Origin of the sequence: Nonomuraea sp. NPDC050783 (genome assembly GCF_040802095.1) — a bacterium.
Classification (GTDB): domain Bacteria; phylum Actinomycetota; class Actinomycetes; order Streptosporangiales; family Streptosporangiaceae; genus Nonomuraea.
In genome coordinates, this window is the sequence record NZ_JBFAHK010000005.1 from 499,366 (window position 1) to 554,922 (window position 55,557).

Annotated in this window: 51 protein-coding genes; 33 read left to right on the forward strand and 18 right to left on the reverse strand. The window is 73.9% G+C overall.

Annotated elements, in window-relative coordinates:
- Window positions 1-39: 39 nt before the first annotated feature.
- Window positions 40-1,032: an Lrp/AsnC family transcriptional regulator gene (locus tag AB0H75_RS16925; RefSeq protein ID WP_367796922.1), complete on the reverse strand. Its 993-nt coding sequence runs from the start codon at window positions 1,030-1,032 to the stop codon at window positions 40-42.
- Between the two features lie 84 nt (window positions 1,033-1,116).
- On the opposite strand from AB0H75_RS16925, the gene AB0H75_RS16930 reads away from it, so the two are divergent.
- Window positions 1,117-2,586, forward strand: a complete 1,470-nt coding sequence (locus AB0H75_RS16930; protein ID WP_367796923.1) for an MFS transporter — start codon at window positions 1,117-1,119, stop codon at window positions 2,584-2,586.
- Here AB0H75_RS16930 and AB0H75_RS16935 read toward each other — a convergent pair.
- The 3 genes from AB0H75_RS16935 to AB0H75_RS16945 form a co-directional block, all read right to left on the reverse strand.
- On the reverse strand, window positions 2,583-4,007 hold the full coding sequence (locus AB0H75_RS16935; RefSeq protein WP_367796925.1) for a WGR domain-containing protein: 1,425 nt from the start codon (window positions 4,005-4,007) through the stop codon (window positions 2,583-2,585). The genes AB0H75_RS16930 and AB0H75_RS16935 overlap by 4 nt on opposite strands.
- 66 nt (window positions 4,008-4,073) lie before the next feature.
- On the reverse strand, window positions 4,074-4,547 hold the full coding sequence (locus AB0H75_RS16940) for an ATP-binding protein (protein WP_367796927.1): 474 nt from the start codon (window positions 4,545-4,547) through the stop codon (window positions 4,074-4,076).
- A gap of 241 nt (window positions 4,548-4,788) precedes the next feature.
- Entirely contained in the window at window positions 4,789-7,074 is a 2,286-nt protein-coding gene (locus AB0H75_RS16945) for a xanthine dehydrogenase family protein molybdopterin-binding subunit (protein ID WP_367796928.1), read from the reverse strand.
- 74 nt (window positions 7,075-7,148) lie between these two features.
- Between AB0H75_RS16945 and AB0H75_RS16950 the strand changes: the two genes are divergently transcribed.
- A complete protein-coding gene (locus AB0H75_RS16950; RefSeq protein ID WP_367796929.1) occupies window positions 7,149-7,622 on the forward strand; it encodes an MSMEG_6728 family protein in 474 nt (157 codons plus the stop codon).
- Here AB0H75_RS16950 and AB0H75_RS16955 read toward each other — a convergent pair.
- Window positions 7,562-8,671, reverse strand: coding sequence for a carboxymuconolactone decarboxylase family protein (locus AB0H75_RS16955; RefSeq protein WP_367796931.1), 1,110 nt, complete (start codon window positions 8,669-8,671; stop codon window positions 7,562-7,564). The genes AB0H75_RS16950 and AB0H75_RS16955 overlap by 61 nt on opposite strands.
- A gap of 163 nt (window positions 8,672-8,834) precedes the next feature.
- On the opposite strand from AB0H75_RS16955, the gene AB0H75_RS16960 reads away from it, so the two are divergent.
- The 8 genes from AB0H75_RS16960 to AB0H75_RS16995 all read left to right on the forward strand — a co-directional run bounded on the left by AB0H75_RS16960 (window position 8,835) and on the right by AB0H75_RS16995 (window position 17,632).
- Window positions 8,835-10,043, forward strand: a complete 1,209-nt coding sequence (locus AB0H75_RS16960; protein ID WP_367796933.1) for a sensor histidine kinase — start codon at window positions 8,835-8,837, stop codon at window positions 10,041-10,043.
- A complete protein-coding gene (locus tag AB0H75_RS16965) occupies window positions 10,040-10,711 on the forward strand; it encodes a response regulator (protein ID WP_367796935.1) in 672 nt (223 codons plus the stop codon). Before AB0H75_RS16960 ends, AB0H75_RS16965 begins: the two co-directional genes overlap by 4 nt.
- Before the next feature lie 20 nt (window positions 10,712-10,731).
- A complete protein-coding gene (locus tag AB0H75_RS16970; protein ID WP_367796937.1) occupies window positions 10,732-11,331 on the forward strand; it encodes a sulfite oxidase-like oxidoreductase in 600 nt (199 codons plus the stop codon).
- A gap of 1 nt (window position 11,332) precedes the next feature.
- Complete coding sequence (locus AB0H75_RS16975) at window positions 11,333-12,061, forward strand: ferredoxin reductase (RefSeq protein ID WP_367796939.1); 729 nt, start codon at window positions 11,333-11,335, stop codon at window positions 12,059-12,061.
- A gap of 1 nt (window position 12,062) precedes the next feature.
- Window positions 12,063-12,329, forward strand: coding sequence for a DUF6510 family protein (locus AB0H75_RS16980; RefSeq protein WP_367796941.1), 267 nt, complete (start codon window positions 12,063-12,065; stop codon window positions 12,327-12,329).
- 172 nt (window positions 12,330-12,501) lie between these two features.
- The gene (locus tag AB0H75_RS16985; protein WP_367796943.1) at window positions 12,502-13,914 is read left to right on the forward strand and encodes an LCP family protein; all 1,413 of its coding nucleotides are present in this window, start codon (window positions 12,502-12,504) and stop codon (window positions 13,912-13,914) included.
- 62 nt (window positions 13,915-13,976) lie between these two features.
- A complete protein-coding gene (locus AB0H75_RS16990) occupies window positions 13,977-16,679 on the forward strand; it encodes a LuxR C-terminal-related transcriptional regulator (RefSeq protein ID WP_367796945.1) in 2,703 nt (900 codons plus the stop codon).
- 53 nt (window positions 16,680-16,732) lie between these two features.
- Window positions 16,733-17,632 (forward strand): alpha/beta fold hydrolase, encoded by a 900-nt coding sequence (locus AB0H75_RS16995; protein WP_367796947.1) that lies wholly within the window; start codon window positions 16,733-16,735, stop codon window positions 17,630-17,632.
- Window positions 17,633-17,689: 57 nt separating this feature from the next.
- Here the strand turns inward: AB0H75_RS16995 and AB0H75_RS17000 are convergent, their stop codons facing one another.
- Window positions 17,690-17,857 (reverse strand): DUF3073 family protein, encoded by a 168-nt coding sequence (locus AB0H75_RS17000; RefSeq protein ID WP_367796949.1) that lies wholly within the window; start codon window positions 17,855-17,857, stop codon window positions 17,690-17,692.
- An 86-nt stretch (window positions 17,858-17,943) separates the two neighbouring features.
- Between AB0H75_RS17000 and AB0H75_RS17005 the strand changes: the two genes are divergently transcribed.
- On the forward strand, window positions 17,944-18,276 hold the full coding sequence (locus tag AB0H75_RS17005) for a helix-turn-helix transcriptional regulator (protein WP_020542962.1): 333 nt from the start codon (window positions 17,944-17,946) through the stop codon (window positions 18,274-18,276).
- 51 nt (window positions 18,277-18,327) lie between these two features.
- Here the strand turns inward: AB0H75_RS17005 and AB0H75_RS17010 are convergent, their stop codons facing one another.
- Window positions 18,328-18,885, reverse strand: a complete 558-nt coding sequence (locus AB0H75_RS17010) for a hypothetical protein (RefSeq protein ID WP_367796951.1) — start codon at window positions 18,883-18,885, stop codon at window positions 18,328-18,330.
- Between the two features lie 75 nt (window positions 18,886-18,960).
- Here AB0H75_RS17010 and AB0H75_RS17015 point away from each other — a divergent pair, with 75 nt between their 5' ends.
- The 3 genes from AB0H75_RS17015 (at window position 18,961) to AB0H75_RS17025 (ending at window position 21,036) form a co-directional block, all read left to right on the forward strand.
- Window positions 18,961-19,473 (forward strand): PadR family transcriptional regulator, encoded by a 513-nt coding sequence (locus AB0H75_RS17015; RefSeq protein ID WP_367796953.1) that lies wholly within the window; start codon window positions 18,961-18,963, stop codon window positions 19,471-19,473.
- A 9-nt stretch (window positions 19,474-19,482) separates the two neighbouring features.
- The gene (locus AB0H75_RS17020) at window positions 19,483-20,361 is read left to right on the forward strand and encodes a 1,4-dihydroxy-2-naphthoyl-CoA synthase (protein WP_367796955.1); all 879 of its coding nucleotides are present in this window, start codon (window positions 19,483-19,485) and stop codon (window positions 20,359-20,361) included.
- Window positions 20,362-20,475: 114 nt separating this feature from the next.
- Entirely contained in the window at window positions 20,476-21,036 is a 561-nt protein-coding gene (locus tag AB0H75_RS17025; protein ID WP_367796957.1) for a hypothetical protein, read from the forward strand.
- Window positions 21,037-21,065: 29 nt separating this feature from the next.
- Here the strand turns inward: AB0H75_RS17025 and AB0H75_RS17030 are convergent, their stop codons facing one another.
- Window positions 21,066-21,905: a hypothetical protein gene (locus tag AB0H75_RS17030; RefSeq protein ID WP_367796958.1), complete on the reverse strand. Its 840-nt coding sequence runs from the start codon at window positions 21,903-21,905 to the stop codon at window positions 21,066-21,068.
- A gap of 131 nt (window positions 21,906-22,036) precedes the next feature.
- On the opposite strand from AB0H75_RS17030, the gene AB0H75_RS17035 reads away from it, so the two are divergent.
- Window positions 22,037-22,951, forward strand: a complete 915-nt coding sequence (locus AB0H75_RS17035; protein ID WP_367796960.1) for an aminoglycoside phosphotransferase family protein — start codon at window positions 22,037-22,039, stop codon at window positions 22,949-22,951.
- On the opposite strand, the gene AB0H75_RS17040 is transcribed toward AB0H75_RS17035, so the two are convergent.
- Window positions 22,948-23,859, reverse strand: coding sequence for an NADP-dependent oxidoreductase (locus AB0H75_RS17040; protein ID WP_367797147.1), 912 nt, complete (start codon window positions 23,857-23,859; stop codon window positions 22,948-22,950). The genes AB0H75_RS17035 and AB0H75_RS17040 overlap by 4 nt on opposite strands.
- Window positions 23,860-24,015: 156 nt before the next feature.
- On the opposite strand from AB0H75_RS17040, the gene AB0H75_RS17045 reads away from it, so the two are divergent.
- From AB0H75_RS17045 to AB0H75_RS17055, 3 genes are read left to right on the forward strand one after another with little or no spacing between them, the layout of a single operon-like run.
- Complete coding sequence (locus AB0H75_RS17045; protein WP_367796962.1) at window positions 24,016-24,567, forward strand: hypothetical protein; 552 nt, start codon at window positions 24,016-24,018, stop codon at window positions 24,565-24,567.
- The gene (locus tag AB0H75_RS17050; RefSeq protein ID WP_367796964.1) at window positions 24,567-26,606 is read left to right on the forward strand and encodes a flotillin family protein; all 2,040 of its coding nucleotides are present in this window, start codon (window positions 24,567-24,569) and stop codon (window positions 26,604-26,606) included. Before AB0H75_RS17045 ends, AB0H75_RS17050 begins: the two co-directional genes overlap by 1 nt.
- Before the next feature lie 2 nt (window positions 26,607-26,608).
- Window positions 26,609-31,459, forward strand: coding sequence for a DNA repair ATPase (locus AB0H75_RS17055; RefSeq protein ID WP_367796966.1), 4,851 nt, complete (start codon window positions 26,609-26,611; stop codon window positions 31,457-31,459).
- On the opposite strand, the gene AB0H75_RS17060 is transcribed toward AB0H75_RS17055, so the two are convergent.
- Window positions 31,446-32,315, reverse strand: coding sequence for a 4-hydroxy-tetrahydrodipicolinate synthase (locus tag AB0H75_RS17060; RefSeq protein WP_367796968.1), 870 nt, complete (start codon window positions 32,313-32,315; stop codon window positions 31,446-31,448). The genes AB0H75_RS17055 and AB0H75_RS17060 overlap by 14 nt on opposite strands.
- A 70-nt stretch (window positions 32,316-32,385) precedes the next feature.
- Between AB0H75_RS17060 and AB0H75_RS17065 the strand changes: the two genes are divergently transcribed.
- Window positions 32,386-33,261, forward strand: coding sequence for a LysR family transcriptional regulator (locus AB0H75_RS17065; protein WP_367796970.1), 876 nt, complete (start codon window positions 32,386-32,388; stop codon window positions 33,259-33,261).
- 130 nt (window positions 33,262-33,391) lie between these two features.
- Here AB0H75_RS17065 and AB0H75_RS17070 read toward each other — a convergent pair whose 3' ends face one another.
- Window positions 33,392-34,009, reverse strand: a complete 618-nt coding sequence (locus tag AB0H75_RS17070) for a TetR/AcrR family transcriptional regulator (RefSeq protein ID WP_367796972.1) — start codon at window positions 34,007-34,009, stop codon at window positions 33,392-33,394.
- 78 nt (window positions 34,010-34,087) lie between these two features.
- On the opposite strand from AB0H75_RS17070, the gene AB0H75_RS17075 reads away from it, so the two are divergent.
- Complete coding sequence (locus AB0H75_RS17075; RefSeq protein ID WP_367796974.1) at window positions 34,088-35,044, forward strand: zinc-binding alcohol dehydrogenase family protein; 957 nt, start codon at window positions 34,088-34,090, stop codon at window positions 35,042-35,044.
- Here the strand turns inward: AB0H75_RS17075 and AB0H75_RS17080 are convergent.
- Both AB0H75_RS17080 and AB0H75_RS17085 read right to left on the reverse strand, forming a co-directional pair.
- Window positions 35,041-36,009: a serine hydrolase domain-containing protein gene (locus AB0H75_RS17080; protein ID WP_367796976.1), complete on the reverse strand. Its 969-nt coding sequence runs from the start codon at window positions 36,007-36,009 to the stop codon at window positions 35,041-35,043. The two genes, AB0H75_RS17075 and AB0H75_RS17080, sit on opposite strands and share 4 nt — an antisense overlap.
- Before the next feature lie 10 nt (window positions 36,010-36,019).
- Entirely contained in the window at window positions 36,020-36,553 is a 534-nt protein-coding gene (locus AB0H75_RS17085) for a flavoprotein (protein ID WP_367796978.1), read from the reverse strand.
- Window positions 36,554-36,647: 94 nt separating this feature from the next.
- Here AB0H75_RS17085 and AB0H75_RS17090 point away from each other — a divergent pair, with 94 nt between their 5' ends.
- The 3 genes from AB0H75_RS17090 to AB0H75_RS17100 all read left to right on the forward strand — a co-directional run bounded on the left by AB0H75_RS17090 (window position 36,648) and on the right by AB0H75_RS17100 (window position 39,075).
- Complete coding sequence (locus tag AB0H75_RS17090) at window positions 36,648-37,619, forward strand: polyprenyl synthetase family protein (RefSeq protein WP_367796980.1); 972 nt, start codon at window positions 36,648-36,650, stop codon at window positions 37,617-37,619.
- 139 nt (window positions 37,620-37,758) lie between these two features.
- A complete protein-coding gene (locus tag AB0H75_RS17095; RefSeq protein ID WP_367796982.1) occupies window positions 37,759-38,418 on the forward strand; it encodes a hypothetical protein in 660 nt (219 codons plus the stop codon).
- Window positions 38,419-38,469: 51 nt separating this feature from the next.
- Entirely contained in the window at window positions 38,470-39,075 is a 606-nt protein-coding gene (locus AB0H75_RS17100) for a hypothetical protein (RefSeq protein WP_367796984.1), read from the forward strand.
- On the opposite strand, the gene AB0H75_RS17105 is transcribed toward AB0H75_RS17100, so the two are convergent.
- Window positions 39,005-40,441: an MFS transporter gene (locus AB0H75_RS17105; protein WP_367796985.1), complete on the reverse strand. Its 1,437-nt coding sequence runs from the start codon at window positions 40,439-40,441 to the stop codon at window positions 39,005-39,007. The two genes, AB0H75_RS17100 and AB0H75_RS17105, sit on opposite strands and share 71 nt — an antisense overlap.
- A 31-nt stretch (window positions 40,442-40,472) precedes the next feature.
- Window positions 40,473-41,198, reverse strand: coding sequence for a class I SAM-dependent methyltransferase (locus AB0H75_RS17110; protein ID WP_367796986.1), 726 nt, complete (start codon window positions 41,196-41,198; stop codon window positions 40,473-40,475).
- A 101-nt stretch (window positions 41,199-41,299) separates the two neighbouring features.
- Here AB0H75_RS17110 and AB0H75_RS17115 point away from each other — a divergent pair, with 101 nt between their 5' ends.
- The 7 genes from AB0H75_RS17115 to AB0H75_RS17145 all read left to right on the forward strand — a co-directional run bounded on the left by AB0H75_RS17115 (window position 41,300) and on the right by AB0H75_RS17145 (window position 47,340).
- Window positions 41,300-42,664: an LCP family protein gene (locus AB0H75_RS17115; RefSeq protein ID WP_367796987.1), complete on the forward strand. Its 1,365-nt coding sequence runs from the start codon at window positions 41,300-41,302 to the stop codon at window positions 42,662-42,664.
- Between the two features lie 84 nt (window positions 42,665-42,748).
- Complete coding sequence (locus AB0H75_RS17120; RefSeq protein WP_367796988.1) at window positions 42,749-43,801, forward strand: ABC transporter substrate-binding protein; 1,053 nt, start codon at window positions 42,749-42,751, stop codon at window positions 43,799-43,801.
- Window positions 43,802-43,811: 10 nt separating this feature from the next.
- Window positions 43,812-44,597, forward strand: a complete 786-nt coding sequence (locus tag AB0H75_RS17125) for an ABC transporter ATP-binding protein (RefSeq protein ID WP_367796989.1) — start codon at window positions 43,812-43,814, stop codon at window positions 44,595-44,597.
- A complete protein-coding gene (locus tag AB0H75_RS17130) occupies window positions 44,587-45,444 on the forward strand; it encodes an ABC transporter permease (RefSeq protein ID WP_367796991.1) in 858 nt (285 codons plus the stop codon). Before AB0H75_RS17125 ends, AB0H75_RS17130 begins: the two co-directional genes overlap by 11 nt.
- A complete protein-coding gene (locus AB0H75_RS17135) occupies window positions 45,444-45,839 on the forward strand; it encodes an Rrf2 family transcriptional regulator (protein ID WP_367796993.1) in 396 nt (131 codons plus the stop codon). Before AB0H75_RS17130 ends, AB0H75_RS17135 begins: the two co-directional genes overlap by 1 nt.
- Window positions 45,840-45,936: 97 nt before the next feature.
- Window positions 45,937-46,875: an ATP-binding protein gene (locus AB0H75_RS17140; protein ID WP_367796995.1), complete on the forward strand. Its 939-nt coding sequence runs from the start codon at window positions 45,937-45,939 to the stop codon at window positions 46,873-46,875.
- 78 nt (window positions 46,876-46,953) lie between these two features.
- Window positions 46,954-47,340, forward strand: coding sequence for an SCO5389 family protein (locus tag AB0H75_RS17145; protein ID WP_367796997.1), 387 nt, complete (start codon window positions 46,954-46,956; stop codon window positions 47,338-47,340).
- On the opposite strand, the gene AB0H75_RS17150 is transcribed toward AB0H75_RS17145, so the two are convergent.
- The 3 genes from AB0H75_RS17150 to AB0H75_RS17160 all read right to left on the reverse strand — a co-directional run bounded on the left by AB0H75_RS17150 (window position 47,309) and on the right by AB0H75_RS17160 (window position 50,220).
- Window positions 47,309-48,439 (reverse strand): LLM class flavin-dependent oxidoreductase, encoded by a 1,131-nt coding sequence (locus AB0H75_RS17150; protein WP_367796999.1) that lies wholly within the window; start codon window positions 48,437-48,439, stop codon window positions 47,309-47,311. The genes AB0H75_RS17145 and AB0H75_RS17150 overlap by 32 nt on opposite strands.
- A gap of 62 nt (window positions 48,440-48,501) precedes the next feature.
- Complete coding sequence (locus tag AB0H75_RS17155; protein WP_367797001.1) at window positions 48,502-49,173, reverse strand: ribonuclease HII; 672 nt, start codon at window positions 49,171-49,173, stop codon at window positions 48,502-48,504.
- Window positions 49,174-49,191: 18 nt separating this feature from the next.
- Entirely contained in the window at window positions 49,192-50,220 is a 1,029-nt protein-coding gene (locus AB0H75_RS17160; protein ID WP_367797003.1) for a LysR family transcriptional regulator, read from the reverse strand.
- Window positions 50,221-50,299: 79 nt separating this feature from the next.
- Here AB0H75_RS17160 and AB0H75_RS17165 point away from each other — a divergent pair, with 79 nt between their 5' ends.
- The 3 genes from AB0H75_RS17165 (at window position 50,300) to AB0H75_RS17175 (ending at window position 55,535) form a co-directional block, all read left to right on the forward strand.
- Window positions 50,300-51,535, forward strand: a complete 1,236-nt coding sequence (locus AB0H75_RS17165; protein ID WP_367797005.1) for a pyridoxal phosphate-dependent aminotransferase — start codon at window positions 50,300-50,302, stop codon at window positions 51,533-51,535.
- Window positions 51,536-51,716: 181 nt separating this feature from the next.
- Window positions 51,717-52,361 carry a GNAT family N-acetyltransferase gene (locus AB0H75_RS17170; protein ID WP_367797007.1) on the forward strand — a complete coding sequence of 215 codons (645 nt, stop codon included), beginning with the start codon at window positions 51,717-51,719 and terminating at the stop codon, window positions 52,359-52,361.
- Between the two features lie 159 nt (window positions 52,362-52,520).
- On the forward strand, window positions 52,521-55,535 hold the full coding sequence (locus AB0H75_RS17175; RefSeq protein WP_367797009.1) for a BTAD domain-containing putative transcriptional regulator: 3,015 nt from the start codon (window positions 52,521-52,523) through the stop codon (window positions 55,533-55,535).
- Window positions 55,536-55,557 lie beyond the last annotated feature (22 nt).

A 55,557-nucleotide genomic window follows, 5' to 3' on the forward strand; every position in this document is an offset into this window, starting at 1 on the left:
GCACCCCCCTGACCCCCAGATCGGAGACGGCGGGGGTGGTCACCTGGGGAGCAGGGCGCCGGCGCGTTTGATCGTGCGGATGATGGGGGCGGTCTCAAGCTGGCGGATCGCGGGCAGCGCGCCCAGGTCCTCGGTCAGGTAGCGGTAGAAGGCGGCGTCGTCGCGGCACACCACGCTGGCCGTCAGGTTGTGGGGGCCGGTCGTCACCCCCGCGTACGCCACCTCGGGATGCCGCGCCAGGGCCTGCCCCGTCGCGTGCAGCTCGGCGGGCGGCACCGACATCCAGAGCTGCGCCTCCACCCGGTAGCCGAGCAGGCCGGGCATGACGTCCATGTCGAAGAAGAGCGCCCCGGCCGCGCACAGGTGCTCCATGCGCCGCCTGACCGTCGACTCCGACCAGCCGGTGGCCGCCGCCAGGTCGGCGTAGCCCGCCCGGCCGTCCCGCGACAGCGCCTGGAACAGCGCCTCGTCGCCGGGCCCGAGCGCGACCGGCTCCCCCTCCCGGCCGGCCGGCGCGTGCGCGGCGTACACCCGGCCGGCCTCCAGGTACGCCACCTGGTCGGCGGACAGCACCGACAGCGCGGCCCAGCCGACGCGCCCGCCGACGAACATGTGCAGCGTCCGGTGGGCCACCACCGACAACACCCGGTTGGTCCTGGCCAGCTTGTTCAGCAGCAGTGCCTGCCGCTCGGCGGCCGAGCGCTGGAGGGTGCCGCACGAGATCTCGGTGCCGCCGGACAGCAGGTGCACCCAGGACGTGTCGGAGCGCCGGCCCAGCGCCTCGGCGATCGAGCCGGCGGCGTCGGGCGTGCACCGCAGCCGCAGCGCCCACGACTCGTAGCCGAGCCGCCGCCCGTCGGCCACCCCGACCACCCGCATCATGCCGGTGGAGCGCAGCCGCCGGTAGCGGCGCGCGACCCGCTGGTCGGAGACGCCGAGCACGTCCGCGACGCGGCTGAACGACGCCCGCCCGTCCACGCGCAGCGCGTGCAGCAACCCACGGTCCACCTCGTCCAGAACGACGTTTTCCACCAGCAGAGCGTAACTCGCGCGGAAATCCACCGAAACCGCCCAGGATCCCGGCGACAACCCGCAACGATCCCCGACATTCTGCTCATGACACAAGTGCGAACCCCTGAGACCGCCACGGCCCCGGGCTGGCGCCCCCTGGTGGCCGCCTGCCTCGGCGCCTTCATGCTGCTCGTGGACGTGACCATCGTCATGGTCGCCCTCCCCCAGATCTCCGCCGACCTCGGCATGTCGTTCAGCGACACGCAGTGGCTGCTGGACGGCTACGCGCTGGCCCTGGCCGCCCTGCTGCTGGCCGCCGGGTCCGTCGCCGACCACGCCGGGCGGCGGCGGGTCTACCTGGTGGCGCTGGCCGTGTTCGCGCTGGCCTCGCTGGCCTGCGGGATCGCGCCGGGCGGCGGCCTGCTGCTGGCGGCGCGGGTGGTGCAGGGCGCGGGCGGCGCGGCCATGATGGCCACCACGCTCGCCCTCATCAGCGCCACCTACCAGGGACGGCGGCGCGGCATCGCGTTCGGCGTGTGGGGCGGCGTGAACGGGGCCGCCGCGGCCCTCGCCCCCGTGCTCGGCGGCCTGCTCACCGAGCACCTGCACTGGCGGGCCATCTTCCTGGTGAACCTGCCCATCAGCCTGGTCGCCGCCTGGCTCACCCTGCGCTCGGTCCAGGAGTCGCGGCGGCCCGGCGAGGGACGGCCGGACTGGGCGGGCATGGTCACGTTCACGGTCGCGGCGGGGGCGCTCACGTACGGGCTGATCGAGGCCGGGCAGCACGGCTGGGCGGCGGCGCGCACGCTGGTGCCGCTGGCGGCCGCCGCCGTGGCGCTGGCCGCGTTCCTCGCCGTCGAGCTGCGGAGCCGGCGGCCCATGCTGGACCTGCGGCTGCTCCGCAACCGGTCGTTCAGCGGGATCCTGGCCGGGGCGGGGCTGCTCATGCCGGCCGCGTTCGCCTGCCTGGCCTTCACCTCGCTCTGGTTGCAGCAGGTGCTGGGGCTCGGGCCGGTGATGGCGGGGGTGGCGCTGTCGCCGATGGCGGTCACGTCCCTGGTGGTGTCGGTGGCCGCGGCCCGGCTGCTCCCCCGGCTGTCGGCGCGGGCCGCGCTCGGCGGCGGGCTGCTGCTCATCGCGGCGGGCGCGTTCCTCCAGGGCCGGCTGGGCCCGGACGCGGCCTGGACGGCGCTCGCGCCCGGCCTGGTGGTGACGGGCGCCGGCGTGGGCCTGGCCGTCCCCTCGCTCAGCTCGGCCGCCATGGCCGCCGTGCCGCCGCACCGGGCGGGGATGGCGGCCGGGGCGGTCAACACGGTCCGGCAGCTCGGCTACGCGCTCGGCATCGCCGTGCTCGGCCTGCTGTACCACGGGGCGGGGACGGGCACGGACACAGGCACGGGGACGGGCACGGGGACGGGCAAGGCGGCGTACGCGGCGCTGAACGACGTCTACCTGGCCAGCGCGCTGACCGGGCTGGCCGCGGGGCTGCTGGTCCTGGCCACGGTGCGCGGGACGGCGCTGAAGGAGACCGGGCGCGGGACGGCGCTGAAGGAGACCGGGCGCGAGCCGCGCTAGAGGAGGCGGCGGATCTCGCCGTAGGCGCGGTAGAAGCCGCCGCGCCCGGCCGAGCGCACCCCCTCCACGACGTAGCGGGCGCCCGGCTCGCGGATGTCCTTGGGGAACTGGACGTGCCACGGCTCGTAGCCCTCGCTCGCCACGCGGACCCGCAGCCGCCCGCCCTCGCTGACGCACTCCACGACCACGCCGCCGCCCGCCTCGGCGGCCGTCCCGGTCACCGTCTCGACCGCAGCGGTGGGCTCGACGGCCGGCAGCGAGGCGGCGGCCTTCACGTCCACCGGCCGCGGGACGCTGCCCGAGCGGGCCGCCGCGATGGCCGCCTCACTGGCGTCCACGCAGGCCAGCGTGCCGTCGGTGGTGACGAGGTAGAGCCGCTCGTCCAGGTACTGCATCGAGAACGCCGACCCGCAGCCGGTGCCGAGCTTCCACAGCCGCTCGCCGGAGGCGTCGAAGCAGTAGATCGAGGACTGGTTGTCACCGGCGAAGACGTGCCGCCCGCCAGGCGAGGTGGCGCAGGAGTAGACGGCCCCGTCGCACCGGTAGACGGCCTCCACGCGGCCGTCGCCCTTGGCCAGCCGGTGCACGGTGCGGCGGGCGGTGCCCGCGTAGACCGAGTGCTCCTCCTGCCAGCCGAACAGCACGTGGTCCACCTCGCGGTTCTCCCAGACGCGGGCGCCGTCGCCGAGGTCGTAGCGGGCGACGCCGCGCGAGTGGCCGTAGTAGGCGGACTCGGCGTCGCAGCGGACCATCCACGCCGAGTCGCCGCCGTCGCTGCGCGCCCACTGGAACTCGTCCTCGTAGTCGATCGCGGTGAGCCGGCCGGCCCGGTCGGAGACGCCGAGCACGCCGTCGTGGATGTCGAGCCAGTAGATGTCCACGTCGGCGGCGATGTCGTACGCGGCCCGCGGCGCCTTCCCGCTCAGGTCGTACACGCGGCCGTCGTCGCAGCCGGCGTAGATCCAGAAGTCGTCGGCCACGATGCACTTGACGCCGTCGGGGAGCCGGAAGCGGCCGGTCACGGTGCCGGAGTGGGTGACGGTGTAGACGTCGCCGTTCTGGTTGCCGACCCAGCAGCGCTCGGCGTCCACGAAGATGCCGAACGCGGACGCGCCGCTGTCGAAGCGCCACAACACCGGCGCCTGCTGGGCGGTCGAGCGGGTGCTGGCGATGACCCGGCGGGTGACCGCCCGGCGCTGGCGCGCGCCGCGCACGGCCGGCGCGTACCCCTTGCGGGTCTTCTCGGCGATCTTCCTGGCCGCGGCGGTCTGGGCCTTGACCTCGCTGGGGAAGGACGTGACCTTGCTCTGGCCGCTCTCGCCGATGCGGCCGTAGGTGATCGTGACGTCGGTGCCCGCCACGATCACCTCGTAGAACTTGTGTGCTCCGCCGCCGTCCTCCGACAGCTCCAGGTAGGTCATGTCCGGCTCTCCCTCGTGATCAATTGTTGGGGAGAGTAGAGGACGGCAACGACAGAACCCGCGCGGTCAGGTCCCGGGGCGGAGCGGGATCACTGAGCACGCCGGGCCCTGGCGGGGCAGGGCGAACCAGGTGCCCTTGCCCACCAGGTCGGGACGGGTGGCGTAACGCTGGGGGTGACAGCCGTAGAAGCCGTCGGAGAGCCGGGCCACGATGCGCAGGCCGCGCCCGTGCTCGGCCGCCGGATCGGGGGGCGCCGGGGCGGGCGGGGCGGGGCTGCCGTCCACCACCACGCACATGATGTCCTTGGCGTCCACGTGCAGCAGCAGCTCGTAGGGGGCCGCGCCGTACATGAAGGCGTTGGTCACCAGCTCGCTCACCATGAGCACGGCGTCGTCCACGAGGTCCGGGCGCAGGTCCAGGGCCGCCAGCCGCCGGCGGATGATCTCGCGCGCGCGGCCGACCGTCCGGGCATCCTCCCGCAGCGGCCACGCGTACTGCGTCCCGCCGCGGCGGCGGGGCGATCGCAGGGTGGTCGTCATGCCTTCTCTTTCCGGAGTCGTTCTCGGGGGGTTCGCGGGTGAACTGAAGCGGCTGTCGAAACGTGTACGTACGAGAAGGCCGTCCGGGTCGAATCTTCGGCGAGAAATCGTCAACTCCGGACTCCGGGAGGCTCCGGGGGTAGGGGGCCGGCATGAGAGCGCACGACACCCGCCCCGCGGCGGAGGCACGGAACGGCCTCCCCCTTGAGCCGGTCGAGTTTGAGCCGGTCGAGGAGTGACCTCAACGGCCGCGCAGCAGCGACCACACCGCCGAGGGCGTCAGCGGCACGTCCGTCACCCGGTCGGCGACCTCGGGGAGGGCGTCGGCGACCGCGTTGGCGACGGCGGCTGGCGGGCCGATCGTGCCGGCCTCGCCCACGCCCTTCATGCCGCCGGGCGTGATCGGCGAGGGGGTCTCCAGCAGGACGACCTCGATGTCCGGCACCTCCCTGGTGGTCGGCAGCAGGTAGTCGGCGATCGGCTGGCCCTCCTCGGTGTAGCAGATGGCCTCGGTCAGCGCCTGGCCGAGGCCCTGGGCCACGCCGCCGTGGATCTGGCCCTCCACCACGGCCGGGTTCACCAGCACGCCGGCGTCGTTGACCACCCAGTAGCGCTCGACCTCGACCGCGCCCGTCTCCGGGTCCACCGCGACGGCCGCCGCGTGCGCGCCGTAGGCGAAGGTGTAGCCGGGCGGGTCGTAGCTGACCCGCTCCTCCAGGCCGGGCTGCATGCCCTCCGGCAGGTCCCAGCCACGCCAGGCGGACGTGGCCAGCTCGCGCAGCGCCACCGACGCCCGCGGGTCGCCCTTGACCCGCACCACGTCGCCGGCGAGCTCCAGGTCCTGCGGGGCGGCTTCCAGCCGGTGCGCGGCGATCGCCAGCAGCTTGTCGCGCAGCCGCGCGGCGGCCCGTACCAGCGCGCCGCCGCCGAGGGTCAGCGCCCGGCTGGCGATCGACCCCACCGACGAGTACGGCGTCACCGCCGTGTCCCCCAGCACCACCCGCACCCGCTCCAGCGGCACCCCCACCCGGTCGGCCGCGAGCTGCGCCAGCGCGGTCTCGATGCCCTGGCCCATCCCGACCACGCCGGAGGAGACGACCACCGAGGCGTCCTGCTCCATGCGCAGCACCGCCGTCTCGTAGCCGCCGGCCAGCGCCCCCATCGCCTTGAGGTCGTTCGACGGGCCCATGCCGGTCGTCTCGACGTGGCAGGAGTAGCCGATGCCGCGCCGGCGGCCGTCGTCGCCGCGCACCGGCTCGACCAGGTCGCGCAGGGTCCGCAGGGCGCGCGGGTAGTCGCCGGAGTCGTAGTGCTGGAAGACGCGCGTCGTGTACGGCAGCTCCTCGGGCTCCAGCAGGTTGCGCAGCCGCAGCTCGACGCGGTCCACGCCGAGCCTGCGGGCGGCCTCGTCGATCAGCCGTTCCCTGGTCAGGGTGCCCTCGGGCTGGCCGAAGCCGCGGTAGGAGCCGGTCGGCGTCGTGGTGGTCACCACGCCGCGCACCCGGACGGCGACCCGGTCGAACCGGTACGGGCCGGGCAGCAGCGTGGCGGTGACCGCCGCCGTCGAGATCCCGATGTTGGACGGGTGGGCGCCGAGGTCGGCGAGCACGTCCGCCTGGAGCGCCAGGAACCTTCCGTCGTGGTCGAGGGCCAGCCGCGCCCGGTGCACCGCGGCCCGCGCCGGCAGCGTGGCCGTCAGGCGGTCGCCGGGCGCCTCGCTCCAGGCCACCGGGCGGCCCAGGCGCAGCGCGGCCAGGCAGACCAGCGCCTCGTCGGGGTAGAGGTGCTCCTTGCCGCCGAAGCCGCCGCCCGTGTCGCCGGCGATCACGCGTACCCGGTCGTGGGTGAGGCCGAACGCCTCGGCCAGGTGCTCGCGCACGTGGTGCGGCGACTGCGTGGACAGGTGGACGGTCAGCTCGTCGCCGCCGTAGTGGGCCACCAGGCCGCGCGGCTCCAGGGGGTGCGGCGAGACCCGGCCCATCCGGAACGTCATCTCCACCACGTGCGGGGCCGCCTCGACCACGGCCGCGCAGTCGTCGTCGCCGAGCGGGAAGTCGGTGAGCACGTTCGTGCCCCAGTCCGGGTACAGCAGCGGCGCGTCGGCCGCCAGCGCCCGCTCCACGCCGACGACCGCGGGCAACTCGTCGAGCTCCAGGTCGATCAGGTCGGCGGCGTCCCTGGCGGCCTCGGGGGTGCGGGCGGCCACGAGGGCGAGCGGCTGGCCCGCGTACCTGATGGCCTCGTCCAGCACCCGGTAGTGGGTCAGGCGCTGGCCGGGGGCGAGGTTCACGCAGGGCAGGCGCAGGCTCGGGGCGTCCGCCGGGGTGATCACGTCGAGCACCCCCTCGACGGCCCAGGCGCCCTTGGTGTCGCAGCCGAGCAGCCGGCCGTGCGCGACGGGGCTGCGGAGGACGTACGCGTGGACCTGGCCCGGCAGCCTGACGGTGCCGGCGTACCTGGCCCGCCCGGTCAGCAGGCGGGCGTCTTCCCGTCGCGGCGTCCTGGCGCCGACATGACCGTCTCCCATGCGCCGATTGTGAGCGCCGGCCGCCGGCCGGTCCATACGTTCCCCGGGAAGAAGCACGTCAATGGGGGTGACCGATGCAGACGTTCCTGCCTTATCCGGATTTCGCCGCAACGGCGGCGGTGCTCGACCCGCGGCGCCTCGGCAAGCAGCGGGTCGAGACCCTGCAGATCCTGCGCGCCCTCACCGTCCCCGGCTACGGCTGGCGCCACCACCCCGTGGTCAAGATGTGGGCCGGGTACGAGGAGGCGCTGATCCGCTACGGCCTGGTGGTGTGCGACACCTGGTGCGCCATGGGCCGCCTCGACACCTGCGCCACCACCATGACCACCGAGCTGGCCCGGCTGCGCGGCACCCCCGTGGTGCGCTCCCAGCCCGAGCTGGCCGACGCCGGCGAGCTGCCGCCCTGGCTCGGCGACGAGGCCCTGCACCGCAGCCACCGCTCGTCGCTGCTGCGCAAGGACCCCGAGTTCTACCGGCCGAAGTTCGGCTACGAGGAGCCGGACGACCTGGAGTACGTCTGGCCGCGCTCCGACCGCCTGCCCGCGTAGGGGCGGGCCGGGGCCGTCCCCTGGTGACGCGCGGGCAGGGCCGCGGTGATGAGGCCCTCGACCCGCTCGGTGGCCAGGACCGCGCCGAAGGCGACCAGCCGGACCAGCTCCCCGTCGCTGGTCCCGGGGGCACGCCAGGCCGCCACGTCGGCGTCGGTCACCCGGTACGGGGCCAGCGCCGCGAGCAGCGCCAGCCGGGCGGCCGGCCGCGCGGGCCCGGGAAGCCCGGCGAGCGGGCCGTCCAGCCAGGCGTCGCCCATCGGCGGGTGCTCCCCGTCCCAGGCGGCCACCGTCCCGGCGACCACCGCCCGCGCGGCGTCGCCGAGCAGGTCGCCGCCGTCCCGCGCCGCCGTCCTGAGCGCCGCGTAGGCGACGCCGACCGGGGTGCGCGCCCCCCAGCCGGGCTCCGAGTGCCCCCGCAGCTCCGAGACCAGCGGCAGGCTCGCGCCCCCCGGCGGCCGCCTGCGGACCGCGCGGGACATCGCCCGGCCGCCCACGCTGCGGACCAGCCGCGACTTCTGCAGGTTGCCCGGCAGCAGGTTCTCGGTGAGCAGCGCCGAGGCGACGCGGTTGACGAAGTGGAAGGTGAGCGCGGTCCCGACGTACTCGGGGGCGTGCTCGGGCGGGAACGGCGCCCCGCCCGCCGCCGCTCCCCGCTCCTTGGCCCAGGCCAGCAGGCGCGCGTGCCCGGGGTCGTCCGGCACTCCCCCGGCGGCCACGGTCTCCGCGAGCCGGTGGTCGCCGGTCGCGTGCAGCAGCGTGGTGTGCGCCGCCACGCAGAACGGGCACCGGTTGGCCAGCGACACCCCCAGCGCCACGACCTCCTTGCCGGTGCGCGGGGCCTCCCCGGCCAGCAGCGACTCGCGCAGCAGGGCCCAGGTCGCCGCCAGCACCTCGGGCGCCGGCGACAGCGTCAGGAAGACCGCCATCCTGGCCATGCCGAAGTCCTCGGCAAGCTGCGCGTAGACCTCGGCGACCCGGCCGGTCGCCGCCTCCGGGGGCACCGGGGTCACGTAGCGGAACCGGCCCCTGCCTCTGATCGTGTCCATGCCGGAATCGTGGCCCCCGGCGCGGCCCGCCGTCGTCGTGCGCCCGGAGGCATTCCCGGTACGCCGCCGGGGCGCCGGGCCTGGGACGTACTACGCCGGAAGTAGCCGGAAGTTACGCCTCCCTGCCGAGGAGCTATGTCGGGAAAGCCCCTAATCTGCAGATGTGAGGTATCTGGAGCGATGGCGGCCGGTCGCTCAGGACAGGCTGCTCGCCGGGGTCCTGACCGTCATGCTGGCGGCCAACGTGCTGATCACGCCGGGCTGGGGGCTGATCGACCTGGCGGCCGTCGTCGTCGGCTCGCTCGCGCTCGTCGGCTGGCGGCGGGCACCCCTGGTGCCGCTGGCCGTCAGCACCGCCGCCATGCTCGTGTACGCCGTGCACGCCCAGCCCGGCCCGCCGGCCGCCTTCCCCGTGCTGGTCGCGGTGTTCGCCGCCGTCAGGTACGGGCACCCGCTGCCCGCCGCGCTGGCCGGCGCGGTGTTCCTGGGCACGACCCTCGCCGCGAACCTGGTCACCGTCACCGACCGCCCCACCATCGAGATCGTCCAGAACACCACCCTGCTGCTCGGCTGGTTCCTCGCCTCCGGCGTGGCGGCGACGGTGACCCGGCACCGGCAGGCGTACCTGGAGCAGGCCGAGCAGCGTGCCGCCGAGGCCGAGCGCACCCGCGAGGAGGTCGCCCGGCGGCGGGCGGGCGAGGAGCGCCTGCGCATCGCCCGGGAGCTGCACGACTCGCTCACCCACAGCATCTCGGTCATCAAGGTGCAGGCGGGGGTGGCCGTCCACCTGGCCCGCAAGCGCGGCGAGGAGGTGCCGGCGGCCCTGCTGGCCATCCAGGAGGCCAGCGGCGACGCCATGCGCGAGCTGCGCGCTACCCTGGAGGTCCTGCGCGAGGAGGGCTCGCCGCCTGACCCCGGCGAGGAGCCCCCGCAGCCGCCCGGCCCGAGCGGCCTCGACCGGCTCGACGACCTGGTGCGGCGGGCCCGCTCGCTCGGGCTGCCGGCCACGGTGACCGTCTCCGGGGTCCGGGGCGAGCTGCCGCCCGAGGTGGACCGGGCGGCGTACCGGATCGTGCAGGAAGCGCTCACCAACGTCTCCCGGCACGCCGGCGGGTCGGCGGCGCGGGTGCTCGTGGACCACGCGGACGGCGAGCTGGTGATCCAGGTGGACGACGACGGCCCGGCCCACCCGGACGCGCCGCCCGTCCCCGGCAACGGGCTGCTCGGCATGCGCGAGCGCGTGACGGCGCTCGGCGGCCGGCTGCGTGCCGCGCCCCGCCCCGGGGGCGGCTTCACCGTCCGCGCCGAGCTGCCCCTGCGCGAAGCCTCGCGCCAGGACCCGCCCCTTCCCTCGCTTCAGGAGTCGTCGTGATCCGCGTGCTGCTCGCCGACGACCAGGCGCTCATCCGGGGCGGCTTCCGCGCCCTGCTGGAGGCCGAGGACGACCTGGAGGTGGTGGCCGAGGCGGCCGACGGCCGGCAGGCCGTCGCGCTGGCGCTGGAGCACCGCCCCGACGTGGCCCTGATCGACATCCAGATGCCGGTCATGGACGGCATCGAGGCCACCCGCCGCATCGCCGCCGACGAGCGCCTGGCCGGCGTCCACGTCGTCATCCTCACCAATTACGGCCTCGACGAGTACGTCTTCAACGCCCTGCACGCCGGCGCCGGCGGCTTCCTGGTGAAGGACACCGAGCCCGCCGACCTGCTCCAGGGCGTCCGGGTGGCGGCCCGCGGCGACGCGCTGCTCTCCCCCGCGATCACCCGCCGCCTCATCGGCGAGTACGTCGCCCGCCGCCCCACCCCCGCCGCCACGGGCCTGGAGGTGCTGACCAACCGCGAGCGCGAGGTCGCCGCCCTGGTGGCTCGCGGCCTGTCCAACGACGAGATCGCCGCCCACATGGTGATCAGCCCCACGACCGCGAAGACGCACGTCAGCCGGGCGATGACCAAGCTGCGGGCCCGCGACCGCGCCCAGCTCGTCGTGTTCGCCTACGAATCCGGGCTGGTCACCCCCCGGCGTGATGGAATGGGTCCCTGATCACCAGGGAGGGGCCGGTCATGGGCATCGTTTCGCGCGGCTTCCACGGAAGGCGCACCGGGGGTGGCGACCGGCTGCCGCCTGGGCAGTATCTGGTCGAGGACTTCCCCGTGCTGTCGGCCGGGCCGACGCCGCGGGTGCCGACGGAGCGGTGGGAGTTCACCATCGACACCGAGGAGGGGCGGACGCACCGCTGGTCGTGGGACGAGCTGATGGCGCTGCCCCAGGAGACCCCGACCGTCGACATCCACTGCGTGACCAAGTGGTCCAAGCTGGACACCTCGTGGGAGGGCGTCTCCCTGGACGTGCTCTTCGAGGACGTCGAGAGCGTCGCCGACCACGCCCTGGTCCACTCCTACGGCGGCTACACCACGAACCTGCCGGTGGAGGACCTGCTCGACGGCAAGGCGTGGATCGCGCACCGCTTCGACGGCGAGGAGCTGGCTCCCCAGCACGGCGGCCCGGCCCGGCTGGTCGTGCCGCACCTGTACTTCTGGAAGTCGGCCAAGTGGGTCCGCGGCATCCGCCTGCTCACCGAGGACCACCCGGGCTTCTGGGAGACCGCCGGCTACCACAACTACGGCGACCCGTGGCGCGAGCAGCGCTACGAGGGCGACTGAGGTGCGCCGCCGGCTGGTCTGGCGGGCCGCCCGACTGCGCGAGGTCCGCGTCGAGACCTCCACCGCCCGCACGCTGGTGCTGGAGGTGCCCGGCTGGCCCGGCCACCTGGCGGGCCAGCACGTGGACGTGCGGCTGACGGCCGACGACGGCTACACCGCGCAACGCAGCTACTCCCTGGCCGCGCCCGCCGACGGCGAGGTGATCGAGCTGACGGTCGAGACCGTGCCCGGCGGCGAGGTGTCGCCGTACCTGACCGAGGTGATGGAGCCCGGCGACCAGGTGGAGGTCCGCGGCCCGGTGGGCGGCTGGTTCGTCTGGCGGCCGGCGAGCCAGGCCCCGGTGCTGCTGGTGGGCGGCGGGTCGGGCATCGTACCGCTGATGGCGATGATCAGGGAGCGCCGCCGGGTGGCCGCCCGCGTGCCGTTCCGCCTGGTCTACTCGCTGCGCGACCCCGAGCGCCGCTACTACGCCGAGGAGTTGCGCCGGCCCGACCCCGGGCTGGACATCACCTACCTCTACACCCGGGCCGCCCCCGACGGCGCGTCCCGCCCGGCCGGCCGCGTCACGCCGGCCGACCTGGCGGAGGGCGGCTGGCCGGCCGACTTCGAGCCCGACTGCTACGTGTGCGGGCCGACGGGGTTCGTGGAGGCCGCCGCCGACCTGCTGCTGACGCTCGGGCACGCCCCCGAGCGCGTCAGAACCGAACGATTCGGCCCGACCGGAGGTTGACATGACCGCTGAACACCTGGACGGCAACGCCCTGGCGGGCCCGCTCGGCGAGATCTTCGCCGTGGACGTCACCGCCGCCACCGGCCGCTGCGCGAGCTGCGGCCAGGCGGGCCCCGTCGCCGGCCTGCACGTCTACGGCCCCGAGCCGGGCCTGGTGGCCCGCTGCCCGGGCTGCGAGGAGGTGATGATGCGGCTGGTGCGCGGGCCCGGCGCGGCCTGGCTCGACCTGCGCGGCACCGTGTCCCTGCGGGTGAACCTCCCGGAGTGACTTTCGCGACGGGCGGGTGAACATACCGGTACCGAACGGGGCGGACGATCTCGTCGGGGCGCGGACACGCTCTCCGACTGAGTACACTCGGGCTCGATCCACGGCCGAGATCTGTACGGCGAGGCTCTTGGCCAGGGGCGGCCGCCCTTCGGCCCGTCCTTGGGGGAGTCACGTGAGCAGCGGGGTTGTCGACGCGCCGCCATCCGAGCCGGGCGCGAAGCCGCCCCGGCGCAGCCGCCACCGCTGGCTGCGCTGGGTGCTGGCGGTCGCGGTGGCCGTCGTCCTGCTGGTCGCCGGCCTCGCGGCCGGCGTCTTCGCCAAGCTCAACGGCAACATCAAGCACGAGGACGTCACCGCCGAGGACCTCGGCGCGACCCGCCCCCCGAAGGTGGCAGGCACCGCGATGAACGTCCTGGTCGTCGGCTCCGACCAGCGCGACGGCAAGAACGCCAGGTACGGCCACCGCATCGCGGGCGAGCGCACCGACACGATCATGCTGGTGCACGTGTCGTCCAAGCGCGACAACGCGATGGTCGTCAGTTTCCCGCGCGACTCGCTCGTCCAGCTCCCCGCCTGCCGGGCCACCGGCGCCTTCCCCGGGCAGCGGCCCCACCTGGGCATGATCAACGAGTCGTTCAACTCCGGCGGCATCGGCTGCACCTGGAAGACGATCGAGTCGCTCACCGGCATCCACATCGACCACTTCGTGAAGGTCGACTTCACCGGCTTCAAGGGCATCGTCAACGCCCTCGGCGGCGTCGAGGTCTGCCTGCCGCAGCGCGTCGACGACACCAAGGCGCTGCTGCACCTGCCCGCCGGCCGCCAGACGCTCGACGGCGAGCAGGCGCTCGGTTACGTCCGCGCCCGCTACAGCCTGGGCGACGGCTCCGACATCGGGCGCATCCAGCGGCAGCAGATGTTCATCGCCTCGATGGTCAAGAAGGTGATGAGCGGCGAGACGCTCACCGATCCCGCCAAGATGTTCGGCCTGCTCGACGCCGCCACCAAGGCGGTCACTACCGACCGCAACCTCACCACGGGCGTCATGAAGGACCTCGCCACCAGCCTGCAGGGCCTGAACGCCGGGAAGATCCGCTTCATCACCACCCCGTGGCACTACTCGCTCACCCAGCCGGGCCGGGTGGAGTGGGTGCAGCCGCAGGCCGGGCGGCTGTTCCAGATCGTGGCCAAGGACCAGAGCGTGGAGGGCGTCAAGGGCGGCCAGGCCAAGGTGGGCCGCTCCAAGGTCCAGATCGAGCTGCGCAACGGCACCTGGCGCGGCGGGCTCGGCACCCAGGTCGCCGCCGCCCTGGAGCAGCGCGGCTACCACATCACCAAGATCGGCGACACGCCCCGCAAGCCCCAGGCCAGGACCACCGTCCTCTACGGCCCCAACGGCGAGACCCGCGTCCCCACGCTCACCGCCGACCTGCTCGGCGCGCGGCTCCGCGAGCTGCCCGCCGCCCGGACCAGCCACCTGGTGCTGGTCATCGGCGACGACTGGAAGGGGCTGAAGCAGTTGCGCTCCGACGACGCGGAGGCCATCAAGGGCTTCGACGCCACCCACGACTCCTGCGCCACCTGACGGCTCCCGCGCCCTCGGCGTCCTGTCCGGATCGTGGGTTGGTTTCCTATAAAGTCCCCTTCGTGTTGCACGGCAGAGCCACGGAGACCGCCGCCATCGAGACCCTGCTCGCCTCGGCGCGAGCCGGTGAGGGCGGTGCGCTGGCCCTGCGCGGCGAGGCCGGCGTCGGCAAGTCCGCCCTCCTGGACGCGGCCGCCTCCCTGGCGGCGGGCGCGGAGCCGGCGATGCCGGTGCTGCGGGCCGACGGCGTCGAGCCGGAGGCGGATCTCGCCTTCGCGGCCCTGCACCAGCTCCTCCACCCGGTGACCGGCCTGCTGGACGCGCTCCCCGGCGCGCAGCGCGACGCGCTGTCGGCGGCCCTCGGCCTGGCCGGCGCGCCCGCGCCGGCGTCGGGGCCGGACCGGTTCCTGGTGGCGGCGGGCGTGCTGTCGCTGCTGGCCGAGGCGGCGGCGCCGGGCGGCCTGCTGTGCCTGGTGGACGACGTGCAGTGGATGGACCGGGCCTCCGCCGACGCCCTGCTGTTCGCGGCGCGGCGGCTGCGTACCGAGCGCGTCGCGATGCTCTTCTCCGTGCGCGGGGACACCCTGCTCAAGGGCGTGCCGGAGCTGCGGGTCGGCGGCCTGGACGAGGCGAGCTGCGCCGCGCTCCTCGCGCCCGCCACCGGCGCCGCGGTCCCGGTGGCGCCGGGCGTGGTCGCGCGGCTGGCGGCCCTGACCGGCGGCAACCCGCTCGTGTTGCGCGAGAGCGTCGCCGCGCTGTCACCGGCGCAGCTCGCCGGGCACGCGCCCCTCCCGGACCCGCTGCCGGGCGGCGAGCAACTGTTCGGCGATCAGGTGGCCCGGCTGTCGCCGGACGCCCGCCGGCTCGCCCTGCTCGCGTCCCTGGAGAGCGACCTCGCCCTCGCCCTCCGCGCGGGCGGCGAGGGCGGCGCGGCGGGCGGCGGGGAGCCGTTCGACGGGGGTGCGGCGTTGCACGAGTTGGAGGCCGCCGGGCTCGTGACGGTGGCCGGTGGGGTGGTCAGGTTCCGGCATCCGCTCGTCCGGTCGGCTGTGCACGCCGCCGCGACCTCCGCCCAGATCCGGGCCGCGCACGCCGTGCTCGCCCGGCTGACCGACGGCGACCGGCGGGCCCTGCACCAGGCCGCCGCCGCCGTGGGCACGGACGAGGCGGTCGCCGCCGACCTGGCCGCCGCGGCCGGGCGCGCCCGCGCGCGCGGCGGCCACGGCGACGCCGCCACGGCCCTCGCCAGGGCCGCCGAGCTCACCCCCGACCCGCTCCGCAGGGCCGCACGCCTGAAGGACGCGGCCACCGCCGCCTGGCTCGCCGGCCGCCCCGGCCAGGCGCAGAGCCACCTCGCCGAGGCCCGCGAGCTGGCCACCCCGCACAGGGCGACGCACGGGGCTGGCGGGCTGCTGGAGGAGATCGCGCAGCTTCGCGGCCGGTTCGAGCTGAACAGCGGCGACGCCTCGGAGGCCGTCCGGATCCTGGCCGCGGGCGAGAGCATCGGGATGCTGGCCGACGCCTCCGAGGCCGCCAGTTACGTGGGTGACGTCCCGGCCATGGTGGAGCTGGGCCGCAGGGCCAGGAAGCACCCGCCCGGTTTCCTGCGCGACGTGGTGGCCGGGATCGGCGCGATGCTGGAGGACGGCAGCGGCGGCGAGCTGCTGCGCGGGGCGCTGGCCGGGGCGGACGAGCTGACCGGGGCGGCGGAGCTGCTGTGGGCGTCGGCGGCGGCCAGCTACCTCGGGGAGGCCGACGTTTCCGCCGAGCTGGTCGAGCGGGCCGGGCGCGCGGCGCGGGTGTCGGGGATGGTCGGGCAGCTCCCGGTCGTGCTGGAGTTCGTGGCGACCGGCGAGCGTCTCAAGGGCCGGCCGGCCGAGAGCGCCGCGGTCGCGGAGGAGGGCCTGCACCTGGCCCGCGAGGCGGGCTACACCAACTCGGTCGCCGCCCACCTGGCCAACCTGGCGGTCGTGGCGGCGCTGCGGGGCGAGGAGGAGCGCTGCCGCCACCTGGCCGGGGAGGCGCTGGCCATCGCGATCCCGCACCGCGTCGGGCTGCGCGCGGGCGTGGCCTCGTACGCGCTGGCGCTGCTGGACCTGGGCCTCGGCCGGTACGCGGCGGCGCACGCCCGCTTCGCCGCCCTGGCCGCGGCCGGCCCCGGCGCCGGCCACCCGACGGTCACCTGGCGCAGCACCCCGGACCGGGTGGAGGCGGCGACGGCCGCGGGCGAGCACGAGGCGGCCCGCGAGGCGCTGGCCGCCTACGAGCGGTGGGCCGCGCACGCGGCCACCGACGAGGCACGGGCGCTGCTGGCCCGCTGCCGGGCCCTGCTGGCGGACCCCGGCGCGGACGCCGAGCTGTTCGAGGAGGCGCTGCGCCGGCACGGGGAGCCGTTCGAGCGGGCGCGCACCGCGCTGCTGTACGGCGAGCGGCTGCGCCGCGCGCAGCGGCCCGGCCGGGCCAGGAGCCGGCTACGCGCGGCGCTGGAGACCTTCGAGCGGCTGGGGGCCGCCCCCTGGGCGGAGCGGGCCCGCGGCGAGCTGCGCGCGGCGGGCGAGGCCACGGCCCGCCCCGCCGCGGGTGACGCCCGGGCCGCGCTGACGCCCCAGGAGCTGCGCATCGCGCGGATGGTGGCGGAGGGGGCCTCCAGCAAGGAGGTGGCGGCCCGGCTGTTCCTCAGCCCGCGCACGGTCGAGTATCACCTGTACAAGATCTATCCCAAGCTGGGCGTCACCTCCCGTACCGAACTGGCGCGGCTGTTGTGAAGCCCAGTAGTCCTACTGAAGGCACCCGCGCCCGCGCCGGGCAAGCTTGAGGCATGTCAACGAACATGATCGAGAACGCCGGTACGGAGCTGTGGACCGAGGAGTTCGGCGACGTCACGCACCCGCCGATCCTGCTGGTGATGGGGTCGATGACGCAGGGCGTGCTGTGGCCGGACGAGTTCGTCGGGCGGCTGGTCGCCGCGGGCCGGCGGGTCATCAGGTACGACCACCGCGACACGGGCCGGTCGGCCACCGTCGACTTCGAGCAGAACCCCTACACCTGGCACGACATCAAGGACGACGTGCTGCGCGTGCTGGACGCCTACGGGCTGGAGTCGGCGCACCTCGTCTGCCACTCGGCGGGCGGGCTGCTCGGCCAGCTCATCGCCGTCGAGCGGCCGGAACGGGTGCGCACGCTCACCGTGATCGGCTCCTCGCCGCTGGGCGGGCACGAGGGCGAGGTCGTCCTGCGGGCGCTGACCGGGCAGCCGCAGCCGGAGGGGAGCCTGCCGCCGCCCCGCCCGGAGTTCGTGGCGCACTACACGGCGCTGATGACCGCGCCGCCGCCCGCCGACCGGCGCGAGCAGGTGCGGCGCATGATCGAGGAGGGGCGGGTGCTGCACGGCGGCGGGCTGCCGTTCGACGAGGACGCCGAGCGGCGGCTGCAGGAGCGGGTGCTGGAGCGGGCGCGGGACCTGTCGGCCGTGGTCAACCACCGCCTGGCGTACGCCGCCTGCCCGGACTTCGAGCCGGAGGGCGTGCTGGGCCGGATCACGGCGCCGACGCTGGTGATCGAGGGCACGCACGAGCCCGCCAAGCCCGGGCACGGGGCGATCATCGCCGAGCGCGTCCCCGGCGCGGAGCTGCTGACGATCGAGGGGATGGGCCACATGCTGCATCCCCTGTGCCACGCGGAGCTGGCCGCGGCGATCGTCCGCCACACCGCGCGCTGACGGCCGCCGCGACGGGTGTCGCGACGGGCGCCGCGGGCGAGCTCCTGCGGGTGCGCGTCATTGGGCGCGCTCGGGCTCCTGCTCCGCCGTGGACGGGTACAACTCCTCGCGCCGCGTGTCGGCACCGAGCTCCTCGCGGAGCCGGTCGTAGTCGATGTGGTGGTTGGCGTACTTCAGCTGGCGAGCGACCTTCGTCTGCTTCGCCTTGGCTCTTCCTCGGCCCATGGCTACTCCCTAGTCCCCGCTGTCATGCTATCCAACAACCTAGCGACTTGAAGAATTATGCAACTGCGCTCGATTAGTCTTGCACTATGCACGTGGAGGTCTATCAGGCCAAGGCCGACTTCTTCCGGACGCTCGGCCACCCCGCTCGCATCAGAGTGTTGGAGCTGCTCCAGGAAGGGCCGCTACCCGTCAGGGACCTACTGGCCCAGATCGACATCGAGCCGTCGAGCCTTTCCCAGCAGCTGGCGGTCCTGCGCCGGGCCGGGATCGTGAGCGCCATCCGCGAGGGCAGCACCGTGGTCTACACGCTGGCCACTCCCGAGCTGGCCGATCTGCTCGGAGCCGCCCGCCGCATCCTCACCGACATGCTGGCCGACCAGGGCGAGCTGCTCGCCGAGCTGAGGGCCGAGGTCACCTGACCGCACCCGGGCGGGGCGCGCGAGCTCCGCCCGGCCCAGGTCGCCGGCGCGTCAGCCGGCGGCCAGGCGTCGCCGCGCGTGCCTGGGATACCAGGCGGTGAAGGCGGCGGGCAGGACGAACGAGAGCACCTTGATGGTGACGACCGCCGCGGTGGCGTGCGGCGAGGCCGCGAGGACGATCGCCAGCGAGATCGCCGCGGCCGTGAAGGCCACCGCCCAGGCCGCGGTGATGACCACGTTGACGTGGTGGAACGGCCGCGTGTCCCAGACCTCGCGGGGCGTCGTCGCCCGCGCGATGCCCAGGGTGAACGGCCGCCGGATGATCAGTGACCCCCAGGCCGTGCCGGCCAGCCAGACGTTGACCAGCGCGGGGCCGTACGGCGTGAGCGGCGAGTGCGGGGCCGCCAGGGAGAGCACCGTCAGGCAGGCGAAGAACAGCGCCGCGCTGGTCTCGATGACCATCTCGTCCCAGGCCCGGCCGGCCCGGCGGTCCACCAGGACGAGCGCCACCGCGATGACGAGGCCGGTGATGGCGCCCCAGCGCCACTCGTCGCCGGTCGCGATCACGGCGTAGACGATCCAGGGCAGAAACCCGAGCAGGCCGCGCATTCCCCACACTCCCCACATTCCTAAAGTGACATGTCGAAACTAGAACCTCCTCTCTCGATATGTCAACATAGGAATATGAGTCTTCGACACGCCGTCCTGGGGCTGCTCGCCGAGGGACCCGCGAGCGGCTACGACCTGATGAAGCTGTTCGACGTCTCCCTGTCCAACACCTGGCCGGCCACGCAGAGCCAGCTCTACGCCGAGCTGGGCAAGCTCGCCGACGCGGGCCTGATCACCGTGGCCGCCGAGGGCCCCCGCGGGCGCAAGGAGTACACGATCACCGAGGAGGGCCTGGCCGAGCTGCGCCGCTGGATCACCGACGTCGAGCCGACCAGGGTCACCCGCAGCGACATGCTGCTGCGGGTGTTCTTCCTGGCCCAGGTCCGGCCCGAGCAGGCCCGCGCCTACCTGCGCGAGCAGGCCGCCGTCACGGCCGAGCGGCTGAAGCACCTGGAGAGCATCCGCCCGTTCGTGGAGGACGGGACCGACGACCTGTCGCGCTACGGCCGCATCGCCCTGGAGTACGGCCTGCGCCTGGGCAGGGCCCAGCAGGAGTGGGCCGAATGGGCCGAGAACCAGATCCAGTAGGCTCCTGACATGGTCTCCGAGCTGTTCGATCCCCAGGCGTGGCAGGCGGTCGAGGGATTCGACTTCACCGACATCACCTACCACCGGGCGCTCGACCAGGGCACCGTGCGCATCGCCTTCGACCGTCCCGAGGTGCGCAACGCCTTCCGCCCGCAGACCGTCGACGAGCTCTACCGCGCGCTCGACCACGCCCGGCAGACCACCGACGTCGGCTGCGTGCTGCTCACCGGCAACGGCCCCTCGCCCAAGGACGGCGGCTGGGCCTTCTGCTCCGGCGGCGACCAGCGCATCCGCGGCAAGGACGGCTACCAGTACGCCGACGGCTCGGCCTCGACCGGCCGCCTGCACATCCTGGAGGTGCAGCGGCTCATCCGCTTCATGCCGAAGGTCGTGATCTGCGTGGTGCCCGGCTGGGCCGCGGGCGGCGGCCACAGCCTGCACGTGGTGGCCGACCTCACGCTGGCCAGCGCCGAGCACGCCCGCTTCAAGCAGACCGACGCCGACGTGGCCAGCTTCGACGGCGGCTTCGGCTCGGCCTACCTGGCGCGGCAGGTCGGGCAGAAGTTCGCCCGGGAGATCTTCTTCCTCGGCGACACCTACACCGCCGCCGACGCCCACCGCATGGGCATGGTCAACGCCGTCGTGCCGCACGCCGAGCTGGAGGCCACGGCCCTGGAGTGGGCCCGCAAGGTCAACGGCAAGTCGCCGACCGCGACGCGCATGCTCAAGTTCGCCTTCAACGCCGTCGACGACGGGCTGGTGGGGCAGCAGGTGTTCGCGGGGGAGGCCACGCGGCTGGCGTACATGACGGAGGAGGCCGCCGAGGGGCGCGACTCGTTCCTGGAGAAGCGCGAGCCCGACTGGTCGCCCTTCCCCTGGCACTTCTGAGGAGCCCCGACCTGCGGATCATGTCCGTCACAGGTCACTTACAAGTGTGACTGCACCGGCGTGGGCCACCGTGTCGATCGTGCCGGACAGGCCGGCACGACCGACCCGAAGGACGTGACCTTGTACACGAAGGTGCTCGCCACCGCGGCCTCCGCCGTCCTGGCCCTGACCCTGGCCCCCGCCGCCCCGGCCGCGGCGGCCAAGCCGGTCATCGAGATCGTCAAGGGCTACTCCGCGACCGTGAACGAGAAGGACAGCGAGTTCATCTGCCCCGCCGGCGAGGTGCTCATCGGGCGCAAGCACGAGGGCGACGAGAACGGCTCGACCACCTACTGGTGCGGCCGGATCTGGATCGGCAGGGAGCAGGTCACCGTGTCCACGAACCACTACCAGCAGGTCGACCACGAGACCTACTCGTGGTTCGAGGCCCCGGAGAGCAACGCCATGGTCGGCCGCAGGCACGACGGCGACGAGAACGGCCTCTCCGTGGCCTACTTCGCGCTGCTCACCTGGCAGGGCAGGCCGGTGACCCTGGTCAACAAGCGCTGGTCGCAGACCTACCGGGAGAGCGGGCACGAGTCGCGGGCGAACCCGGGCGAGATCATGACGGGACGCAAGCACTTCGGCGACGAGAACGGCGACACCTCCTACCAGTACGCCCTGGTCTCGTACTGAGCGGCCGGCCGGGGGCGGTGGTCCGGGGGTCAGGCGCAGGTGCGGCCGATGGGTCCTGCGACCGTGCGGTGGCCGAGGTAGCGGTCGATGGAGTGCGGCTGGTCGCCGTTCTCCACCTCGATCTGGCTCAGCGGCGTGCCCCACGACCGCTCCAGCGGGTGCCCCAGCGCGACGATGTCGTTCACGTCGTACGCCGTGAGCCAGCTCACCCCCGGGTGCACCGTCCCCCGCGCCAGCAGGTTGCGCTGGATGGTGGGCAGCCCCAGCGGCGAGCCCGCCGTCACCCAGAAGGACACCCGCCGCCGCACCGCCTCCTCCACCAGCAGGTCCCTGGCCACGACCGTGCCGAGGCTGTGGGTGACCAGCACGATCGGGCCGTCGGCGGGCAGCTGGCGGCGGACCGCGTCCAGCACCGGCCGCCGCCCGTGGCTCAGGTAGACGGCCACGTCCTGCAGGAAGATCTTGATGATCTCCCGGTCCACGCCGGTGTGCCGGCACGTCCACTCCAGCAGGCGCCGGGCCAGCGTCCACGTCAGCACGTCCTCGATGCCGGCCTCCACCGGCGGGCCGGCGGCGTTGGCCAGGTCCGCCAGCAGCTCGCGTTCGAGCTGCCCGGTCTCCCGCGGCAGGTAGGGGTGGAAGGGGACCTCCTGCGTGGGCTCCTCGGAGACGGACTCGGCGAGCTCCGGCAGGCCGGCGATCTCGGCGGTGACGCGGTGGAGCACGTTGCCGTAGTAGGCCATCACGGCCCGCACGGGCAGCCGGGCGGTGCCGAGCCCGGCGCACAGCGCCCGGTCCCACTCCGCCAGCAGCGCGCCCGGGTCCACGCCCTCCTGCCCCCGGCCGTGGATGAACACGAGAGTCGTCATGACCGTTCCCTGCCGCCGCACCACGCCGCCTTCGCGGCCTCCGTGCGCAGCGTAGGACCGGCCGCCCCGGGGCGCATCAGGGAGTGGATAAGGGGAAGCCCTAGCCGCCCTCCCCAGGGCAGACTGGGGAGGTGCGGATCAAGGTTCCCGAGGCGCTGACCGCCTCGCATGTCAGATGGGACGGCGAGGCCGGGCGGGCCTGGTCGGCGGGGCTGCCCGCGCTGGCCGAGCGCTACCTGGAGGAGTGGGGGCTGCGGCCGGACGGCGAGCCGGGCCACGGCGTGGTGTCCCTGGTGCTGCCGGTGCTGCGCGCCGACGGGACGCCGGCCGCGCTCAAGCTGCAACCGGTCAACGACGAGAACGTCACCGAGGCCGTCGGCCTGCGCGCCTGGAACGGCGACGGCTCGGTCCACCTGCTGGCCGCCGACCCGGCCACCGGCACCCTGCTGCTGGAGCGCCTGGACGCCGGCCGCCCCCTGTCGGCGCTGCCGGACGACCTGGAGGCGCTGCGGATCCTCACCGGCCTGCTGGCCCGCCTGGTCGCCCATCCCGCCCCGCCGGGCCTGCGCCGCCTGGCGGACATCGCCGGGGAGATGCTGGCCGACGTGGACCGCGCGCTGGCGGCCCTGCCCCGCGAGGACGACCGCCGCCGGCTGCGCTGGTGCGCCGACGCGCTCGCCGAGGTGGTGGCGGAGCCCGGCGACCGGCTGCTGCACTGGGACCTGCACTACGACAACGTGCTGGCGGCCGGCCGCGAGCCGTGGCTGGCCATCGACCCCAAGCCGCTGGCCGGCGACCCCGGCTTCGACCTGTGGCCGGCGCTGCACAACCGATGGGACGACCTGGTGGCGACCGGCGACGTGGCGCGGGCGGCGCTGCGCCGCTTCGACCTGATGGCCGACGGCCTCGGCCTCGACCCGCGCCGCGCGGCCCGCTGGACGCTGGGCCGGGTGCTGCAGAACGCCCTGTGGGACGTCGAGGCCGGCGCCGGCCACCTCGACGAGGCGCAGCTCACCATCGCCGAGGCGGTCGGCCGCCGGCTCTAGAGGGTCAGGACGACCTTGCCCCGGCCGTGCCCGGTCTCGACCTCCCGGTGCGCCTCGGCCGCCTCCGCCAGCGGGTACGCCCGCCGCACGGTCCAGGCGAAGCGGCCCTCGGCGTACAGCGCGGCGTAGCGCCCGAGCCGCTCGGCGGTGCGCTCGCCCTGGACGACCCGCACGCCCAGCTCGCCGGCCCGCCCGTGCTCCACCAGCGTGACGATCCGCGCGGGGTCGGCGACCAGCTCCAGCGAGACCTCCAGCGCGTGCCCGCCGGCGCCGTCGAGGGCCGCGTCGATCCCGCCGGGGGCGAGCGCCCGTACCCGGCCGGCCAGCCCTTCCCCGTACTCGACCGGCTCGGCGCCGAGCGCGCGCAGGTAGTCGTGGTTGGCCGCGCGGGCGGTGCCGATCACCCGCGCGCCGCGCGCCCGGGCGATCTGCACGGCCGCGGTTCCGACGGATCCGGCGGCGCCGTGGACCAGCAGCGTCTCGCCCGCCTTGACGCCGAGCCCGTCGAGGGCCAGCTCGGCGGTCTGCACGCCCGCGGTCAGCCCGCCGGCCACCTCCCACGGCACGCCGGGCGGCTTGGGGGCCACGTCCGTCGCGGGCACCACGACGTACTCGGCGTAGGCGAACAGCCGGGAGAAGCCCAGCACCTCGTCGCCGGCGCTCACCCCTGTCACGTCCGGGCCGACCTGGTCCACCACGCCGGCGAACTCGTTGCCCGGGATGCGCGGGAAGCCCACCTCGCCCATGTACGGCGGCAGCCAGCCGGCCCGTACCGCCGTGTCGAAGGGCTGCACCCCGGCCGCCCGCACCCGTACCCTCACCTGCCCCGGCCCCGCCTGCGGGGCCGGCAGCTCCATCACCTTCAGCACTTCGGGGCCGCCCGGTTCGGCGAACGCGGCCGCTCTCATCACGTCGCTCATGGGACCAGCCTGCAACCTCAACCTAGGTTGACATCAAGTCCCCCTTCTTTCTCTCCCATTACGGGAACTTTCCTCTTTAGTCGGGCTTTATCTCTATAAAGTCCGACAGGACATCGACACGGGGGATGGGCACAACGGGGCGTGATGACCGACTTCTTCAGCATGGCGTTGAGTTTTCCGACGGTCGTTTTCAGTTTCCTGCTCGTGGTGGTGGCCGCTTATTGGCTGGTCGTCATCACCGGCGTGGCGGAGCTGGACGACGACGCCGCCTGGCTGGGCTTCGCGGGGGTCCCGGCCGGCGTCACGCTCTCCCTGCTGGTCGCGCTCGCCTGGCTGCTGTGCCTGATCGGCGGCCAGGTCGTGAGCGGCGGCCCGCTGATCGCCGTCCCCTTCGCCGCCGCGGGCGGCGCCTGGCTCGTCACGCGCGGCCTCGTCGGGCCGCTGCGCAGGCTGTTCCCCGAGGGGGACCGGCACTCGCGCGGCGACCTCGTCGGCCGGCCGTGCGTCATCCGCACCGGCTCGGCGACCCCCGACTTCGGCCAGGCCGAGGTCACCGCCACCGACGGCTCCACCGCGCTCGTGCAGGTGCGGACGACCGGCCGGGACCGCCTGTCCCGCGGCGACAAAGCACGCATCTTCGAATACGACAAAGACGGCGAATTCTTCTGGGTCATGCCTCACGAAAGCGAGCTTTGATGGATGTCATCTCGACAGGTTTCGGGGTTTTTCTAGCGGTCGTCCTGATCGTCGCCATCGGCCTGGCCATTGTCATCGGCCGGTTGTTCAGGAAGGTCGAGCAGGGCAAGGCGCTCATCGTCTCGAAAGTCAACAAAGTTGACGTGACGTTCACCGGCGCCGTCGTCCTGCCCGTCGTCCACAAGGCCGAGATCATGGACATCTCGGTCAAGACCATCGAGATCGAACGGTCCGGCCGCGAGGGCCTGATCTGCCGGGACAACATCAGGGCGGACATCAAGATCACCTTTTTCGTCCGGGTGAACAAGACCGCCGAGGACGTCATCAAGGTCGCCCAGGCCATCGGCACCGCCCGCGCCAGCGACGAGACCACGCTCCAGTCGCTGTTCAACGCCAAGTTCTCCGAGGCGCTGAAGACCGCGGGCAAGCACCTCGACTTCGTCGACCTCTACACCAAGCGCGACGAGTTCCGCGACGAGATCGTCCGGCTCATCGGCACCGACCTCAACGGCTACAGCCTGGAGGACGCCGCCATCGACTACCTGGAGCAGACCAGCCTGCTCCAGCTCGACAAGAACAACATCCTCGACGCCCAGGGCATCCGCAAGATCACCGAGCTGACGGCCATCGAGCACGTCCGCACGAACGAGTTCCAGCGCAGCGAGGAGAAGGAGATCACCCGCCAGAACGTGGACGCCCGCGAGGCCATCCTCGAACTCCAGCGCCGCCAGGCCGACGCCGAGCTGAAGCAGCGCCGCGAGATCGAGACCGTCAAGGCCCGCGAGGAGGCGGAGATCGCCCGCGTCCAGGCCGAGGAGCGGCTGCGCGCCCAGAGCGCCGGCATCAAGGCCGACGAGTCCCTCGGCGTGCAGCGCGAGAACCTGGCCCGCGAGGTCGCGGTCGCCGAGAAGAACCGCGAGCGGGTGATCGCCATCGAGAGCGAGCGCATCGAGAAGGACCGCGTCCTGGAGGTCATCGCCCGCGAGCGGGAGACCGAGCTGTCGCGCATCGCCAAGGACAAGGAGGTCGAGACCGAGAAGCGGGCCATCGCCGAGGTCATCCGCGAGCGCATCGCCGTGGACAGGACCGTGGCCGAGCAGGAGGAGTCGATCAAGCGGCTGCGCGTGGTCGAGGAGGCCGAGCGCACCCGCCAGCAGGTCATCATCGCCGCCGAGGCCGAGGCCCAGGAGAACCTGGTCAAGGACATCAAGGCGGCCGAGGCCGCCGAGGCCGCCTCGAAGTTCAGGGCCCGCGAGGAGCTGGTGCTGGCCGAGGCCCGGCAGCAGGCCGCGGAGCTGGAGGCGCGGGCCAAGGTCCGGCTGGCCGAGGGCGTCCAGGCCGAGTCCGCGGCGAGCGGGCTGGCGCAGGTGCAGGTCAGGGAGCGCGACGCCGACGCCATCGAGAAGGTCGGCCGCGCCGAGGCCGCCGCGCTGCGCGACAAGCTGGCCGCCGAGGCCGAGGGCGCCAGGGCGATGGCGCTGGCCGAGGCCGCCGCGGTGGGCGAGAAGCTGAAGGCCGAGGCCGAGGGACTCACCGAGAAGGCCGCCGCGCTGGCCGCGCTGGACGAGGCGAGCCGGGCGCACGAGGAGTACCGCCTGCGCCTGGAGGCCGACAAGGAGATCCGGCTCAAGCACATCGACGTCTCCAGGGCCGTCGCCGAGTCGCAGGCGAGCGTGCTGGCCGCCGGGCTCGCCAAGGCCGACATCGACATCGTCGGCGGGGACACGGTGTTCTTCGACAAGCTCATCGGCTCGATCACCGTGGGCAAGGCCGTGGACGGGTTCGTGGAGCACTCGCAGGTCGCCGGGGCGCTGGCGGCGCCGTACCTCAACGGGCAGGCCGGCATCGCGGCCGACCTCGCGCGGATCGTCGGCGGGGTGCGTACCGAGGACCTGAAGAACCTCACCGTCTCCGCCCTGCTCATGAAGCTCATCCAGGACGGCGGGCCGCAGGTCGGCGCGCTGGGCGAGCTGCTGGAGACGGCCCGCCGCCTCGGCGTGGCCGACTCGCCGGTGCACGCGCTGGCCGGGGCGAAGTGAGCGTGCCCGACACCGGCACGGCCGCGACCGGGCCGGCGGCGGGCCTGGAGGCGGGCCTGGAGGCGGGCACGTACGAGGTCCTGCGCAACCGCCTCCAGGCCCAGGCCAAGGCCCTCGCGGCGGCGGCCGGTGCGCTCAACGGCGAGCGGCTGAAGGTCTTCGGCGGCACGGAGCTGCGCCTGCTGGGCACCGAGCGCATCCGCACCGAGAACAACTGCGTCCCCAGGGACATCGTCTCCCTGGGCGGCGTGATGGTGCTCGGCTACCACGTCCGTCTCGGGCTGCGGTCCGAGACGAGCGTGGCCGACGTGTTCGCGGCGCACCGCCTCGTCCGGGACGGCGACGCCTTCCGCTTCGAGGCCGGCCGGCTGGACGCGCTCGACGACCCGGCCTTCCGCAAGGACTTCGCCGAGCTGTACCGGTACTACAAGGAGACCCGGTTGCAGCGGCTCCGGCGGGTGGAGGGCAAGCTGCTGGCCGTCTTCAGGACCGGCCCGGCCGACCTGCGGGTGCTGCGCTGGGCCGTGGACACCGCCGGAGTCCCGAAATATCTGGACAACAGGGGGGAGCGCGACCACGTCTTCCCGCCCTCGCACGACTTCGAGTGGACGCCGGCCACCCGCGACGACCACGTCCTGGGCCGACACCCCCACATCTCCATCCAGGGCGAGGTCTTCGTCGAGACGGTCGGCGGCGACCTGACCGTCAAGGTCGAGGACAACACCGAGACCGGCGCCGGCGTCTACAGCGAGCCGGTCGCCGAGCCGCTCCAGAGCCTGGCCGACGCCGACGTCGAGTACGCCAGGGTGGGGCCGCTCGTCCTGCTGCGCGTGCTGCCGTACAAGGAGACCGAGTGGCGGCACCTGGTCTTCAACACCCGCACCAAGGCCGTCACCCGGCTCGACGGCATCGGACAGGCGTGCCGGCGCCTGCCCGAGGACCAGGGGCTGATCTTCCCCGGCGGTTACTGCCTGGCGACCGGGGTCAGCAAGACGTTCGACACGGACGTGGCCGACCTGGAGTTCGAGCGGGTGGTCCGGGCGCCCAACGGCGAGGACGTCCTGTACGTCTTCCACGCGCGCGGCGACGGGCGGTCGCTGCTGCTGCCGTACAACGTGATCAGGAAGGAGGTGGCCACCCCCCTCGTCTGTCACGGGTACTCGCTGTTCGACGACGGCACGATGGTGGTCTTCCGCGCCACCTCCGAGGAGCCCACCCGGGTCCATCCGATGCAGGTGTGGCAGACGCCGTACGTCTCCGACACCCACGCCGCCGCCCAGCCCGCCGGGACCGGCCCCCTGGAGCGCATCGGCAACGCCGAGCTGGTGCGCGGCATCTCCGACTGCCTGTCCGTGGCCAGGATGGTCGAGGAGATGGCCCCCTCCGCCGGGACGTTCGAGGGGCTGATCGCCGCCTGCGACCGGGCCTTCGACTCCTACCACTGGCTCGGCGAGCACGGCCTGCGCGGGCCGCTCGCCGACGTCCGGGGCACCGCCGAGCAGGTGCTCGACGAGTACGAGCACGTCGAGCAGCTCACCCGCCAGGCCCGCGAGACCCTGGAGCGGGCCACGGAGGAGACCACCCACCTCCTGCGCCAGGCGCGCGGCGACAGCCCCGGCACCGCCGACGCCTGGGTGAGCACGCTCGCCACGCTGCGCCGGGCCCAGGGCCACCTGGTGACGCTGCGCGAGGTCCGGCACCTCGACCTGGCCGCGCTGGACGCCCTGTCGGCCGCCGTCGCCGACGAGCTGGCCGCGACCGGGCGGCGCGCGGTGGGCTTCCTGTCCGGCGCGGACGCCTTCGCCTCCTACCAGGCCGCCGTCGAGTCGCTGGCCGCCGACGCCGCCGCCATCGCCACGGTCGCCGAGGCCGCGCCGGTCGCCGCGCGGCTGGCCGAGCAGGCCGAGGGGCTGGAGGTGGTGACCGAGGTCGTCGGCTCGCTGGACATCGCCGACGCGACCGCGCGCACGTCCATCCTGGGGCGCATCGCCGAGGTCCTGTCCGGGGTGAACCGGGCGCGGGCCCTGCTCGACGGGCGGCGGCGCGAGCTGCTGGACGCCGAGGGCCGGGCCGCCTTCGCCGCCGAGTTCGCGCTGCTCGGGCAGGCCGTCACCGCGGCGCTGGCGACGGCCGGCACGCCGGCCGGATGCGACGAGCAGCTCGGCCGGCTCATGCTGCACCTGGAGCGGCTGGAGTCGCGCTTCGGCGAGTTCGACGACTTCGCCGCGCAGCTCGCCGCCAAGCGGGACGACGTCTACGAGGCGTTCTCGGCACGTAAGCAGACACAGCTCGACGAGCTGGCCCGGCGGGCGGACCGGCTGTTCTCCTCCGCCGAGCGGGTGCTGGGCACCATCGCCAGGCGGATGGCCGCGCCGGCCTCCGCCGACGAGGTCAACACCTACTTCGCGAGCGACCCGATGGTGGGCAGGGTGCGCTCGGCCGCCGCCGAGCTGCGGGCGCTGGGGGACGCCGTACGGGCCGAGGAGCTGGAGGGCCGGGTCAAGGCCGCCCGGCAGGAGGCGGCCCGAGCCCTGCGCGACCGCCTGGAGCTGTTCGCGGACGGCGGCGGGACGCTGCGCCTCGGCCACCACCGCTTCGCGGTCAACACCCAACCCATCGACCTGACGCTGGTCCCGCACGACGGCACGATGCACTTCGCCGTCACCGGCACCGACTACCGCTCCCCCGTCCCCGGCTCCTTCGCCGACACCCGGCCCTTCTGGGACCAGCTCCTGGTCTCGGAGACGGCGGAGGTCTACCGCGCCGAGCACCTGGCCGCCTGCCTCCTGCCGGAGGTCGGGCCAGGCACCGGGCCGGCCGAACTGGCCGAGCTGGTACGGGCCGCCGCCGCCTCCCGCTACGACGAGGGCTACGAGCGCGGCGTCCACGACCACGACGCGGCCGCCGTCCTGGAGGTGCTGGTGCGCCTGCGCGAGGACGCCGGCCTGCTGCGCCACCCGCCCGAGGCGCGGGCCCTGGCCCAGCTCTTCTGGGCCTTCGGGACGGACGGGGCCGCGCGGAGCGCGCTCGCCACCAGGGCCGGGTCCCTGGCCCGCGCCCGCGCCCTGTTCGGCCCCACCCCCGCTCTGGAGGCGCTGGCCGCCGAGCTAGGCGACCTGATCGCCGCCTTCCTGTCCGGGCTGCGCGCGCCGGCGGGCGAGGCGGCCGGGCTCGCGGGCGAGTACCTGGCCGAGGAGCTGGGCGGCGGCCCCGAGGGCTTCGTGACCAGCAGGGCGGCCAGGGACGTCCTCGACGGCTTCCGGGCCGGCCTCGGGCCGGAACGCACGCGGGAGCTGGAGGAGGAGCTGCGGGCGCTGCCGCTCCCGGAGCGCGTGCAGCTCGCCCAGGCGTGGCTGAGCGCCTACCACCAGGGACCGGAGACGGCCGAGGCCGTCGCCCTGCTGCTCTGCGGCGACCTGCCCCGCCACGACTCCGGCGCCGCCACCACCGCGACGGTGACCGGCCTGCTGGGCTCCCACCCCCGGATCAAGGACCGCGAGCTGCACCTGCGCCTGGACGAGTTCCTGCTCCGCACCCGCCGCTTCCGCGCCGAGCGGGTCCCCGCCTACCGCGCCTACCAGCGCCGCCGCACCGAGCTGGTGGCGGCCGAGCGCGCCCGCCTGCGCCTGGACGAGTACCGGCCCAAGGTCATGAGCGCCTTCGTCCGCAACCGCCTGCTCGACGAGGTCTACCTGCCGCTGATCGGCGACAACCTGGCCAAGCAGCTCGGCGCGGCGGGCGCGGACCGGCGTACCGACCAGATGGGCCTGCTGCTGCTCATCTCGCCGCCCGGCTACGGCAAGACGACCCTGATGGAGTACGTCGCCGGCCGCCTCGGCCTGGTCCTCGTCAAGGTGAACGGCCCCGCCCTGGGCCACCAGGTCACCTCGCTGGACCCGGCGGACGCCCCCGACGCGACGGCCAGGCAGGAGGTGGAGAAGATCTCCTTCGCGCTGGAGGCGGGCAACAACACGCTGCTCTACCTGGACGACATCCAGCACACCTCGCCGGAGCTGCTGCAGAAGTTCATCTCGCTGTGCGACGCCCAGCGCCGTATCGAGGGCGTGTGGAACGGCCGTGCCCGCACCTACGACCTGCGCGGCAAGCGGTTCGCGGTGTGCATGGCGGGCAACCCGTACACCGAGTCCGGCGGCCGCTTCCGCATCCCGGACATGCTGGCCAACCGGGCCGACGTGTGGAACCTGGGCGACGTCCTGTCCGGCAGGGACGAGCTGTTCGCGCTCAGCTACGTGGACAACGCCCTCACCTCCAACCCGGTCCTGGCCCCGCTGGCCGGCCGCGACCGGTCGGACGTCGAGCTGCTGGTCCGCCTGGCCGAGGGCGATCCGGCCGCCCGCGCCGACCGGCTCAGGCACCCCTACACCGGGCCGGAGCTGGAGCAGATCCTCGCCGTGCTGGCCAAGCTGGTACGGGTGCGGGAGGTCGTGCTGGCCGTCAACCGGGCGTACATCGCCTCGGCGGCCCAGGCGGACGCGGCCAGGACCGAGCCGCCGTACCGCCTGCAGGGCTCGTACCGGAACATGAACAAGCTGGCCGAGCGGATCGTGCCCGCGATGAACGCCGACGAGCTGGAGGCGGTGATCGACGACCACTACCTGGGCGAGGCCCAGACGCTGACCACCGACGCCGAGGCCAACCTGCTCAAGCTGGCCGAGCTGCGCGGCCGGCTCACGCCCGCGCAGGCCGCGCGCTGGGCGGAGGTCAAGAGCGCCTACCTCAGGGCCAAGGCGCTCGGCGGCGCGGGGGACGACCCGGTGACCCGGGCCGTCGGCGCGATCGGGCTGCTGGCGGATCGGGTGGGCGAGGTCGGCACGGCCATCAGGGAGCGCTGAGCGCGACCGCCCGGGCCACCGCCTCGGGGCTCGCGGGCAGCAGCGGCAGCCGCACGTCCGGGGTCGGGACGAGACCCCGGGCGTGCAGGACGCCCTTGAGCACGGCGGGGTTGGGCTCGGCGAACAGCGCGGCCGACAGGCCGGCCAGCCGGTGCCCGAGCGGCCTGGCGCGGGCCGCGTCCCCGGCCCGCCAGGCGTCGGCCAGCGCCACGAACTCGCGCGTGCGCAGGTGCGCCGAGGCCAGGACGCCGCCGGCCGCGCCCAGCGCCAGCAGCGGCGAGATGAACAGGTCGTCCCCGCCGAGCACCGCGAAGCCCTCGGGCGGCTCCCGGAGCAGGTCGATCGCGTCCTGGTCGAGGCCGCCCGCCGCGTACTTCACCCCGGCGACCATCGGGTGCTCCCCCAGCCGCCGCAGCGTCGCCGCGCTCACCGGCTGCCCGGTCCGGTACGGGATGTGGTAGATCACCAGCGGCACCGGCGTCCGCTCGGCCAGCGCCTCGACGTGCGCGACGACCCCGCGCTCGCCCGGCCGCAGGAAGGACGGGACGGTCACCAGCGCCGCCCCCACCCCGCTCGGCAGGCGGTGCAGCTCCCGGGCGGTCGAGCGCGTGTCGCTCCCGCTCACCCCCACCGTGAGCAGCGCCCCGCGCCGCGCGCAGACCCGGGCGCAGGTCTCGACCACCAGGGCCCGCTCCTCCGGGTCGAGCGCGGCCACCTCGCCGGTGGTGCCCAGCGCGACCAGCCCGGCCGCCCCCTCGTCGAGGACCTGGCCGGCGAGCTTCTCGACGGCGTCGGCGGCCACCTCCCCCTCCGGCGTGAACGGGGTGACCAGCGGCACGTGAATTCCTCTCAGCATGCTCCGAGCCTGACCCGGATCCACCCTAAGGTCCAGTTCGGATTCGTGTCGCCGAGCGTAAGCTGATCTTATGCTCGATCCCCGCAAGCTGCTCCTGCTCCGCGAGCTGGCCCGGCGCGGCACGATCGCCGCGGTCGCGCAGGCGGTCACGTTCACGCCGTCGGCGGTCTCCCAGCAGCTCAGCGCGCTGGAGCGGGAGGCCGGCGTGCCGCTGCTGGAGCGCACGGGGCGCGGGGTGACGCTCACCCCGGCCGGTCACCTGCTCGTCGAGCACGCGCAGGCCGTGCTCGAACAGCTCGACCGCGCCTCGGCCGCGCTCGCCGCCGTCCGGGGCGGCCCGTCCGGCGCGCTGCGGATCGGCGCGTTCCCGACCGCCGCCCGCGTCCTGCTGCCGCCCGCGCTGGCCGCCCTCGCCGCCGCGCATCCCGGGCTGGAGCCGAGGGTGGCCGAGATCGACCCCGCCGACGTCTCGGCCGCGCTGCGGGCCGGCGAGCTGGACGTGGCGCTCGTCCACGAGTACGACTTCGTCCCGCCCGTCACCGACGGCTCCGTCGACACCGAGCCGTTGTTCGGCGAGCCCATGTACCTGACGAACCACCCCTCGCTCGCCGCGGCCCGCGACCAGGCGTGGATCACCAACAGGCCCGGCACGCTCTGCCACGCGATGGCGATCCGGGCGTGCCAGGCGGCCGGGTTCGAGCCGCGGGTGCGGCACCACGTGGACGACTTCGACGCCGTGCTGGCCCTCGCGGCGGCCGGGCTGGGCGTGGCGCTCGTCCCGCACCTGGCCGCGACCGCGCCGCCGGCCGGGGTCACGCTCACCCGCCTGCCGCTGGGCCGCCGCACGCTCGCGGCCTTCCGCAAGGGGTACGGCGGCCACCCGGCGATCCGCGCGGCGGTCACCGCCTTCCGCACCGCGTCCGGACGCCTGCCCCCGGCTCCCTGAGCCGGCGCGGTCCGGCCACCTGCTCCCGGCTCCCTGAGCCGGCGCGGTCCGGACGCCTGCCTCCGGCTCGCTGAGCCGGCGCGGTCCGGACGCCTGATCCCGGCCCCCGCGATCCTGACCCCTGCCCCGGTCAGCTCCCTGAGCCGGCCATCAGGCCGCGTACCAGGTCGGCGTAGCTCGCCGCGAGCCGTTCGTGCTCGCCCGCCCGCAGCCGGCTCGCGACCGGCTCCATGTGCAGCACGCCGAGCAACATGTGCGCGATCTGGTCGGCGTCCACGTCGGGCCGCCCCTCAGCGATCAGCCCCGTCACGTGCCGGTGCCAGGACACGTAGGTCGGATGGGCCTCCCTGGGCTGCTCGCCCGCGCTCCTGCTGGTGAGCACGGCGTGCTCGTGCGCCGCGAGGAGGTTGCCGTTGCGCGCCGCCAGCGCCGCCACCTCGGCGAAGAACGCGACCAGCCGCTCGGCCGGCGGCGCCCCCGGCCCGAGCGGCGGCGGCCCCTCGGCGACGGCCCGCTCCAGCTCCCGCGCCCGCTCGTTCATCAGCTCCCGCACGAGCCCGGCGCGGCTGCCGAAGCGGTGGAAGACCGTCCCCTTGCCCACACCCGCCGCGGCGGCCACCCGCTCGACGGAGACCTGCTCGGGCGGGTACCGCCGCAGCAGCTCCTCGGCCGCCCGCAGGATCGCCTGCCTGTTGCGCGCGGCGTCGGCCCGCTCCCGCCGTTCCTCCATCCGGTCATTCTTTCGCATGGACAAACTTGACCAGTGGTCCATATATTAACTGAACCATAGGTCCAGTTATCTTCCAGACCTCCAGAAGGGGAAACCATGCGCGCTGTCGTCCTGACCGAGACCGGCGGCCCGGAGCGGCTTGAGCTCCAGGACGTGCCCCGCCCGTCACCCGGCCCCGGCCAGCTCCTCATCCGCGCCGCCGCCGCCGGCGTCAGCTACGCGGAGACCCAGATCCGGGCCGGCACGCTGCCGTTCCCGCTGACCCTGCCCGCCGTGATCGGCGCGGAGGCCGTCGGCGAGGTGGTGGGGACGGGCGAGGGTGTGGACGGGGCGCTGCTGGGCACCACGCGGGTCGGGGTGACCGGCGGGGTGGGCTCCTACGCCGAGTACGTCCTGATGCCCGCCGCGATGACCTGCCCCGTCCCCGACGGCCTGAACCCGCTGGACGCGCTCGCCGCGGCCGCGCCGGGCGCGCTCGCCCTGGCCCTGCTCCACCGCGCCGCGCTGCGGGGCGGCGAGAGCGTGCTGGTGGAGGCCGCGACCAGCTCGGTGGGCACCCAGCTCGTCCGGCACGCGAAGGAGTTCGGCGCGGCCCGGGTGATCGCCACCGCCGGCTCCGCCGCCAAGCGGGAGCGCGCCGCCGAGCTGGGCGCCGACCTCGTCCTCGACCACGGCTCGCCGGAGTGGCCCGCCGGGCTGCCCGACGACGTGGACGTCGCCTTCGAGGCCATCGGCGGCCCGGCGGCCCGCCAGGTGCTCGACCACCTGACGCCCGGCTCGGGCCGCATGCTCCACTACGGCCTGCTGAGCGGCGAGCCCGCCGCCGTCACGGCCGCCGACCTGGTGCAGCGCGGCGTGACGCTCGTCGGCTGCGGCGGGCCCGGCTGGGCCGGCCAGGTGTTCGGGACGCACTACCCGGAGGTGCTGGAACGGCTGGCGTCGGGGCGCACCCGGGCGTTCGTGGACCGCACGCTGCCGCTGGAGGAGGCCGCCGAGGCCCACCGCCTGCTGGAGGGCCGGGCGGTCACCGGCCGCGTCCTGCTCGTGCCCTAGCCTTCCAGCACGGCCTCCAGCACGGTCTCCAGCACGGCCCTGGAGCCGCCGGTGTCCCGGTCGTACTCGCCGGCGGTCACCGCCACCACCAGCTCCTCGTCCGGCACCACGACCAGCAGCTGCCCTCCGTTGCCCGCGGCCTGGACGCGGCGGCGCTCCTCGGCGAGGACGTACCAGTGGTAGCCGTAGGTGAAGGGGCCGTCGATCGGCACCCGCGAGCGCAGCGCCTTCTCCAGCCAGACCTCCGGGACGATCCCCCGCCCGCCGTCGAGCACGAGCTGCCCGACGGCGGCCAGGTCCACCGGCCGCAGCCGCAGCCCGGCGGCGGCCGAGGCGATCCCGTCGGGGCCGCGCGTCCACGCGAAGTCCGTGATGCCGAGCGGCCCGAACAGCGCCTCGGCGGCGTAGCGCTCCAGCGGCCGTCCCGTCCCCTTGGCGATGACGCCGCCGAGCAGGGCGGTCGCGCCGCCGCAGTAGCGCCAGCGCTTGCCCGCCTCCTCGGCGACCGGCCGCTCCAGCACGTACCGGTAGCGGTCGGGGGCCAGCTCCATGGCGATCTCGCTGTTGGCGGGGCTGGTGTAGGGGGCGTCCTCGTTCCAGTCGAGGCCGAGGGTCATGGTCAGGGCGTGCTCGATGGTGAGGTGGGCCTTCCCCGGGTCCTCCGCCAGGTCCGGGTACTCCGGGAACTGCGCCATCAGCCCGGCGCCGGGCTCCGGCACCAGGCCGTCGCCGAGCGCGATGCCGTACAGCAGCGCCACCACGCTCTTGCTGACCGACCGCAGGTCGTGCAGGGTGTCGCGGTCGAACGTGACGTGCCCCAGCGGCTCCCCTAACCGGAAGTCCGCCCCGGCACCGTACCGCTCCAGCACGACCTGCCCGCCCCGCCTCACCACCAGCCCGTGGAACCCGGGTGCCCCGCCGTCCCGCAGCACCGCCTCGACCCGCTCCGCCATGTCCATGCCCATGCCGTCCTCCTCAGACTCGGTGATCCCCCCTGTCCTGCCGCCCGGGAGCACCGAGCTCCGACAGGGCCCGGCTCCACGGGTCCGGGTCGTCGTCGGCGGCCGGGGGCAGGACGCGCACGCCGTCCGCGCGCAGGCCCGCGACGGCCTCACGGTACGGGAGCCGGGCGGCCAGCGCGACGTTGACGAAGGGCAGCACCACGACGGGGATCCCGAGGCCCGGCGCCTCGGCCAGCACCCCCAGCGCGTAGGTGTCCGCGATGCCCCGCGCGAACTTGTTGACCGTGTTGTACGTCGCCGGCGCCACGACCATCGCGTCCGCCCGCGGCGGCTTCGGCTCGGACGGCTTGCGGTAGCGGCTGCGGACCGGCCGCCCGGTCAGCTCTTCCAGGGCCGGCACGTCGATGAAGTCCAGCGCCGGCGGCGTGGCCACGACCTGCACGACCCAGCCGAGATCCTGGGCTCCGGTGACGAGGCGGCCGACGCCCGGGGCCGCGAAAGCGCCGCACACGATGACGTAAAGGACCTTGCCCGACGATTCGGTCACGCCGCCAGCATCGCACGGGCCCGCCGGAACGGGCTGAGAGGGCCCTCAGCGTCTCTCAGCCGCCGCACAGCGCCCCGGCAGCAGGCTGGAGCGCATGGACGAACTTCTCGCCGATCCCGCCGTCGCCGCCGGCCTGCGCCGGGTCGAGACCAGGATGCGCCGCCTGAGCGGGTCCTCCACGCTGCCCGGCATCAACGCCGGGGCCGGGCACGTGGTCGCGGCCGGCGGCAAGCGGCTGCGCCCGGCCCTGACGCTGGCCACCTCGATCGCGCTCGGCCGGCCGCCCGACCGGCGGGTGATCACCGCGGCGGCCTGCGTCGAGCTCGTCCACGCCGGCTCGCTCGTCCACGACGACCTCATGGACCGGGCGAGCGAGCGGCGCGGCCGGCGCACGCTCAACGCCGAGCTGGGCGCGGGCAAGGCGCTGGTCATCGGCGACTTCATGGTGGCCAGGGCGGGCCTGGCGGCGCTGACGTCGGTGTCGCGGCCGGTCGCGGAGGTGCTGGCGGCGACGGTGGTGGAGCTGGCCGAGGGACAGTTCCTGGAGGCGAGCGAGCTGTTCGACCCGGGCAGGACCGTGGACAGCGCCCTGCGCTCGATCACCGCCAAGACGGCCGCGCTGTTCCGCGCCGGGTGCCTGGTGGCGGCGATCTGCGCGCGGGCGCCGCAGGAGGAGCGGGCGCGGCTGGCGGCGTACGGGGAGAAGTTCGGGCTGGTCTTCCAGATCCTCGACGACCTGCTGGACCTGACGGCGACGAGCGCGCAGCTCGGCAAGCCGGCCGGCAACGACCTGCGGCAGGGCGTCTACAGCCTGCCGCTGCTGCTGGCCGACGTGGACGTGCGGGACCTGCTCGGCCGGCCGGACACCGCGGAGGAGGTGCTGAGCCGGCTACGGGCCGGCCGCATGGCGGAGATCACCCTCGCCTACTGCCGGGATCTGGCGGCGGACGCCGCGGCGGCGCTGCCCGCCCTCCGCGACCCGGAGATGGCCTCTCTCCTGCGCGCCCTCCCGGCCGCCTACATCGACCGCGTGGCTCGCCTCACCCTTCCCGCCACCACCGGTTGACCCTGCTTTTCCTGCCATTTCCCGGCGCCCGGCTCTTGACCGCCAGGAGTCGAGATTTGTTGGAACAAATGGTAGGAATCATGGCCTATTCTCGGAAAATGCGCTCATACTGGAGATACACATCTCCGGGAGCACGCCCATGCGGAAGACCCCCCAGCGCGACGACTGGGCCCCGGGCCAGTTCCTCCAGCTGGCCGCGGTGGACTTCACCGGTATCTACGCGGTACACCTGGCCGCCAAGGAGGAGCGGCTGAAGATGACGAGGCTCGCGCTGAGCCTGCTGTCCGGCCCGTTCCTCGCGGCCATCGCCCTGGCCAGCGCGAAGGTGGTCGACCCGCAGAGCCTGACGCAGTGGCACCGGGTGCCGTGGTACCTGTTCGCCCTGGTCGTCGCGTTCGGGCTGCTCAGCGTGCTGCCGTTCCTGCGCCTCATCGAGGCGGTCAACGCGCACGCCAGGACCGCGCGGGCGATCAACAACTTCCGGCTCCTCTACACCACGCGACTGGTCAAGGACCTCGACTGGAGCCCGAACCTGCCGATCGACCCGCGCTTCCCCGAGACGTACGCCCCGCTCGCCTGGCCGGGTATCAACGTCATGATGCTCGCCCTGGTCAACAGCACCTACCTGACCGTCGGCATGACCGGACTGACCGGGCAGGAGCCCGGTCTGCCCTCGCTCATGACCGGCATCCTGCTGGTGACGCTGGTTCACTACGCGGTGTACTACGTGCGCTGCAACGTGAGCAGGCGCCGCCGGCTCCCGCACAATCCGTACGAATTCCCGAATCTGGAGACCTGAATGCCCGGCCCGGCTCAATGGGCGTCGTGTGGGGAGGCGTGGATCTCGTTGATGCGCCACGTGTGGTCGGCGGGGACGCTCGCCCTCGACGACCGCGGCCCCGTCATCGAGGGGCCGGCCGTCCTGTTCGAGATCGCTCGGGTCAGCCGAGACGACCCGATCCTCGAACGGCACGGCGACCCGCAACGGCTCGCGTTGTACACCAGGAAGTTCAGCGAGGAGGCGGTGGTGCCGCCGTTCAAGTACAGCTACGGAGCGCGCATCAAGGGCCAGCTCCGGTGGGCGGCCGACCTGTTACGGCTGAAGCCGTACAGCAAGAGCGCGTGGATCTCGCTCACCGAGCCCGGCGAGGCGTACGACGCGGTGCCGTGCCTGGTGGGGCTGGCGTTCCGGATCCGGCAGGACGCGCTCGTCATGACCGCGTCCTTCCGCTCCCAGAACGCCTACACCAGCTACCTCAACTACGTGCCGCTCGCCGACGTGCACGCGCGCATGGCGCGCACGCTGCGCCTGGAACGCGGCCCGATGCGGGTGTTCGTGGACGTGCCCCACCTCTACCTGGCCGACAGCACCCAGGTGCTGGCGGTCATGCGGCCCGAGCCTCGGCGGCGGACAGCGGCGCGGCGATATCCTCCAACCCCTTCCGCTCGGCCTTGACGCCGAGGAAGAGCTCGACCAGGCCGCCGGCGATCATCACCAGCCCGCCGATGGTGAACGCGAGCGCGGTGTCGCCCGGCACCCCGCTCTCCACCAGCGAGGAGAACACCAGCGGGCCGGCGATGCCGCCGGCGGCCGTGCCGATCGCGAAGAAGAACGCGATGGCCATGGCCCGGGTCTCCATCGGGAAGATCTCGCTGACGGTCAGGTACGCCGAGCTGGCCCCCGCCGAGGCCACGAAGAGCACCACGCACCAGCACGCGGTCAGCGTCACCGCGCTCAGCACGCCCTGGTTGAACAACCACGCGGTGCCGAGCAGCAGCACGCCCGACCCGATGTAGGTGGCCGAGATCATCGGGACCCGGCCGACGGTGTCGAAGAGGTGGCCGAGCAGCAGCGGGCCGAGGAAGTTGCCGACGGCGATGACCGCGAAGTAGTAGCCCGTGTGCGTGTCGATCTTGTAGAACGTGGACAGGATCTGCGCGTACCCGAACGTGATGGCGTTGTAGAGGAACGCCTGCCCGATGAAGAGCGACAGGCCCAGCACGGTGCGCTTGGGGTAGAGCGCGACCATCGTGTGCGCGATGCGCAGGAACCCGATCGACTTGCGCTGGTGGATGGTCATCGAGCGCTCGGGCTCGGGCAGGTTCCCGCCGATCTGGCGCTCGACGTCGTCCACGATCTCCTCGGCCTCCTGGCCGCGGCCGTGGATGAACAACCAGCGCGGGCTCTCCGGCACGTGCCGCCGGACGAGCAGGATGGCCAGGCCCAGCACCACGCCCAGCCCGAACGCCACGCGCCAGCCGATGGCGACCGGCAGGTCGTTGAGCAGCGGCACGGTCAGCAGCGCGCCGCCCGCCGCGCCGAGCCAGTAGCTGCCGTTGATGATGATGTCGATGCGGCCCCGGTGCTTGCTCGGGATCAGCTCGTCGATGGCGGAGTTGATGGCCGCGTACTCGCCGCCGATGCCGAACCCGGTCATGAACCTGAACAGGAAGAACCACCAGGCGCTGAACGAGAACGCCGTCATCAGCGTCGCCGCCAGGTAGACCAGCAGCGTGATGAGGAACAGCTTCTTGCGGCCGAACCGGTCGGTCAGCCAGCCGAAGAACAGCGCCCCCGAGCAGGCCCCCGCGACGTAGAGCGCGGCGGCCAGGCCCGCGACCTGGGCCTGCGTGATGTCGAGCCCGCTGCCCGGCTTGGCGAGCTGGGCGGACAGGTTGCCGACGATGGTGACCTCAAGCCCGTCGAGGATCCAGACGGTGCCGAGCCCAATGACGATCATCCAATGCCAGCGGGACCAGGGCAGCCGGTCCAGCCGCGCGGGCACCTTGGTGGTGACGGTGCCGGTTTCCACGTCGCTCATAAGAGCATCTCGATACCCGTGAAAACCCGTTCTAGGCCGGTTTCCTGGCCTCCAGCAGGGTCGTGGCGAACCACGGGCCGCCGTACCAGAACCGCCATCCGGCGTCGCGGCGGCGCACGTCCACGACGCCGAGCCCGCGTAAGGTCTCCTCGTACGCGGGCGTGTGCTGGAAGTCGGCGATCAGCAGCAGCCCGCCGGGCCGCAGCACCCGGTGCGCCTCGCGCACGGCCTGGGCCCGGCCCTCGGCGTCGGGGATGTTGTGGACGGCGAGGCTGGAGACGACCACGTCGAACGCCGCTTCGCCGAAGGGCAGGTCGCGCAGGTCGCCGGTGACCAGCTCCACGCGCTCGGAGACGCCCTCGGCCTCGGCGTTGGCCCGCGCGGTGGCCTCGTCGTTGCCCGACTGGTCCTTCGAGCGCCACAGGTCGATGCCGGTGGCCCGGCCCCTGGGCAGCCGCTCGGCGGCCATGAGCAGCACCGCGCCGCGCCCGCAGCCGAGGTCGAGCAGGCGCTCGTCGCCGCCGAGCCGCCGCAGCTCCTCGGCCCAGACCGCGAACTTGCCGCGCCGGGTCGTGTAGAGGTAGCTGGCCGCGCTGGCCAGCGTGTAGAGGGCGCCGGCGAGGAAGGCCATGCCCGCCGCCACGATGTCGAGGGCGAACGAGACCGCCGCCAGTGCCATCAGCGCGATCGCGCCCAGGAGCAGGCCGATCAGGGCTCCGGGCGCGTCGAATCCGTAGCTGCCGTGTCGCTTGCTCACACTCACGTTATATCGCAAGATGGTGATTTGACGGTGACTTGACGGAACTCTTCCCCTTCACACCGGTAATCACCCACATCCCAATTACTAGGGTGACGTGGATGGATGAACAGCGACGTTTCGGCCTGGGTGCCAGCATCGCCCTGACGCTGGCCTCGGCCGTGTTGTGGGGCGTGGCGCACCTGGCCGTCGAGCGGCGCAGGGCCGGGCTCGCGCTCATGGCGGCGTACATCCTCATGCTGGCCGCGGTGCTCACCGTCGTCACCGCGTTCAGCACCCGCCTGCTCTCGCTCGCCGTGCAGCCCCGCTGGCTGATCTGGCTCACCGTCGGCCTGGTGGTGGTCGCGCTGGCCTGGACGGGCGTGATCGTCCGGTCGTTCCTGCTGGTCCGCCCGCCGCGGGCGGACGTCGTCGGCCGCGGGATCACCACGGCGCTGGCCATCGCCCTGTGCGCGCTCGTCCTCGGGCCGGCCGTCTACGCCGCCCGCCTCGCCAACGTCTCGCGCGACGTCGTGGACACCCTGTTCCCGGCCGCCGGCAACACCCCGATCATGGCCCAGGACCCGTGGAACGGCGCGGAGCGGGTCAACTTCCTGCTGCTCGGCGCGGACGCCGCGCCCGGCAGGCCCGGCGTGCGTACCGACAGCATGACCGTGGCCAGCGTGGACGTCCGGACCGGCGAGACCACGCTGTTCGGCCTGCCGCGCAACCTCCAGCGGGTACGCCTGCCCGAGGGTCCGGCGCGGTCCCGCTTCCCCTACGGCTTCACCGGCGCGGGGCCGAGCACCCCGGGCCTGCTCAACGAGGTCTTCCAGTACGCCGAAGACCATCCGGACCTGACCCCCGGCCTCCCGCGCGGCAAGCGCGGCCCCGCCCTGCTCAAGCAGACCGTCGGCGACATCCTCGGCCTGCCGGTGAGCTACTACGCGATGGTGGACATGAAGGGCTTCGCCGAGATCATCGACGCGGTCGGCGGCGTCGAGGTCACCATCAAGCAGCCCATCGTGTACGGCCGCTACCGCGAGGGCCTGCTGCCCGCCGGCACCCGCAGGCTGAGCGGCCAGCAGGCGTTGTGGTTCGGCCGCTCGCGCACCGACAGCGACGACTACGTCCGCATGGGCCGCCAGAAGTGCCTGCTCAACGCGGTGGCCAAGCAGGCCGACCCGATGACCGTGCTCAACAGCTTCGAGCGCCTGGCCGCCGCCACCAAGCGGGCGATCTCCACCGACCTGCCGCAGGACCTCCTGCCGGCCCTCGTGGAGCTGTCGCAGAAGGTGAAGGGCACCAGGATCCACAGCCTCAGCTTCGTCCCGCCGCTGATCAGCACGGTGTACCCGGACTGGTCGCTGATCCGCCGCAAGGTGGCCGACGCCCTGCGCGAGCACCGCCCCGCGCGGACGGCCAGGGACGCGGCGCCCCGGCAGAGCCCGGAGGCTCCGGTCAGTCTCGACGCTACCTGCCGGTAAGTCCTTTATCCCTACTTGACGTATCGGGAAGGGTGCTCTTTGATGTACACATAGCCGACTAAATAAGTAGGAATAGAGGGTGGCATGAACGCTCGCAGGGTGCTGGCCACGCTGGCACTGATGGCACTCACCGCAGGGACGGCGGCCTGCGGTGGCGACACCGCCTCGGGCGAGGGGGGCAGCGGCGGGGGCACGGCCGCCACCGAGGTGCGCCTCGGCTTCTTCCCGAACATCACGCACGCCACCGCTCTGGTGGGCGTCGAGAAGGGCCTCTACCAGAAGGACCTCGGCGTCCCGGTCAAGACCAGCACGTTCAACGCCGGCCCCGCCGCGATCGAGGCGCTGTTCTCCGGCGCCATCGACGCCACGTACATCGGCCCGAACCCGGCCATCAACGCCTGGCAGAAGTCCAAGGGCAAGGCCATCAAGATCATCGCGGGCGCGGCGTCCGGCGGCGTCTCGCTGGTCGTCAAGCCGGAGATCAAGACGGTCGAGGACCTCAAGGGCAAGAAGATCGCCACCCCGCAGCTCGGCAACACCCAGGACGTCGCCCTGCGCTACTGGCTGCGCAGCAAGGGGTTCAAGACCGACACCAAGGGCGGCGGCGACGTGCACATCGTGCCGCAGGAGAACGCCCAGACCCTGCAGACCTTCGCCACCGGCGACATCGACGGCGCCTGGGTGCCCGAGCCGTTCGCCAGCCGCCTGGTCCTGGAGAGCGGCGGCAAGGTGCTCCAGGACGAGCGGGACCTGTGGCCGAACAAGCAGTTCGTGATCACGCACCTGATCGTCCGCCAGGACTGGGCCAAGGCCCACCCCGACCTGGTCAAGAAGCTGCTCCAGGCACACGTCGAGGCCAACAAGCTCATCAACGACGACCCCGAGGGCGCCGCGCAGACCGCCAACGCCGCGATCCAGAAGCTGACCCAGAAGCCGCTCAAGCCCGAGGTGCTGAAGAGCGCCTTCAAGAACATCACCTTCACCAACGACCCGATCGCCTCCTCCCTCACCGCCAGCGCGCAGCACGCCGAGGAGGTCGGGCTGCTCGAACCGGTGGACCTCAACGGCATCTACGACCTGAAGCCGCTCAACGAGGTCCTGGCCGCCGGCGGCCAGCAGGCCGTCTCGGACAAGTGAGCGAGCCGACATGACCACCACGCAGATCGACAGCGGGACGGCGGTCCGCCTGGAGACCGTCTCCAAGACCTACGGCCACGGCAGGAACGCGCTGCTCGCCCTCGACCAGGTGTCGCTCCAGGTCGCGCCCGGCGAGTTCGTCTGCCTGCTCGGCGCCTCCGGCTGCGGCAAGAGCACGCTGCTCTCGCTGGTCGCCGGGCTCGACCGGCCGAGCGCCGGGCAGATCTCCACCAACGGGCACAAGGTCGCCATGATGTTCCAGGACCCGGCGCTGTTCCCGTGGCTGACCGTCGCGGCCAACGTCGAGCTGGCCTTCCGCGCCGACGGCGTGCCCAAGGCCGAGCGCCGGGCCAGGGCGGCGGAGTTCCTGGAGCTGGTGCACCTCGGCGGGTTCGGCCGCAAGCGCCCGCACGAGCTGTCGGGCGGCATGCGGCAGCGGGTGGCGCTGGCCCGCGCGCTGGCGCAGTCCTCGTCCTCCGCGGAGGGCTCGGCGGTGCTGCTCATGGACGAGCCGTTCGGCGCGCTCGACGCGATGACCCGCGACCTGCTCCACGACGAGCTGGAGCGGATCTGGCGGGAGCGGTCGCTGTCGGTGCTGTTCGTCACCCACAACGTGCGCGAGGCGGTCCGGCTCGGCGACCGGGTCGTGCTGCTGAGCAGCCGGCCCGGGCGGGTCGTCGAGGAGTTCCCCGTCGAGCTGGCGCGGCCGCGCAGGACCGACTCCGCCGAGGTCGCCACGCTCGCCGGGAAGATCACCGATCGGCTGAAGGAGGAGGTCGCGCGGCATGGCCGTTGACACCACGCACGCCCAGCGGCTCGCCGGGCTGGACGCGCTGGAGCTGGGCGGCGAGCGGCGGGCCGGGTTCGCGGCGCGGGCGTGGGCGCGGATCTGGCCGATGCTGACGGCCGTCGCGCTGGTGCTGGTGGCCTGGCAGCTCGTGGTCATGAGCGGGCGCTGGCCCGAGTACGTCTTCGCCGGGCCCGTCGAGACGTTCCGCGCCATGTGGGAGCGGTTCGGCGAGGCCGACTTCTACCACGCCGTCGCCACCACCATGCGGCGGGCGTTCACCGGGTTCGCGCTGGCGGTGCTGGTCGGGCTGGTGATCGGGGCGGCCGTGTCGCGGGTGAAGGTGCTGCGGGCGGCGTTCGGGGCGCTCATCACCGGGCTGCAGACGATGCCGTCGATCGCCTGGTTCCCGTTCGCGATCCTGCTGTTCGGGCTGACCGAGAGCGCGATCACGTTCGTGGTGATCCTGGGGGCGGCGCCGTCCATCGCCAACGGGCTGATCACCGGCGTGGACTACACGCCGCCGCTGCTGCTGCGGGCCGGGCACGTGCTCGGGTTCCGGCGGCTGAGCCTCTACCGGCACGTCATCCTGCCGGCGTCGCTGCCGTCGTTCCTGGCGGGGCTGAAGCAGGGGTGGGCCTTCGCGTGGCGCTCGCTCATGGCGGGCGAGCTGCTGGTGATCATCGCGTACCAGTCGTCGCTGGGCGAGCAGCTCGCCTACGCCCGCGAGGTGTCCGACTCGCCCGGCCTGATCGGCACGATGATCGTGATCCTGGCCATCGGCATCGTCATCGACCTGCTCTTCGAGGCCGCCGACGGGGCGCTGCGCCGCCGCTGGGGTCTCGACCAGGCGTGATGCGGATCTCCGCGCGAACCGACTACGCGCTGCGGGCGGTCAGCGAGCTGGCCGCCGCACCGCCGGGGCCGGTGCCGGCCGAGCGGATCGCCACGGCCCAGAACATCCCCCGCCGTTTCCTCGACAACATCCTGCTCCAGCTCCGCCGGGCCGGGCTCATCCACAGCCTGCGCGGGCCGGAGGGCGGCTACTGGCTGGCCCGCCCGGCCGAGGAGATCACGCTGGCCGACGTCATCGTCGTGGTCGAGGGCAAGCCGGAGTTCCAGGGGCACGGCGGCTATCCGGGCGTGGCCGGGCCGCTGGCGGAGGTGTGGACGGCGCTGCGCGAGCACGAGGAGCGCCTGCTCTCCGAGATCACCTTCGCCCAGATCGTCTCCTCCCGCCTCTCCGGCTGACTCCGTACGGGAAAAGCGCTCCTCGCGGCACCCCTGTGTGGCATGATGATGCCGTCGTAATGACAACGGTTTTCATCATCACCAGTGGGAGTGCCTCGTGAGAGTGGCCTTCGTCGGCAAGGGCGGCAGCGGCAAGACGACGATGTCGGCGCTGTTCGCCAGGCATCTGGCCGCCCAGGGCGCGCCGGTGGTCGCCGTGGACGCCGACATCAACCAGCACCTGGCCCTGGTCCTCGGCCTCGACCGGCAGCCCGAGCCGCTCGGCGCCCACCTCACCGAGATCAAGGACCTCCTGCGCGGCGACAACCCGCGCGTCCCGTCCGCCGCGGCCATGGTCAAGACCACCCCGCCCGGCCGCGGCTCCCGGCTGCTGAGCTTCGACGACCTCGCCGCCCACCCCTACGGGCTGACCACCCCCGAGGGCGTCCGGCTGCTGGCCACCGGCCCGTTCAGCGAGGACGACCTCGGCGTGGCCTGCTACCACTCCAAGGTCGGCGCGGTGGAGCTGCTGCTCAACCACCTGGTGGACGGCCCCGGCGAGTACGTCGTGGTCGACATGACCGCCGGCGCCGACTCCTTCGCCTCGGGCCTGTTCACCCGCTTCGACCTCACCTTCCTCGTCGCCGAGCCCACCCGCCAGGGCGTGGGCGTCTACCGGCAGTACCACGAGCACGCCGCCCGCTACGACGTCGCCCTCGCGGTGGTCGGCAACAAGGTCCACGGCCCCTCCGACGTCGAGTTCCTGCGCGAGCACGCGGGCGGCGACCTGCTGACCTGGATGGAGCACTCGGCCGCCGTGCGCGCGCTGGAGCAGGGCCGCCCCTTCACCCTGGACGACCTGGAGCCGGTCAACGCCGACGCGCTCAGCCTGCTGCGCAAGACCCTCGACGAGCACGAGAAGGACTGGGCCCGCTTCGGCCGCCAGACGGTCGAGTTCCACCTGCGCAACGCGCGGGCGTGGGCCAACGAGCGCACCGGGCTCGACCTGGCCGAACAGGTCGATCCCGACTTCGTCTATGGCCCGCGCCACCCATGACACTGTGCCCGTCAGGCATCTGGAGAGTCACCATTTTTCCACCTAGCGTGATGAGTGCCCCCTTTGAGAGGAGACAGCATGTCGCTGACCGTTCCGAACGATCTGCTCGACCAGGCCAGAGCGGGTGACGTCGACGACACCGCGTTCCTCGCGTGCGTGCGCGACTCCCTCCCCTACGCGTGGTCGCTGATCAGCGAGCTGGTCAGGCAGCGCGAGCACAGCGGAGCGGAGTTCGCCGACAACCAGGTGCCGCCGCCGTCCGAGCAGGCCCGCGGCGAGCTCCTGCGCTGCCTGGCGAGCGACTCGATGCGCGGCGCCCTGGAGCGCCACTTCGGGGTCCGGCTGGCCTTCCAGAACTGCCACCGGGTGGCCGTCTTCGACCCCGCGGCCACCAAGGCGCTGGCCGACTTCGTCACCCCGCGGGCGCAGCTCCTCAACCAGAGCCCGGAGCTGGTGGACTGCTGAGGCCACCGCCCGGCGGGCCGGGCCCGTCCGGCCCGCCGGGCGCGCGCTCCCGCAGCAGCGGCAGCACCTCGGCGCCGAGGCGGCGCACGTTCTCCAACGCCCGCCGGTGCTCGCCGCACCCCTCGACCAGCAGGATGACGTGCCCGATCCCGGTGCGCTCCGCGGTGCGCGCGATCGTCTGCGCGCAGTGCTCGGGCGAGCCCACCGGATGGATGCGGGTGAGCAGGTCCACGTACGCGCCGACGTCCCGCGACGGGCGCGGCCGGCCGTCCACCGGCCGGTAGCCGGCCAGGCCGGGGCCGAGCCAGCGGGGCATCGACTCCTTGAGCTCGCGCACCGCCCGCGCGGTGGAGTCGGCGACATGCCCGACGGCCGCCGCGACGTGCCCCACCGCGTGCTCCGGCGCGTGCCCCGCCGGACGCCCCGGCGCGTGCTCCGGCGCGTGCCCCACCGGATGGCCCGGCGCGGTCTCGCCGGCCGCCTGGCGGTAGGCGGTCACCGCGGCGGCCTTCTCCGCGTCGCCGACGTGCAGGCCGAGCAGCATCGGCAGGCCGCGCGCGGCGGCCAGCGCGACGCTGGAGCCCGACGTGCAGGCCACCACCGGGCGCAGCGGCGCCCGCGGCACCGGGCTCACCTCCCGGAAGCGGAAGAACTCGCCGTCGGCCGCGACGCGCTCGCTCGACAACGCGGCCAGCAGCAGGTCCAGTGACTCGGGGAAGCCGCGCTCGTAGCGCGCCAGTCCGGTGCCGAACACCTCCAGGTCCACCCACGGGCCGCCCCGGCCCACGCCGAGCGTGAAGCGCCCGCCGGACAGGTGGTGCAGCATGGCCGCCTGCTCGGCCAGCGCCACCGGGTGCTGCGTGGACAGCACGCTGACCGCCGTGCCGAGCCCGATGCGCGAGGTGCGCCCCGCGGCGACGGCCGCCAGCGTGATCGCCGACGGGCAGACGCCGTAGGACATGAAGTGGTGCTCGGCGATCCAGGCGTCGTCGAACCCCGCCTGCTCGGCCGCCACGACCAGCTCCACCGCGTCGGCCAGCACCCGCCCGGCCTCCTGGCCGGGGAAGCGCGCCGCGACGAGGAACACTCCCACGCGCACGCGTCCGATGATGGCCGATCGGCCGGGCCCGCGCAGGCCGAGGGCGTTATGCCCGGATTCGTTCAGCCGAAGAGGGTGGCCTGGCCCTCGCCCGCCAGCGGATCGCGGCGCCGCTTGAGATGGCGCCACCGCGGCAGGTCGTCGAGGTACGACCACGACAGCCGGTGGTGCGCGGTGGGGCCGAGGCGGGCCAGGGCCTCCTGGTGGACGGGCGAGGGGTAGCCGGCGTTGTCGGCGAAGCCGTACGCGGCGCAGCCGAGCGCCGCCATGTAGGCGTCGCGCCGCACCTTGGCCAGCACCGACGCGGCCGCCACCGACACGCTGGCCGCGTCCCCCCTGACCTCCAGCCGCACCGGCCACGGGGCGCCGATGTAGTCGTGCTTGCCGTCGAGGATCACCGCGTCCGGGCGGACGGGCAGCGCCTCCAGCGCGCGCCGGGCGGCCCGGCGCAGGGCCTCGGTCATGCCGAGGGCGTCGATCTCGGCGTGCGTGGCCTCGCCGTAGCCGACGCCGGCCGCCCATCCGGCCAGCTCGGCGGCGAGCGGCCCGCGCCGGGCGGCGGTGAGCTGCTTGGAGTCGGTCAGCCCCGGCGGCGGCTCGGACAGGTCGGTGACGACCGCGCAGACGGTGACCGGGCCCGCCCAGGCGCCGCGGCCCACCTCGTCCACGCCCGCGACCGTGCGCACGCTCGGCTGGGCGAGCAGCAGCTCCTCGATGTCGTACGTCGGCGCCATGCCAGCAGACGTTACCGCTCACTCCCCGGGATGGTTGCCGAGATGGTTGCCGGACCGGCCGCCGGAGCCACCGTCGAGGAAACCGCCGTCGAGGGGCGCCTCGCCGGGCCCGGGCCGCTCGACCGCCCGCACCGGCTCCAGGTCGGCCGCGAGGTAGCGGGCGGCGGCGTGGATCGCCCGCAACATCACCGACACCGACGGCCGGTGCACGCTGGAGCCGCGGGCCACGGCGAGCACGTCCCGGCCGACCGGGTCGCCGGGGATCGGCCGCACGGCCAGCCCGCGCACCCCGGCCGCCAGCGCGAGCGCCGGCACGGCGGCGATGCCGATGCCCTTGGCGACCAGCGACAGGATGGTGCCCAGCCCCTCGAACTCCCACGGCGTGGGCCGGGTGCCGCCGACGTCCGTCAGCAGCCGGTCCATCGCCAGCCGCGACGGCTCGCTGTAGGGCGTCGCCATCCACGGCTCGTCGCGCAGCTCCCGCAGGTCGACCGGGACGCCGGGGTCGGCCAGGCGGTGCCTGCGCGGCACCACCAGCACCAGCGGATCGCGCAGCAGCGGGAAGGCGCGCAGGCTCTCGCTGTCGCGCATCTGCCCGTACCAGTCGTCCACGAGCGCGATGTCCACCTCGCCCGACCGTACCTCGCGCATGCCCCGCCCGGACCTGGCCTGGCCGAGCCGCAGCGTCAGCCCGGTGTGCCGGCGCAGCGAGCGGGCCAGCGCGGGCGCGAAGGCCACCGCCGCCGTGGGGAAGGCGGTGACCGTGACCCGCCCGGTGGGGGTGCCCGCGTGCGCGGACAGGTCGGACTCGGCCTCCTCGACCAGGCACAGGATGCGCTCGGCGTGCGCGACCAGCCGGCGCCCGGCGTCGGTCAGCTCGGCGCTGCGCGCGGTGCGGTCGATGAGGGCGGTGCCGGACTCCCGTTCGAGCGCCTGGAGCTGCTGCGAGACCGCCGAGGGGCTGTAGCCGAGAGCCGCGGCGGCGCCCGCGATGCTGCCCCGCCGGGCGAATTCGCAGAGCAGTGCCAGTCGCCGCAGTTCAAGCATCAGTCTTCCTTACGCCCACCCACGAAAAGCCTCGCTTGTGCTGATGCCTTCATCCAACCACGCTGGGGATGTGACGAGCATGACCATCACCTTGTCGGCCACTCTGGCCGCCAACGAGGACATCGAGCGAAGACGGCGCGCCGGCGAGCGCGTGCTGCACCTGGCCTTCGGCGAGGCCGGGCTGCCCGTCCACCCGGCGCTGCGCGACCGGCTGGCCGCCGCCTCCGGGCACAACGGCTACGGGCCGGTCGCGGGCGCGGCCGCGCTGCGGGAGGCCGCCGCCGGCTACTGGGCGCGCCGGGGGCTCCCCACCGACCCCGAGCTGGTCGTCTGCGGGCCGGGCAGCAAGCCCCTGCTGTACGCCCTGCTGCTGGCCCTCGGCGGCGACATCGTGCTGCCCGTGCCGAGCTGGGTCAGCTACGCCGCGCAGGCCGCCCTGGTCGGCTCCCGCCCGCTCCTGGTGCCCCCTCCGCCAGGAGAGGGCGGCGTGCCCGACCCCGGGCGGGTGGCCGCCGAGGTGCGGCGCGCCCGGGCGGCCGGCCGCACGGTCGCCTCCGTGCTGGTGACCCTGCCGGACAACCCGACCGGCCGGCTGGCCACGCCCGGGAGCCTCGCCCGCCTGGTGGAGGTGGCCAGGGAGCTGGACCTGACGATCATCTCGGACGAGATCTACCGCGACCTGGTCCATGACCCGGCCCCGCCGTTCACCTCGCCGGCCGACCTGGCCCCCGAGCGCACGGTCGTCACCACGGGGCTGAGCAAGAGCCTGGCCCTGGGCGGCTGGCGCATCGGCGTGGCCCGGCTGCCCGCGGGCGCGTACGCGCTGCGCGGGAAGCTGCTGGCGGTGGCGAGCGAGATCTGGTCGGCGCCGGCCGCCCCCGTGCAGGAGGCCGCGGCCTACGCCTTCGGCGAGCCGCCGGAGCTGGTGGAGCGGGTGGCGCTCAGCCGCAGGCTGCACGGCACGCTGGCCCGGGCGGTCCACGAGCGCTTCGCCGCCGCCGGGGCCGGGGCGCCGCGGCCGCAGGGCGGCTTCTACCTGTACCCCGACCTGGGCCACCTCGGGCTCGGCGGCTCGGCCGAGGTCGCCAGGCTGCTGCTGGAGGAGCACGGCATCGGCGTCCTGCCCGGGCACGCCTTCGGCGACGACCCCGGCGCGGCCCGCGTGCGCGTGGCCGTCAGCCTGCTCCACGGCGACTCGCCCGAGCAGCGCCTGACCGCGCTGACCAGCGACGACCCGCTCCGGCTGCCCTGGATCGCGGCCGATCTCGACCACCTGTCGCGCGGGCTGCGGGCGCTGGCCTCCGGCCGTGCGTGAACCACGCGGGACCGCCGCCCCGACGCCACGTCACGGCCAGGCGAATTTCTCGCCAAGAACCGGCTCCGCGCCCCCTCAATCGCGCCGCCGACCTGCGAAAACACCACATAGGCAGAAACCCCGGAAAGATCTTCCTTCCGGCCTGGTCACACGCACCCCGCGCACCCCTCATCATGTGCACATGCCCGCTCTTGTCACCTTGTCCGGGCGCCTCGTGCGCCTGGAACCTCTCAGTCTCGCGGCGGTCGATGACCTGGTCGCCGCGGCGGGTGAAGACCGTGCCACGTACGCCTTCACTCGTGTCCCGTACGGACGGGACGAGATGGTCTCCTATGTGGAGGCCGCCATGGCTGAGCAGGCGGAGGGCCGTTCGTTGCCCTTCGCCATCCGGTGGCTGAACACCGACCGCGTGGTCGGTGCCACCCGTCTCATGCACCTGGAGTACTGGCAGGGCCCCATGCCCTGGCCTCCGGGTACGCGCGGCGCGGTGGGCGACATCCCGTCCGTGGCGGACATCGGTTACACCTGGCTGGGCGCGAGCGCCCAGGGCACGGGCGTCAACCGGGAGAGCAAGTTCCTCATGCTCTCGCACGCCTTCGAGACCTGGAACGTCCACCGCATCACGCTGAAGGCAGACGTACGCAACACCAAGTCCCGGGCCGCCATCGAGGCCCTCGGCGCACACTTCGACGGGGTGCGGCGAGCGGACAGCCGAGGCGCCGACGACACGGTCCGAGATACCGCGTTCTACTCGATCCTGATCTCCGAATGGCCGCTCGTCCGCGAGCGCCTGCTCTCGCGGATGGGATTGTTCGAGGCAGCCTGAGTCCCCGTCCACCGAGGCCCCGCCCGATTCGCCGGGCGGGGCCGGTATTTTTCGCCCCCCGCTCCCGCTCCGCACCAGAGCACGCTCGCTCTAGGTGACGAGCGACCAGGGATCTATCATTTGGTCACAAAACGTTCCATTGGCTGGGAGACAGACGGCATGGCTGGTCAGAGCGGTGAAGGCGGCCTGTGGTTCGCCGTGCTCGGTCCTGTCCGCGCGTGGCGAGACGGCCGGGAACTCGACCTGGGCACCCCGCTGCAGCGGTCCATCCTCGGGATGCTGCTGCTGCGCGAGGGCCGCGCGGTCACGCCCAACGAGATGATCGACGCCGTCTGGGGCGAGGACGCGCCGCCGCGCGCCCTGGGCGCGCTGCGCACCTACGTCTCCCGCCTGCGCACCGTCCTCGAACCCGGCCGCCCCGCCCGCTCCCGCCCCGAGCTGCTGACCTCCATCGGCCGCGGCTACGCGCTGCGCCTGCCGGACGACACCCTCGACCTGACCCGCTTCGAGCGCGGCGTCGCCGCCGCCGAGGCCGCGCGCCGGGCCGGCCGCCCGCGCGAGGCCGCCGAGGGCCTGCGGGCCGCGCTCACCCTGTTCGAGGGCGAGCCGCTGGCCGGCACCGTCGGCCCGTACGCCGAGCACCAGCGCGACCGCCTCGCCGAGCGCCGCCTCAGCGTCGTCGAGACCCTGATGGACGTCGACCTGGAGCTCGGCGACCACGCCTCGATCGTCTCCGAGCTGATCGCGCTGACCGCCGACCACCCGCTGCGCGAGCGCCTGCGCGCCCAGCTCATGCTGGCCCTCTACCGCTGCGGCCGGCAGGGCGACGCGCTCAACGTCTTCACCGAGACCCGCGAGGCCCTGATCGAGGAGCTGGGCATCGAGCCCGGCCCCGAGCTGACCGCCCTCCACCAGCGCATCCTCGCCGCCGACCCGGCCCTCACGCCGGCGGCCGGCGCCGCCCCCTGCGACGACGAGCCGGCGAGCGAGCCCGAGGCGGACGAGCCGCCCCAGGCTCGCGAGCTGCCCAGGCCCGCCCAGCTCCCGGCCGCCGTCACCGACTTCACCGGCCGCAAGGAGCCGGCCGGCCGCCTGCGCACGCTGCTGTCGACCGGCTCCGCCGAGGGCGTGCCGCTGGTGGCGATCTCCGGCATCGGCGGCGTGGGCAAGACCGCCCTCGCCGTGCACGTCGCGCACCAGGTCGAGGAGTCCTTCCCCGACGGCCAGCTCTACGCCGACCTGCGCGGCTACGCCGACGGCAGCACCGCGCCGGAGTCCGCGCTCGGCGGCTTCCTGCGCGCCCTCGGCATCCCGCCGGACGTCATCCCCGACGGCCTGGCCGAGCGTGCCGCGCTCTACCGCTCGATCCTGGCCGAGCGCCGCATCCTGGTGCTGCTCGACAACGCCCGCGACGCCGCGCAGGTCAGCCCGCTGCTGCCCGGCTCCCCCGGCTGCGCCGCGATCGTGACCAGCCGGGTCAAGCTGGCCGACCTGCCGGCCGCCCGGCTGGTGGACCTCGACGTGATGGAGCCGGACGAGGCCCTGTCGCTGTTCTCCGCCGTGGCCGGGCCCGAGCGGGTGGCCGCCGAGCACGGCGCCGCCATGGACGTGGTCGCGGCCTGCGGCTTCCTGCCGCTCGCGGTGCGCATCGTGGCCGCCCGGCTGGCCGCCCGCCCGTCCTGGACGGTCGCCTCGCTGGTGCCCCGCCTGGCCGACGAGCAGCGCCGCCTGGACGAGATGCGGGTCGGCGACCTCGCCGTCGAGGCCACCTTCGCGCTCGGCTACGGCCAGCTCACCGCCGGGCAGGCCCGCGCGTTCCGGCTGCTGTCGCTGCCGGACGGGCCCGACATCTCCTCCGGGGCGGCGGCGGCCGTGCTGGCGCTGGGCGAGCGCGCGGCCGAGGAGCTGCTGGAGTCGCTGGTGGACGCCAGCCTGCTGGAGGCCCCCGGCCCCGGCCGCTACCGCTTCCACGACCTGCTCAAGCTGTTCGCCCGCCGCGAGCTGGACAAGGCCGAGCGGCCCGAGGCCCGCGAGCTGGCGCTGCGCCGGCTGCTCGGCTTCTACCTGGCCTCCGCCCAGTCCGCCCACCGGCTGGCCTACGAGGGCAGCGCGATCGCCGACAACCTCGTGGTGGTCGGCGAGGGGCGCGCGTTCACCTCGGTCGACGAGGCCGTGGCCTGGCTGATCGCCGAGGGCGACTCGTTGTTCGCGGCGGTCGGCCAGGCCGCCGCCTCCGCCCGCGCCGGCGAGCAGCTGCTGCCCGCGGGCGACCTGCTGGTGGCGATGGAGCCGCTGCTGGAGTCCGGCACCCACACCCGCGAGTTCGACCAGGGCACCCGGGCGGTGCTGGCCGCCGCGCTGCGGCTCGGCGACCACGGCAGCGAGCTGCGCTCCCGCTACGTGCTGGGCCGGGTGCTGTTCGCCGCCAACCGGCTGCGGGAGGCGGAGGAGCAGTTCCGGCGGGTGCACGAGCTGTCGGCCGAGCGCGGCGAGAAGGTCGTCACCGGCGAGGTGCTCAACGCCCTGGCCGTGGTCGTCGGCCGGCAGCGCCGCCACGCCGAGGCGCTGGCGCTGTTCGACGCGGCCATGAGCTGGTACCGGGAGAACGGCGTGCCGGCCGGCGAGGCGCTGGTGCTCAGCTACTCCGCCCGCGAGCACCTGGGGCTCGGCCGCCCCGAGGACGCCATCGCCGCGGCCGAGCGCGGCCTGGCCATCTTCACCGAGCTGGGCAGCGGCGCCGGCACCGCCCGCGCCCGCTACCACCTCGGCATCGTCCTGTCCCGGGTCGGCCGGCTCACCGAAGCCGTCCACCACCACGCCGAGTGCCTGGCCTTCTTCCGGGCCAGCAACCAGCGGGTCTGGGAGCAGCGGGTGTGCTCGCGCCTGGCGGAGACCTTCATCGCCGCCGAGCGTTACCCGGAGGCCGTCCGCCACGCCGAGCAGGCCCTGGTCGTCTCCCGTGACATCGGCCATCCCTACGGCGAGGCGCTGTCGCTGACCGTGCTCGGCAAGGCCCTGCACGGCCTCGGCAGCACCTCCAGGAGCCTCGGCTGCTTATGGCAGGCGTTCGACATCTTCTCCAGGCTCGGCGCCCCCGAGGCCGGTGACCTCAAGCTCCTCCTGGACACCGTCCCCGACGCCGCTCCCGCCCCCGGGGCCGTCGTCGAGGCCTGAGTACAGCTCGTCGTCCAGACGT

Bases quoted from the DNA above. Each gene is read 5' to 3' on its own strand.
- AB0H75_RS17170 (WP_367797007.1), top strand. From the start codon at position 51,717: ATGCCCGCTCTTGTCACCTTGTCCGGGCGCCTCGTGCGCCTGGAACCT.
- AB0H75_RS17090 (WP_367796980.1), top strand. From the start codon at position 36,648: ATGGACGAACTTCTCGCCGATCCCGCCGTCGCCGCCGGCCTGCGCCGG.
- AB0H75_RS17070 (WP_367796972.1), bottom strand. From the start codon at position 34,009: ATGCGAAAGAATGACCGGATGGAGGAACGGCGGGAGCGGGCCGACGCC.
- AB0H75_RS17135 (WP_367796993.1), top strand. From the start codon at position 45,444: ATGCGGATCTCCGCGCGAACCGACTACGCGCTGCGGGCGGTCAGCGAG.
- AB0H75_RS16930 (WP_367796923.1), top strand. From the start codon at position 1,117: ATGACACAAGTGCGAACCCCTGAGACCGCCACGGCCCCGGGCTGGCGC.
- AB0H75_RS16950 (WP_367796929.1), top strand. From the start codon at position 7,149: ATGCAGACGTTCCTGCCTTATCCGGATTTCGCCGCAACGGCGGCGGTG.
- AB0H75_RS17175 (WP_367797009.1), top strand. From the start codon at position 52,521: ATGGCTGGTCAGAGCGGTGAAGGCGGCCTGTGGTTCGCCGTGCTCGGT.
- AB0H75_RS16955 (WP_367796931.1), bottom strand. From the start codon at position 8,671: ATGGACACGATCAGAGGCAGGGGCCGGTTCCGCTACGTGACCCCGGTG.
- AB0H75_RS17060 (WP_367796968.1), bottom strand. From the start codon at position 32,315: ATGCTGAGAGGAATTCACGTGCCGCTGGTCACCCCGTTCACGCCGGAG.
- AB0H75_RS17045 (WP_367796962.1), top strand. From the start codon at position 24,016: ATGACCGACTTCTTCAGCATGGCGTTGAGTTTTCCGACGGTCGTTTTC.
- AB0H75_RS16995 (WP_367796947.1), top strand. From the start codon at position 16,733: ATGTCAACGAACATGATCGAGAACGCCGGTACGGAGCTGTGGACCGAG.
- AB0H75_RS17050 (WP_367796964.1), top strand. From the start codon at position 24,567: ATGGATGTCATCTCGACAGGTTTCGGGGTTTTTCTAGCGGTCGTCCTG.
- AB0H75_RS17160 (WP_367797003.1), bottom strand. From the start codon at position 50,220: ATGCTTGAACTGCGGCGACTGGCACTGCTCTGCGAATTCGCCCGGCGG.
- AB0H75_RS17095 (WP_367796982.1), top strand. From the start codon at position 37,759: ATGCGGAAGACCCCCCAGCGCGACGACTGGGCCCCGGGCCAGTTCCTC.
- AB0H75_RS17075 (WP_367796974.1), top strand. From the start codon at position 34,088: ATGCGCGCTGTCGTCCTGACCGAGACCGGCGGCCCGGAGCGGCTTGAG.
- AB0H75_RS16935 (WP_367796925.1), bottom strand. From the start codon at position 4,007: ATGACCTACCTGGAGCTGTCGGAGGACGGCGGCGGAGCACACAAGTTC.
- AB0H75_RS17030 (WP_367796958.1), bottom strand. From the start codon at position 21,905: ATGACGACTCTCGTGTTCATCCACGGCCGGGGGCAGGAGGGCGTGGAC.
- AB0H75_RS17165 (WP_367797005.1), top strand. From the start codon at position 50,300: ATGACCATCACCTTGTCGGCCACTCTGGCCGCCAACGAGGACATCGAG.
- AB0H75_RS17010 (WP_367796951.1), bottom strand. From the start codon at position 18,885: ATGCGCGGCCTGCTCGGGTTTCTGCCCTGGATCGTCTACGCCGTGATC.
- AB0H75_RS17115 (WP_367796987.1), top strand. From the start codon at position 41,300: ATGGATGAACAGCGACGTTTCGGCCTGGGTGCCAGCATCGCCCTGACG.
- AB0H75_RS17000 (WP_367796949.1), bottom strand. From the start codon at position 17,857: ATGGGCCGAGGAAGAGCCAAGGCGAAGCAGACGAAGGTCGCTCGCCAG.
- AB0H75_RS17100 (WP_367796984.1), top strand. From the start codon at position 38,470: ATGCGCCACGTGTGGTCGGCGGGGACGCTCGCCCTCGACGACCGCGGC.
- AB0H75_RS17130 (WP_367796991.1), top strand. From the start codon at position 44,587: ATGGCCGTTGACACCACGCACGCCCAGCGGCTCGCCGGGCTGGACGCG.
- AB0H75_RS16970 (WP_367796937.1), top strand. From the start codon at position 10,732: ATGGGCATCGTTTCGCGCGGCTTCCACGGAAGGCGCACCGGGGGTGGC.
- AB0H75_RS17065 (WP_367796970.1), top strand. From the start codon at position 32,386: ATGCTCGATCCCCGCAAGCTGCTCCTGCTCCGCGAGCTGGCCCGGCGC.
- AB0H75_RS16940 (WP_367796927.1), bottom strand. From the start codon at position 4,547: ATGACGACCACCCTGCGATCGCCCCGCCGCCGCGGCGGGACGCAGTAC.
- AB0H75_RS17015 (WP_367796953.1), top strand. From the start codon at position 18,961: ATGAGTCTTCGACACGCCGTCCTGGGGCTGCTCGCCGAGGGACCCGCG.
- AB0H75_RS17125 (WP_367796989.1), top strand. From the start codon at position 43,812: ATGACCACCACGCAGATCGACAGCGGGACGGCGGTCCGCCTGGAGACC.
- AB0H75_RS17020 (WP_367796955.1), top strand. From the start codon at position 19,483: ATGGTCTCCGAGCTGTTCGATCCCCAGGCGTGGCAGGCGGTCGAGGGA.
- AB0H75_RS17145 (WP_367796997.1), top strand. From the start codon at position 46,954: ATGTCGCTGACCGTTCCGAACGATCTGCTCGACCAGGCCAGAGCGGGT.
- AB0H75_RS17105 (WP_367796985.1), bottom strand. From the start codon at position 40,441: ATGAGCGACGTGGAAACCGGCACCGTCACCACCAAGGTGCCCGCGCGG.
- AB0H75_RS17005 (WP_020542962.1), top strand. From the start codon at position 17,944: ATGCACGTGGAGGTCTATCAGGCCAAGGCCGACTTCTTCCGGACGCTC.
- AB0H75_RS17040 (WP_367797147.1), bottom strand. From the start codon at position 23,859: ATGAGAGCGGCCGCGTTCGCCGAACCGGGCGGCCCCGAAGTGCTGAAG.
- AB0H75_RS16980 (WP_367796941.1), top strand. From the start codon at position 12,063: ATGACCGCTGAACACCTGGACGGCAACGCCCTGGCGGGCCCGCTCGGC.
- AB0H75_RS17080 (WP_367796976.1), bottom strand. From the start codon at position 36,009: ATGGGCATGGACATGGCGGAGCGGGTCGAGGCGGTGCTGCGGGACGGC.
- AB0H75_RS17120 (WP_367796988.1), top strand. From the start codon at position 42,749: ATGAACGCTCGCAGGGTGCTGGCCACGCTGGCACTGATGGCACTCACC.
- AB0H75_RS16945 (WP_367796928.1), bottom strand. From the start codon at position 7,074: ATGGGAGACGGTCATGTCGGCGCCAGGACGCCGCGACGGGAAGACGCC.
- AB0H75_RS17155 (WP_367797001.1), bottom strand. From the start codon at position 49,173: ATGGCGCCGACGTACGACATCGAGGAGCTGCTGCTCGCCCAGCCGAGC.